We start from the raw sequence: 44895 nt of genomic DNA, 5'->3' as shown, positions 1-44895 counted from the left end.
TATTTAAATCTACCTTTCTTATTTTTATCACCCCATTTTATAGTTATGGAGTATATTATACATTTTTTTATGATATTAGGACATAATCATAAACGATATATTGAGACATTATCATAAATAAATCACTTAATAGGTTTTTAAAAAAATATATACTTGACAAAATTAAATATGGAATATAAAATATTGGGAAAGCGATGAATAGGACGAGTAAATCTTGTAAGGTCAAAAGAGATAGAAGTTCACAGGCTGAAAGACTTCTTTGATGCACTAGATTGAAAACCCCCTATGAGCTCAGTCCTGAAAGAATTTATTCGATTAGGGATATGCGTTTGCTGCGTTAAAGTGAAACTGTTAAGAAGTAGGTGGATGCGAGAATATTAATGCTCGTCCTTTTGGGACGGGTATTTTTTGTATCTATTTTTAAAGAAATTTAGTATTTCTGTAACTTCATTTTTTGGAAAATAATGAAGTTACAGAAATATCTGATTATATAGGAGGTATGTAGATTGCAAAATATAATTGTAGCAAAATTTGGTGGCAGTTCTTTATCTGATAGCAAACAATTTGCTAAAGTGAAAAATATTATAGAACTAGATAGTAGGAGAAGATACATAATACCTTCTGCACCTGGAAGGAGATATAACAAAGATCATAAGATAACAGATTTATTATATATGTGTTATCAACTTGCATCACATAATCTTAATTTTGACGAAGTATATGAGATTGTTGAAAGAAGATTTGAAGATATCTGTATAGAACTTAGTTTAGATATAGATATAGCTAAGGAATTGAAAAATATAAAGAAACAAATTCAAAGTGGAGCTTCTAAAGATTATGTAGCTAGTAGAGGAGAGTATTTAAATGCAATTGTACTTTCCAATTATTTAGGTTTTGAATTTGTAGATGCTAAGGATTTAATTGTTTTTAATAATAACGATCAATTTAATCCAGAAGCTACTCAAATAAAAGTAAAATCTAAACTAGAAAAAATTGGACAAGCTGTTATTCCAGGATTTTATGGTGGTAAGGAAAATGGTGAGATAGTTACTTTTTCTAGGGGTGGCTCTGATATAACAGGTTCTATTATAGCTAAAGGGATAGATTCTCAGCTTTATGAAAATTGGACAGATGTATCAGGATTCCTTATTGCAGACCCTAAAATAGTAAAAAACTCTAGGCCTATTAAAACAATAACATATAAAGAACTTAGAGAGCTTTCTTATATGGGTGCTCCTGTTCTTCATGAAGAAGCCATTTTTCCAGTGAAGCAAGCAAATATACCTATAAATATTAAGAATACAAATTTTCCAGAAGAGCCAGGAACTATGATTGTAGATGATTCATACCCTATTAGCTCTTCTGGAACTATAACTGGAATTGCAGGTAAGAAAGGATTTACCGTTATTTCAATTGAAAAAACTTTGATGAGTTTAGAAAAAGATTTTTATAGAAAATTATTAACTGTATTAGAAACTAATAATGTATCAGTTGAACATATGCCTTCAAGTATAGATTCAGTATCATTAGTAATTTCAAATACAGAACTAAACTCTAAACTTGAAAAGATAATTGAAGAGATATGTATATATTGCAATCCAGATTCAATTATATCTTATGCGGACATGGCCCTTATTGCAGTAGTAGGAAGAGGAATGATAAGGAATAAGGGAATATCGGCTAAAATTTTTACTGCTTTAGCTAACAATGGAGTTAATATTAGAATGATAACTCAGGGTTCAAGTGAGTTAAATATAATTATAGGAATTGAAAATGATGACTTTGATGTAGCAATAGCGTCTATATATGAAGCTTTTGAAGATTAAAAAATACTAAGTAAAATTTAATGTATTAGTAGGAGGTAATGATTATGGTAGGAATTGGATTATTAGGACTTGGAACAGTAGGAACAGGTGTAGTTGAAATTTTAGAAGAAAGACAGGAAGAATTAAAGTTTTTAACTGGAGAAGAAATAAAAATAAAAAAAATTTTAGTAAAGAATATAGATAAGAAAAGAAAAGTACAATTAGAAGAAAATATAATTACATCTGATTATAATGAAATATTAAATTGTGAGGATATAAGTATAATTGTAGAATTAACAGGAGATTTGGATCAAGGTTATAAATATATTAAAGATGCTTTAAATTCTGGCAAAGATGTTGTTACAGCAAATAAAGCAGTAGTATCAAAACATTTTGAGGAACTCTCCAGTTTAGCGGCTGAAAAAGATTTAGCTTTTTTATATGAAGCCAGTGTAGGTGGAGGTATTCCTATATTAAAAAGACTTAAGGGAGAGTTGATACTAAACAAAATTACAGAAGTACAGGGTATCTTAAATGGAACATGTAACTATATTTTATCCAGTATGTTTAATAAAGGGTTGGATTATAATGAAGCATTAAAAATAGCACAAGATATGGGCTATGCAGAAGCTGATCCAACAGCAGATGTTGAAGGATACGATACCTTAAGAAAACTTAGAATATTAGGAACTTTGGCACTTCAAGGGAAGATTGATGAAAGTGATATTTTATTAGAAGGTATAAGCAAAATAACACCATTTGATATAGAACAAATTAAGAGTATAGATTTTACAATAAAATTAATTGGTGAAGTAAAAGAGTTGGAAGATGGTTTTATAGCAGTGGTTCAGCCTACAATAATGAAGGAAAGTTCATATTTTGCTAATGTGGATATGGCTTTTAATTCTATAGTATTTTTAGGTAATAATGTAGGGGAATTAAAATTTTCAGGATTAGGAGCAGGTAAACTTCCAACAGCTAATGCAGTTTTAGCAGATATAGTAGATATTGTAGAAGATACCTATAGAAAAGGCAATCCACTAGGGGAAAGGAAGCTTAACAACCTAAATGAAAAATTAAAAGCTGAATATTATTTAAGAATTTCTTTACCTGAAGAACAAGAGGGAAAAGTTTTTAAAGCTATTAAAAATATTTCTAAAAAACTGTTATCTGAAAAAGAAAATATTGCAATTATAACTAATGAAATTGAGTATTTAGAAATAATTAAATTGTTATCATCCTTAGAAATTGATAAAAATAATTATTTTATTGCTAGAATTATTAAGTAAAATTTTATTTTAAGTATGGTGAAGGGAAGGATATTAATATGGAATATATAAGTACTAGGAACAAAACAATACCTATTTCATCAAGTGAAGCAATAATACAAGGAATTTCAAAAGATGGAGGGCTATTTGTTCCAATCAATATACCTAAAATTGAGAATATTGGAGCTTTGAAAGAAGCAGATTATAAAGAACTAGCTTTTATAATAATGAGCAAATTTTTTACAGATTTCGAATTAAGTATACTTAAAAATTGCATTAATAATGCTTATGATAATAAATTTAGTGAAAAAGAGATTGTACCCTTATTAAAGGTTGGAGATGTATTTTTTCTTGAACTTTTCCATGGTCCAACTTTAGCATTTAAAGATATGGCATTATCTATACTTCCACATTTATTAAAGGAAGCTATAAATATAAATAAAATAGATAGGGAAGTAGTTATACTGACTGCTACTTCTGGAGATACAGGCAAAGCAGCGTTAGAGGGGTTTGCCAATGTTGGTGGAATTAAAATAATAGTATTTTTTCCTGAATACGGTGTAAGTAAAATACAGAAGAAACAAATGCTTACCCAAGAAGGAAGCAATACCTTTGTAGTAGGTATTGATGGAAATTTTGATGATGCTCAAAATGGAGTAAAGGGGATTTTTAATGATCAGAATTTTGTAAGATTTTTAGATAAAAATAAATATATATTATCCTCTGCCAATTCAATCAATATAGGTAGGCTAATTCCTCAAATTGTTTACTATTTCTATGGATATCTGACCCTTCTAAGGGAAGGAAAAATAGAAGATAATGAAAAGATAAATATTGTAGTTCCCACAGGTAATTTTGGAAATATCTTAGCAGCATATTATGCAAAGGAAATGGGACTTCCTATAAATAAGCTAATATGTGCTTCTAATGAAAACAATGTTTTAACCGATTTTATCAAAACTGGAATATATGATAAGAGAAGGGAGCTTATTTTAACTTCATCTCCATCTATGGATATTCTAATATCTAGTAATTTAGAAAGACTTTTATTCCATATAAGTGGGGGAGACAGTATATTTGTTAAGAATAAAATGGATGAGCTTGTTAAGGATGGCTATTATAAAATAGATAAATCAAATTTGAAAGATTTTTATGGTTCTTATTCAACTGAAGAAGGGATAAGTTCTTCAATCAACAAGGTATTTGCAGAAAATAACTACATAATGGATCCTCATACTGCAGTAGCTTATAATGTCTATGAAAAATACAAGGAAGAGACTTGTGATAATACAAAAACTATAATTGTATCAACTGCTAGTCCATTCAAATTTGGAACAAAAGTAGCATCGTCTATTGGTATAGATATAAAAAATAAAGATGAATTCAATATAATAGAAGCATTAGCAACTAAGACAGATATTGAAATACCTAAAGCCATATCAAATCTTAAGGATAAAGAGGTTATACATAATAACAAATGTAATAAAGAAGACATGAAAGGTTTAATTGAAAAATTTTTAGAAGTAGGTGATATAGATGATTAAAGTTAAAGTACCTGCCACAAGTGCAAACATAGGACCGGGATTTGATACCTTAGGCATTGCCCTCCAGCTCTATAATACATTTTTCTTTGAAGAAATAGATGAAGGTTTAGAAATTAATGGCTGTGATAATAATTATGCAAATGAAAATAATTTAGTATATACTTCAATGTTAGAAACTTTTAAAAAAATAGGATATGAAGCTAAGGGTATAAAAATAACTTTAAATACTAATATACCTATAGCTAGAGGACTAGGAAGTAGTGCAGCATGTATTTTAGGAGGGGTTATAGGTGCTAATGAGATAGCTAAAGCTTCTTTATCAAAAGGGGAAATTCTAGAAATAGCTACAGAAATAGAAGGCCATCCAGACAATATTGCTCCTGCACTATTTGGAGGCCTTGTAGTCTCTGTTACAGAGGATGAAAATATATACTATAATAAGATTAATATAGCTAATGGGATTAAATTTGTAGTATTGATTCCTGATTTTACCCTATCAACATCTGAGGCTAGAGAAGTTTTACCTTCAACCGTTAATTATAAAGATGCTATATATAATGTAGGAAGGGTGTCTTTATTACTCTCTGCTTTGTCCAATGGTAGATTTGATTTATTGAAAGCTTCATTAATGGATAGACTACATCAGCCCTATAGGAAAAAACTAATACCTAAAGGTGATGAAATTATAAACAAATCTTATGAACTAGGTGCTTTAGGTACATATATAAGTGGTGCAGGCCCTACTATAATGGCTATTATTAAAGATAATAATATGAATTTTACAGTAAGTATTAAAAATTATCTCAATTTTATTAATTGTAACTGGACTGTTAAAGAATTAGACTTAAACTTATCTGGGGTGGGTATAGAGAAGGGTATAAAAGAGTAGTTAATTATGTTACAATTGGAAGTGAATATATTCTATTATTTAACATAAATTGAAGTATATTTATAATATAATGGTTATTGATGGGGGTGTATACATGTGGACTAGAAAAGAGCTAAAATCTGAGGCCAAGAAATTTTTGAAAAGGAACTATTGGAAAGCATTTATAGTATGTTTAATTACAGCCCTTCTTTCAGGAGGTATTAGTAATAGTTCAACAAATAGCAGCATAGATAATGAAAATGGAGAACCTTTTTTTCAGCAAGAATACCATAATATTAAAATAAGTCCAAGTATGGATCTGATAAGTTCTTTAGATAAAGGTTTAGAAAACCCTTTTGTATTTAAAGTAACTTCAAAAGCTTTTATTCTCTTGATAATCATTGGACTAATACTTAGGATAGTAGTTGGAAATGTATTGGAAGTAGGACAAAAGCGATTTTTTATTGATGGATTTAAAGGATGTCCAGAGATTGGCAAATTATTTACCACCTTTAAAAATGGAGAGTGGTTGCCTATTACAGGAAAAATGCTTCTTATGAATATTTATCTCTTGTTATGGACACTGTTACTTGTTATACCTGGTATCATAAAGGGTTATGAATATAGGATGGTTCCATATATTTTATCTGAAAATCCATATATAAGTCTATCAGATGCCATACAAATTAGTAAAGAAATGACCAATGATGAGAAATGGGAAATATTTATTTTAGATCTTTCTTTTTTAGGTTGGCTTTTTTTAGGCTCATTACTTTTTGGCATTGGAGGTATATTTGTACTTCCATACAAGGAAGCAACTATTGCGAAGCTATATGAACACTACAGAGAAAACATTCCTTTAGAAGAACAGTTTAACTATATTTTAGATTAAAAATACATATATAATATTTTAAAATAAGGCTGTTTCAAAATTAAATTTTGAAACAGCCTTATTATATTATGAATACCACCTGCTAAGCGGGTGGTTGAAAAAAGCTTCTAGCGTTAAGCAGAAAAAACCTCTAGTGATATGATAAGTTTAGGTCTAGCCAACCAAACTTAAGTCAAAGGAGGTATCCATATGGATAATAATAGTTTATCACATATGAAATGGAATTGTAAATATCACATAGTTTTTGCACCAAAATATAGGAGACAAATAATATATGGAAAGATAAAGCAAGATGTTGGAAGGATACTAGTCAATTATGTGAATATAAAGGAGTAGAATTAATAGAAGCAGAGACCTGCAAAGACCATATTCATATGCTAGTTAGTATACCACCTAAATTAAGTGTATCAAGTTTTATGGGATATTTAAAAGGTAAAAGTAGTTTAATGATATTTGATAGACATGCAAATTTAAAATATAAATAAAGAATATATAGATCCTTTCACAGGAAAAAAGACAAATAAGTAAGGATAATAATTAAATCCCTTTAGGGATAGTGTGGGAAGGTACAGCGGTTGGCAGGCCTTTTTCGGGGTGTCTTGAGATACAGTAAATAACATGCCCTTACAGGGCTAAAGCAAACCACCCGTTTTATAGGTGGCTATGATTTAGTAAAATAGATGAAAAACTATGGTTAAAAATAATTAAATCTTTAGTATATATAATAACAATAGTTGAAAGCCTTATCATTGAAAAATCTAATAATATTGGAAAATTTTTTTATTTACATATAGTATATTAATTGGAACAAGAAAGGTCTTAAAATCAGTTAAAGTAAAACTAGAGTGGAGGTTGATACTGATGTCCCATGTAAAAGAAAAGCTTTTAAATGATTTGGCGGAATCTGTAGTGGATATGGAAGAAGATGATGCTGTTCAAGTTGCAAACGATTTCATAGAAAGTGGATATGATGCATATGAAGGAATTTCTAATGGCTTAGCTGTTGGAATGGATGAAGCAGGCAAGCTTTACGAAGAAGAAGAGTACTATATTCCAGAACTTCTAATGTGTTCAGATGCCATGTATGCAGGTATGGACGTTTTGAAACCCTATTTAAAATATGATGAAACTGAAGAAAAATATAAAGCAGTAGTTGGAGTAGTAGAGGGAGATACCCATGATATAGGAAAGAATCTATTTAAAATCATGTTAGAAACTACAGGGTTTGAAGTATATGATTTGGGAAGAGATGTGCCACCTAGTGAATTTATTAACAAAGCAAAGGAATTGGGAGCTAAATTAATTGGTCTTTCAACTTTAATGACAACTACTATGGACAATATGGAAATAGTTATTAATTTATTGAAAGAAGAAGGTATAAGGGATGATGTAGTAGTTATGGTTGGAGGAGGTCCAATATCACAGAGTTTTGCAGATAAAATAGGTGCAGATGGATATGCACCAGAAGCTTCAAGGGCTGCAAGATTAGCTAAAGATTTAGTAAGGGGGAAGATGAATGTCGCTGTTTAAAGATGAAATGACACCTATGGAAAGGGCTATCGCTCTTTCAAAAGGAGAAGATGTAGATAGAATTCAGTGCAATCCTAATCTATCTAATGGTATTGCAAGGGTTTTAGGATGCAAGATTTCAGAGTTTAACCACAGTGCTAGAACTTTAGCTGATGCAGTTATTGCAACTCATAGAAGGTTTGGTGGAGATGGTGCAAAGGTATTTACAGATCTTTTTATAATTGCGGAGGCTATGGGTGCTAAGATGAAATATCCAGAGGATGAAACAGTAGATCTTTTAGAACCAGCCATAAAGGATATTTCAGAAATATCTAAATTAGAACCTATAGATCCACATAAGGACGCAAGATTGCCAATCCATATTGAAGCCATGAAATATGTACAAGATGAAATAGGAGAAGAAGTTCCTTGTACAGCCTTAGTTGTTGGACCCTTCACTTCTGCTTTCTTTTTAATTGGTGTAGAAACTATGACAAAGATGATGATAAAAGATCCTGAATCGGTTCATAAATTATGTGAAATTTCATTAGAAAACTGCATGAGATTTGCGGATGCCACTATTAAACAGGGAATAGGCATAAGTATTGCAGAACCTATGTCCTCTTGTACTGTAGTGAGTCCAAAACACTTTAGAGAATTTTCAAAGCCATATTTAAAAAGATTTGTAGATTTTATTAAGTCTAAAGGCTCTGGAACTTCGATACATATATGTGGAAAAACAGATGGCATATGGGAAGATGTAGTAGATATAGGCGTAGGAGCTTTAAGTATAGATAATATTGCAAGCCTTAAAGATTGTACGGAAACTGTAGGAGATAGGATAAAGATAATGGGAAATGTAGACCCTTCTTCTATAATGTATGCAGGTACTAAGGAGGATGTTAGGAAGGCTACGCTACAGTGTGTAAAAGATGGATATAAGTCTCCTAAAGGATATGGCATTATGTCAGGCTGTGGACTTCCAGTAGAAACACCTATAGAAAATATTGATGCCATGCTGGATACAGCTAGGGAAATAGGATGGCCAATTACAGATGAAAAACTAGAAGAGTTAATGAGCTTTAATAGATATGAATAATATGAATTGATTTAAGGGGGATTTTTATGCCTATAAATTCTTTATCTAAAAAAGAAAGACTATTTCGTGCAATAAAAAGGGAAAAAGTAGATCGGCCTCCATGTATCTGTCCTGGTGGTATGATGAATATGATTATAGAAGATATTATGGATATTACTGAAGTAGAGTGGCCAGAAGCACACAAGGATCCAAAGATGATGGCAAAGCTTACTATGGGAGTTTGTGAAAATGGAGGTTTTGAAAATTTCGGAGTACCTTTTTGTATGACTGTAGAAGCAGAATCTATGGGTGCTGTTGTAGGTTTAGGTACTAAGATAAATGAGCCTAGGGTTATAGAATATCCAATAAATTCTGTTACAGAGTGGAAAAAGCTTAAAGAGTTAGACTTAACCAAAGGGAGAACTAAAGTAGTTTTAGATGCTATAGATATACTTAAAAGTGAAAGTTCAGATATTCCTATTATAGCCAATTTAGTGGGACCTGTAAGTACAGCGTCTTCTTTGATGGAACCAGTAGATTATTATAAGGAGCTTAGAAGAAAACCTAAAGAAGCTCATGAATTTATGGAATTTGTTACGGAAAATCTTATAGGTTTTGCTAAGGCTCAGATACAAGCTGGAGCAGATATATTAGCTATTTCAGATCCTAGTGGTACGGGAGAAATTTTAGGCCCAAAGCTATTTAAAGAATTTGCCGCTCCTTACTTAAACAAAATAGTCAATTCAGTTAAAGAGGATGCTCCAGGAGGGACTATAATCCATATATGTGGGAAGCTAAAAAGTGTATATGGAATACTTAATTCCCTTGACAGTGATGCTATAAGTTTTGATTCTATAGCTAGTGTGAGAGAAGTAGCAAATAATGTAAACAACAAAGCTATTATGGGAAATGTAAGTACCTTAGCCCTTGAAAAAAGCTCTCCAGATATTATAAAAAATCTTGCTAAAGGTTGTATAAAAAGTGGGGTGGATATATTATCTCCAGCCTGTGGTATAGGTCCAAGAACTAAATTAGAAAATATACAGTCAATGGTAGAGGTTGCAAAAGAATCAACATCAGAAAATATAGTATTAAAATCATCATAGATGGAGTGAAGAATTTATGAATATGTTGGAAATATACAACAAAGATATATCCTATAGCTATGAAGAAGGGAAAAGCCTTCTTGATATATTGCAAGATAGTGGAGAAATTATAGAAAGTCCTTGTGGTGGAAAAGGCTATTGTGGAAAATGTAAGGTTCAAATAATTAAAGGGAAGCTAGAGAAGCCTACAGAAGAGGAACTAAAATATCTTTCAAAGAAAGACCTAGAAAAAAATATAAGACTTAGTTGTTTTGTCTATCCTAAGGGTTATATATGTGTAAAATTTTTAAATAAAGAAGAGAAAAATTATAAGGCATTATCAGATGGCTATATTCCTGATATAGAACTAAATCCTATTATTTATAAAGAAGTTATTACCTGGGAAAAGCCTACTTTGAAAAATAATTTCTCTTACGAGGAGACTTTAGAAAAATCTATAGGTGAGGAACTATATCATAATGATACTGAAATTTTAAAGGCTTTGGCCAATGTAGATAATGAAGAAAAAGTTACTTTACTATATTATGAAGATAAATTAATAGGTATAGAATCTGGAGACACAAAAGATGAATTATATGGGGCTGCAGTGGATATTGGAACTACTACAGTAGTTGTATCCCTTATAGATTTAAATACTGGTAAAGAGATTGGAACAGAAACTTCTATAAATCCTCAGAAAGAATATGGCCTTGATGTACTATCTCGTATAGATTTTGTAAAAAGAAAGGATAATGGTCTCTATTTATTGCAGAAGGCTATAGTAGAGTGTATAAACTTCCTATTAGAAAATCTATGTAATAAAAATGGTATAGATATTCAAAATGTCTATGAAATAGCTGTAGGAGCTAATGCTACTATGATGCATCTACTATTGGGGATTGGAACCAACACTATAGGCAAATCACCATATGCTACAATTTTTTCAAAAGAAAAAAACTTATGGGCCAAGAGTATAGGCCTTAAAATATCATCATTTGGAAGACTATATTGCTTGCCAGGAGTATCTAGTTTCATTGGTGCAGATATCGTAGCTGGAGCTGTAGTAGCTAATTTAAAAGATACTAAAGACAATGTATTTTTTATTGATATTGGAACAAATGGGGAAATGCTATTGTCTAAAGGTGGAAAGCTTGTCTCGTGTTCCTGTGCTGCTGGTCCAGCACTAGAAGGGGCAAATATAAGTTGTGGCATGAGAGCGGCAGAAGGAGCTATTGAAGGCATACAATTTAACGAAGATGGAGTTGAACTTCAAGTAATTGGAGATGTAGAACCTATAGGAATATGTGGAAGCGGCATATTAGAAGCCATAGCTGAGCTCCATAAAAAAGAGATTATAAAGAAGTCTGGCAGATTGAAAAGAAAAGAGGATTTAGAGAAAGAAGAACGTCATATATTAGCTGAACATCTAATGGAAGAAGGCAAGAAAAGGAAAGTTATTTTATATAAAAATGGAGATGAAATGATATCTATAACCCAAGAAGATATTAGACAAGTCCAATTAGCTAAAGGTGCTATTTCCTCTGGATTCTATGCACTTTTAGATTTTATGGATATGGGTATGGAAGATCTTGACAGTATAGTTATAGCAGGACAGTTTGGCAGACATTTAAAGACAGGTAGTTTGACTGGTGTAGGGATTATACCAGAAAATTTGAAGGACAAGATAAATTATATAGGAAACTCATCTAAAACTGGAGCTATGATATGTTTATTATCTAAGGATGCAAGAAAGGAAATGGAGGACATAGCTAAGGATATAGAATACTTTGAGCTATCTACAAAAGAAGGTTATGAAAAGTTATTTACTAAATGTTTAACTTTTAATTAATATAGACAGGTGATAAAATGAGTGAAATCATGGACTTTAAGTGTATAAGTGACAAAATGGAAGAAATCCCTGAGGATATAGTGAAAAAAACAGGATTAAGCTTTCCAGAAGTTCATACTAAAGCTGAATATATAGCAACTCTGTCGAAAGAACTAAAGGAGTATAAAAAAGATAACTTATGCAGAGTTCCTTTTTGCAATACTGTAGAAGCAGAAGCATTAGGAGGAAATATTAAACTAGGAGATGCTAAAGCAGGTCCTAGGGTGGAAAGTTATGCTTTTAATTCTATAGATGAATTGATGGAAATTGAAGAAATAGACTTAAACAGGAAAAGAATAAATGAAGTTTTAAAAGCTGTAGAAATATTGAATTCACAAGGAGAAACTGTAGTTCTAAATGTAGAAGGGCCTTTTACCATTATAACCTCTCTAGTAGATTCAAGGATATTTTATAAAGCTATAAGAAAAAACAAGGAAATGATTTATGAAATTTTAAATGTTATAGAAGACAGTGTTATAAAGTATATGCAGGAAGGAATAAATAGAGGAGCAAATATAATATCTTATGGAGATCCTGTAGGCTCTTTAGATATTGTAGGGCCAAGAGTATATAAGGAGTTTAGTGGAAGGGTTACTTATAATATATTAAAACGTATGGAAAGTGAATTAGATAATAGCATAATGCATATTTGTGGAAAGACATCTACAGCTTTTCAAAATATGGGATATATTAAATCTCATCCTATTAGATTTGAAAATAAGATAACCTATGGTCAAGCTATAGATCATATTTTGGAAAATAAGAAAGATATAAAAATAATAGGCCACAATTGTATCAAAAGAACAGCTTTAGAACTTAAAAATTCAACTATTTGGTCTATAGAGTTTTTATAGAAATAGAATAATAAATTTACTTTTATGAAAGGGGAAATAACGATGAATAACTTACCAAAAGCATTTGATGATTTTAGTGAGGCAAGAAGAAATTCCTTTATAAAGGTTAAAGATTATAAAGATGAAGGAGAACATATAGTAGGTATTTTTTGTACTTTCACCCCTATAGAGGTTATATATGCAGCAGGAGCTCATCCAATTTCATTATGTGGTATGAGTGATGAAACAATACCAGATGCTGAGAGGGATCTTCCTAAGAATTTATGTCCTCTTATAAAATCAAGTTATGGTTTTGCCTTAACAGATAAATGTCCTTTCACATACTTTTCAGATATAATTGTAGGAGAAACAACTTGTGATGGAAAGAAAAAGATGTATGAATATTTAAATCAAATAAAACCAATGCATGTTATGCAACTTCCTCAAGCTACAGATAGAGAACATGCACTTTCGGTTTGGAAAAATGAGATTATTATATTGAAAGAAAGACTAGAAAAAGAATTTAATGTTAAGATAACAGATGATGATTTGAAAAAAGCTATAAAAAAATGTAATGAAGAAAGAAGAGCACTGAAAGAATTGTATTCTCTAAGTAAAATATGTCCTCCTCCTATAACTGGAATGGAACTTCACACCGTACTACATGGTGCGTCCTTTACTTTTGATAAAGATGAGCAAAACAAAAAGATAATGGATATGGTAGAACAGTTAAAAGAAGAACATGCAAATGGAGTTAGAAAGGTAGAAGAAGATGCTCCAAGAATTTTAATAACAGGTTGTCCAATGGGAGGAGTTGCAGATAAACTTGTACCTATTATAGAGTCAAATGGAGCAGTAGTTGTATGTTATGAAAACTGTAGTGGAATAAAGGAAAAATCACGTTTAGTAGATGAAACTAAGGATCCAGTTGAGGCAATAGCTGAAAAATATTTAAATGTTGGATGTTCAGTTATGGCACCAAATGATAATAGAATTGAACTAATGTCTGAACTAATAGATGAATACAAAGTTGATGGTGTAATAGATGTTATTTTACAAGCTTGCCATACCTATAATGTAGAGACTCGTAGGATTAAAGAATTTGTAACTGGAGAAAAAGATATACCATATATGAGTATAGAAACAGACTATTCACAAGCAGACGAAGGACAATTGAAGACTAGAGTAGCAGCTTTTATAGAGATGTTATAATTATTTTATATTTGTTTTGAGGAGGGATAGGAATATGTATTATGCTGGGGTTGATATTGGATCTACAGCAGCTAAAACAGCTTTATTTGAAAATGATAAACTAATAGATGCTTTTGTTGTGCCTACAGGCTGGAGCAGTATTGAAACAGCCAATACAATAAAAGAAAAAATTGTATCTAAAGGAATAAAAGAAGAAGAAATGAAAGTAGTAGCTACAGGTTATGGAAGGGTTTCTGTCCCTTATGCTCACAAAACTATTACGGAAATAACTTGCCATGGAAAAGGGGCTGCATATCTTACAGGGGAAGATTGTACTGTAGTAGATATAGGCGGACAGGATACAAAAGTTATAACTGTAGAAAACGGTATGATAGTGGATTTTTTAATGAATGATAAATGTTCTGCAGGTACAGGTAGATTTTTAGAGATTATGGCAAATACTTTAGGTGTAGATATAGACACTCTTTGCGATTTAGCTGAAACTGGTAGCGGTATCTCTATAAGTTCCATGTGTACAGTTTTTGCAGAATCAGAAGTAATAAGCCTTATTGGTAGAGGAGAGAAAAAAGAAGATATAGCCTATGCTATAGTTGATTCAATAATAAGCAAAGTAGCTAGTCTGTGTAATAAGCATTCAAAAGGTACAAACTATTATCTCACAGGTGGACTATGTGAATGTGACTATATAGTTAGAAGTTTATCAGAAAAACTTAAAAGTCCAGTAAAAACAAATCCTATGGCAAGATATGCTGGAGCCATAGGAGCAGGGGTTTTAGCACAAAAGATAAAATAGATGTGGAAAATGGGAAAGTTATATATAAAGAATAATTAACAAAAAAGCTTTAACATAGATATCCATGTTAAAGCTTTTTTAGTACATTAATATTATAATAAATAATTTATATATTTATTTTTTCAACAGGTTGAAATCCTTTGGTTTTAAGAAATCTAACATTATGTTCAAAATTACTCATAGCATCAAAAGGGTTGATTAAATCAAAATTTAACCCATTTAATGTATTTCTATCTATTTTAACAGAAAGTATAGTTATATTTTTTATTTCTCCTATCGAAGTATCCAATATATTATTTTTTGTATTTATTATAACAGTTTTTATAGGCAATAGACCAAATATATTTCTTGCTATTCTTATAGCCAAACTGGATACATATTGTTGAACAACTTCATAATAATCAGTTTTTGTATATTTTCTAATAGAGAGTTTTCCTGTTTTAGTCAGTGTAGCATACTTTTCAGGTACAACATTATCTATATTCAAATTGTACTCTATTATCATCTCATCTTTATTAGAAAATTGGAAATCAAACTTTGGTACAAATTCACTTAAGTTATTTAAAAAATCCATATCATTTAAAATATTCGTATAGGTGGTTAAGTTTCCTTCCAAAATAGATTGAGCCTGTATATTCTGTTTTTCCCAATTTCTATAAAGTTCCATATCCTTTGTTTTAGATAATTCTACGTTATTTTTTAATTTGTCTATTTTCTTTTTATTCACATTTTTAAATATTTTTTCTATTAAGTTAGGTTTATAATTATTTAGAGATTCTAAAGCTTCTATTTCATTTGGACCTTTCTTTTCTAAATTAAAAGGGGGAGGTTCTTTACGTATTTTGTCCCAGTCCATACTGTAGTCACAATTTTTATGGAAAGAGGTTATTGTTTCAATAAAGGAATTAAATTGTTCAACTTCATAATAAGGATCTTCATAGGTATATTCATTATTTGTGGTATATGTATTATTTTTTCTATTTCTAGATTTTTTAGCAGAGCTACTTTTTGTATAATATAGTCCTGATCCAGGTATACCCACACTTGAAGTTCTTCTCCCTGTTGAGCTTATAGTATGTCTAACTCCTTTGCCACCGAAGCTTACACTAGTACTTTTTTTATTAAAATTGACTCTTACACCAGGAGCGATTTTTACACTTTTTCTAAATCTTAATCCCATAAAAACATCACCTCATATAATAAATTATACCATATTTATAATTTATATCTATTATCTATACTAAAAATAGTATAGCAAATAATAAATTTAGAAATAAAAATTTAAAAAACAATAGTAAGATTCCTCCTGTTTTTCTATATAAGAAGTAGATAGAAAAATAGGAGGGATTTTTATGTCTAAATTATTCGATATACATCCATTAGTAGTGGATAAAGATATAGCAACTACATTAGGCCTAAATGAAGCAATAATACTTCAACAAGTACATTATTGGATAGAGATAAATAAAAAGCATAAAAGGAATTGTCATAAAGGTAGATATTGGACCTACAATACTATAGAAGAATGGCAGGAAGAATTTCCATTCTGGAGTACCTCAACAGTGAAAAGAATATTTAAAAGATTGAGAGACAGAAAAATAATTATTGTGGATAACTTCAACACATACCAAATGGATAGAACCCTTTGGTATACAATTGACTATGAAGAATTAGAAAAAATAATGGAAAAGTCTCTAGATTCTAAAGAAGACCAAAATAATACAATGAAAGGTTCAAAAGAAATAGTGGAGGATAATCAAAATGACACAATGGAAGAGTCTAAAAAGAACCCAGCAATACCAGAGACTTCTACAGAGATTACTACAGAGATTTCTAATCAGTCTATCAGTCAGTCTATAGACAAAGATGAAAATATAAAAAAAGAAAGACAGATTGACAGACAGACTAGACCACAACAAAAGAAAACAAATCTAGATTATGAAACAATAATAAAAAGATGTGAACTCTATGCCATAGATGAAAAGTATAGAGATGCAGTAGCTCATGCAATAAAGCTACTGTTACTTGATATTGAAAAATCTAAGTGGATAAAGATTGGGTATAACTATATACCTGCAGGAACAGTGAAGAAGGATATAAACAAACTAAACTTCCTCACAATTGAACATGCAGTAAATAAATTTAAAGAAGCAAGCAAGTCTATAGAAATTAGAAACCCTATAGCCTATTTAAAGGTATGCATATATAACTCAATAAATGAAATGGCAGTAGATATAGATTCTAAGTTGAGATATGAGAGACTGATTGATTGATGGGAGTACAATTTTTCCCCTGATGTACTAATCTGTGAAAAAATCACCAAATGCAAATATCTAAGTAAAAAGAAGGAGTTACAGATTTTTTATTGAACATAATAATTGTTTTAATAACTCTTTAGAAAATAAACTTCAAAATTATCCTAAAGGTAAAAATATAGAATTTGGAAATGTGAAATTTTTAAACGAGGCTAAAATTATTCAGCAATAATTTAAACATGACATATGAATTTTAGGAAAAATTGTATCTATACTATTGATGGTGTAGGTGGAAAGAGGAAAGTAGGATAATATGTAGAAATATATTATTTGATGATTGTACAATTTATTATATGAGATTAAAATAATATTATTAGACTAAAAAAGGAATTATTAGATGTAGATGTATCTATGAATATTGATATAAACATTGGTTCTTTTGAAACCTTTGCAGATTATTTCTTTGACGAATTTATAGCAGATTGGATGGTTCAATCAAAAATAAATGATTCCTTAACCAGAGTTTATAATATAGATAGTGACATAAGCAGTTTATTAAAAACATTGACAAAAGAATCAAATGATTTAGAGAATGAATTATTTACTGTACAAGAAGAAATTAAGAAGTTAATTGAGGATGAGTTAGTTTAAATTGACATATATAAGAAAACAGTCTTGAAACATATGTTTGTCTCATATATAATAAAATTAATATGATAATTAAGAAAGTAGGGGGATAGTATGAGATGGGAACCTGAGAACTATAATATGGAGGTTACTACACTATGGAGTTTTCGGGAAAGAGGGAATTGGGCTACACATAATGGAAGATATAGAGGAAATTGGTCACCATATATACCCAGAAATATTATAAAGAGATATTCTAAGGAAAATGACATGGTTTTAGAGTAATGGAAAAATATCTAGAAGCTGGATTTTTATTAAAAGAAATTATTATTAAAGAGCAGCATAATTGTAAAACTACAGGTTTTTGGTATAAAAAAAGTATTCAGTATAATTTCTTTTTAATAGCCCATGAATATTTGTTTATATTTAGGAAACCAAACCTTTAATAGTGGATGAGTATTTAGTTAGGAGAGGATTTAATTGAAAAAAGATAAAGCAGTGGCACCAGTTGTTAAATGGGTTGGAGGTAAAAGACAGCTTATTTCTGAAATTGATAAATTTATACCTTCTCATTATTCTACTTATTATGAACCATTTTTAGGAGGAGGGGCATTATTGTTCTATTTGCAACCTTATGAGGCAGTAGTTAATGATATAAATGAAGAGCTAATTAATTTGTACCAAGTTATAAAAGATAATGTGGATGAATTAATTGAAGATTTAAAAAAACATAAAAATGAACCGGATTATTTTTATGAAATACGAGGACTAGATAGAGATATAGAAAAATATAAAAAGCTAAGTCCTATTGAAAGAGCTTCAAGAATTCATTATTTGAATAAAACTTGCTTTAATGGCTTATTTAGAGTAAATTCTCAAGGACAATTCAATACACCTTTTGGAAGATACAAGAGACCAAATATTGTAAACGAAACAACTTTAAGAGCAGTAAGCAATTATTTTAATAATGCGAACATAACTTTTAAATGCTGTGATTTTGAAGAAGCAGTTCAAGGTGCTAGAAAAGATAGTTTTATTTATTTTGATCCACCTTATGACCCAGTAAGTGATACAAGTAGTTTTACTGGTTATGATAAAGGAGGTTTTGATAAAAAAGAACAAAAAAGGCTTAAAAATCTATGTGATGAATTAAATAATAGGGGAGTTAAATTTTTATTATCTAATTCAGAAACTGAATTCATATTAGATCTGTATAAAGATTATAAAATAGAGATTGTACATGCTAAAAGGTCAATTAATTCAAAAGGGAACAAAAGGGGAAAAGTGAATGAAGTGTTGGTGATGAATTATGAGTAAAACCAAAAATGATTTGGCTTGGGAGAAACTTTTTGATAAATATAATATTATATCTAAAATAAATGATGAAGGTTTTTTCAAAATTACTTCTAAACAGATTAATGAATTTAGAGAAGCTAGATTAGCCACTAAATTTGATCATAAGATTAACTTACCAGAATTATTTAGAGAAAACCATTTATCTATTTTACCAATAACTAGAGGAAGCTATATTATATCTTCTTTTGAAGCATACAAAGAGTTTAATGAAATAAATACAGAAATAACAAAAATTTCATTTCCTAAATACATAGAAAGTATTGACTATGAAAATATAACATCTGAAGCTATTGCAATAAATTGTGCCTTTGTTTCAGGAATATTATCAGATTTTCTTCAAGAAGATCGCTTATTTCCTACAGTTAGTGGAAGAATGAGTTCAAATGAATTTTCCTTTTATATAAATAATTCAAATATTAATAAAGATGTAAAAGTTATGGTTTCAAATTCTCAAGTGGAAATTGACGGTGGTATGAGGGGAAAAGTAGTCTTGCTTTAATAGAAGCTAAAAATTCAATTTCTGATGATTTTCTAATTAGACAATTATATTATCCTTTTAGATTATGGAATGACAAGATAACAAAGACAATAAAACCAATTTTTATGGTTTATTCTAATGGGATTTTTACGCTATATGAATATGAATTTCAAGAGCCAAATAATTATAATTCATTAGTTTTAATAAAACAAAAAAATTATACTTTAAAACAAGATGATATTAAATTAGATGATATAAAATCTATATTGAATAGAGTAAGTGTAATTCAAGAACCTAAAATCCAACTATTAAGCCCCCTAACCTATTTGGACAATCGCACACTAATTTAGTAAAATAAAAATTAATGGGAGGTTGTCTAAATTGAGAGGTAAAGGTAAAAGATATCCAGAAGAATTTAAACGTCAAATTATTAAGGAAGTAGAGGAAACTGGTAATGCTACCTTAGTTGCCAGAAGACACGATTTAGTTCCTGGAACTGTTACCCGCTGGGTTAGGGAGTCAAAGAAAGAAAATGGACTAATTCTAAGTTATAATTATTCCAATAATATTAATGCTAAATCTCTAGAAGAAGAAAATGAGCAATTAAAAAAATTATTAGGCGAAAAAGATTTAGAAATTGCCATTCTTAAAGACCTTTTAAAAAAAACGAACCCACAATAGAAGATAAAGTTAATATTGCCAAGAAATGGATTGATTTAGGATATACTGCAGTTATTGTCCTTAAAATTCTTGGACTAAGTAGGTCTACCTATTATTACAATATTAAAAAAAGAACTAAAACTGAAGATATGAATGAAGATACAAAAATAAATAAAGGCGGTAGACCAATTCCTGGTTACTCTTTTGATAAAGATGGCAATGGTATTTGTGATGAACAAATAAAGAAATATCATATGGGATTATCTTGCAAAACTGAAGACATAATCGTAACCCTAATACTTTGCCTTCAGGTGCCTAACACATTAATATTTAGCTGAAATCAAGGGCCTGCGTTAGCAGGGGCGTAGCCTTTATCCTTGATGAAGATAAATATTAATGTACAATAAACCAAGGGCAAAATGAAATATTATGATATTGGAAGTATTAGTGAGTTTTTGTCCAAAATTAAGGGGTCAATCCGCTATTGAGAATAATTCATGCAATAATTATGAAAGATGTTGATTACGATGAAAGTAAAATGATGTCACAAATAAGTTATCCAGATGAATTCTTAAACGAGGCTGCTTAAACCTATCAATATAATGGATTGAATTAAATGTGAGTTATTAATGTTTTAAAAGATTCTATTTAAATATGGTAGCTAAAATAGAACTTGAATTAAAATCTACAATTATAAAAACAACAAAAGTGACGATCCTGTAATTCCTCCATTAGGATACAATCCTGCATACGAGCATAACGGGACTCACATATAGATTAAGTTGGACGAAGGAAGTTTGGGAGATAAATCCTGTTAGAAAGAGGTTCTACTACTATATATAGTGAGCGAAAAGTCACTGTTCATAAAAAATATATAGATGCTACTTTTATTAAGTGAGGATTAAAATAGATATTTAATGTTAAATAAGCTTATTTTACTTTAAATAATCTATGAAAACAATAAAAAATTAATCATAAGTATTGAAAAATAATACTTGATTTAAAGAGGAGGTGAGAAAATGAAGTTGTCGTTTAAATTTAAACCAAGTTTTACAGTAGAACAATTAAGTATTATAGAGGAATTATCTTACCATACAACTAAACTCTATAATATTATTAATTATGATTTAAGAGAGAAAGGTTTTAAAACTTATGTAGATATTGAAAATTCTTATAAATCTAATTGGCATTGTGATTTTCTGCATAGTCATACAAGACAACATTGTTTTAAAATATTAGAACAAAATTGGAAATCATATTTTGCAAGTATTAAAGACTATAAAGAAAATCCTCATAAATACAAAGGACTTCCTAAACCTCCTAAATTTAAAAACATGGAAAATAAGAAGAATGAGATTGTATTTACTAACCTTGCTATAAGATTTAAAGAAAATACATTAATGCTATCTCTCTCTAAAGCAATTCAGAAAACATTTGAGGTAGAAAGTTTAAATTTTGAAGTTTCTAATAAACTTCAAAGCCTTATAAATTGGAATGAATTGCAACAAGTTAGAATTAAATGGGATAACTCTTTAAAACAATGGTACTTAATTGTAATCTATAACAAACAAGAATTAGAACCAATAAACAATACTAATATTATGGCTATTGATTTAGGTTTGGATAATCTTGCTACACTAACCTTTAAAGAAGGTAATGAAACTTACCTATTTTGTGGTAAAAAACTTAAATGTATCAATGCTTTTGTAAACAAAAAAAATGCTTATTATCAAAGTATTGAAATGAACAAATGTGGTTCAAATAAGTTCAAAAATACTAAAATGATAAATTCTTTAAGAAGATATAGGAATAATTATGTTAATGATTATCTTCATAAAGTAAGTAAAAATATAATAGATAAGGCAATAGAGCATAAGGTAAAAAAGATAGTTATAGGTAAAATCAAGGGCATTAAGCAAGATATGAATTATAATAAATCCTTTGTTCAAATACCAGTACAAAGACTTGCTGAATTAATAAAGTATAAGGCAAAATTAAAAGGGATTGAAATTAAGTTCAAAGAAGAAAGTTACACAAGTGGTTGCAGTGCTTTCGATTTAGAACCGATAAATAAAAAGCATTACGATAAAACCCGTAGAGTTGTTAGAGGATTGTTCAAATCAAGTTTTGGATTAGTTAATAGTGATGTAAATGGCTCATTAAATATATTAAGAAAAGAAGAAAAATGTATTCCCGAAATAGTTCAAACTATGAGGGATAAAGGGAGTGTGTCCTCCCCGTTGAGAGTAAGGGTTGCCTGTTAAGGTGGAAACTTAAATATCAAACCTCTCACGAAGCCACCGTTACTTGTCTCGGTGGTAGTTCACAATAGACTAAATAAATTAAATGATGAAGAGTTAGAAAGAGCAAATTTCACACGAGAAGAGATAAAATCAGGTCTTGAAGATATATTAAAACTATATAATATAAGTTTAACTATTTAAAATCTTACAATAAAAAAGATGGTTTTAAACAATCTGGGTTATTTGAAATGACTTAGATTGTTTTTTACTGTACCAAAAGTGGTGTGACCTAAAAGAGGAAATAGGCGAATTATGTAGAAGATTAATATATCAACTTAAATTGTAGTTCACTAAATAACAAAATATGAGGTGATTATTATGGATAACTCATTATTTCATAGTAAAGCTGGAACAATTAAAGTAGCAAATGGGAAAAATCCGAGGACTCCTTATCTACATCAATCTGAAGCAATTAGAGCATTAAATAAAAAAGTAAACAATGAAGATATATATGAAGGATTAATTGTTTTACCAACAGGAGGTGGAAAAACATATACTGCAGTTTTATGGTTGTTAAAAAATATAATTGATAAGAATAAAAAAGTATTGTGGATAGCCCATAGACATGAATTATTAAATCAAGCTTTAAGCTCAGTTATTGATAATAGCTATTCAGATATTTTAGTAAATAGAAAAGAATTTAAATATAGGGTTATTTCTGGAGTACACGATAGACCCGTAAATATTCAATCTGATGATGATTTCATTATAGCTAGTAAAGACAGTATAAATTATGGCATGGAGTTTTTATTGGATAATTGGATAAGAAAAAATAAAAATAATATAGTACTTGTAATTGATGAAGCTCATCATGCTGTTGCTAAATCATATAGAAAAATAATAAATAATCTAGAGGAAAATAATAAAGAGTATTTTAAACTCATAGGATTAACTGCTACTCCTTTTAGAACTTCTGAAAGTGAAAAAGGTTTATTAAAAAGGATTTTTAAAAATGATATTATTTATAGTATTGATCTTAAAACTTTAATAAACAGGGGAATATTATCTGATCCTATTTTCATAGAGGAAAAGACAAAAATAGATATGGCCAATGACCTTACAGACAATGATATTAAAAAAATTCAACGTTCATCAAATTTACCTCAAGATATCGCGGTAACTATAGCTGAAAATAAGATTAGAAATAATTTTATAGTCAATCACTATGTTGATAATAGAGAGAAATATGGACAAACCCTTGTTTTTGCTTTAAATATTCAACATGCAATTGAATTAAAAGCGGTCTTTGAAAAATATGATGTTTCATGTGATTTCATTGTATCTGATATTAGAGATACTTTTACACATGCAACCGTATCTAAAGAAGAAAATATGGAAAAGATACGTAAATTTAGAGATGGGGAAATGGAAGTTCTAATAAATGTAAACATACTTACAGAAGGGGTAGATCTTCCTAATGCTCAAACAGTATTTCTTACAAGACCAACCATTTCTACAATATTAATGACTCAAATGATAGGTAGAGCACTTCGAGGAGAAAAAGCTGGTGGAACTAAAAAGGCTTATATAGTAAGTTTTGTAGATGATTGGAAAGATAAAATTGCATGGATAAATCCTGAAACATTGTATGAAGAGGAAGGTACTTTTGCCGAGAAACCTAAAGAAAGAAAAGAGTATATAGTAAAACTTATAGCTATAGATAAGATAGAAGAGTTTGCCAAGATGATGGATGATACTGTAGATACAGATGAATTAAAGGATATGCCTTTTATAGAAAGAATACCAGTTGGATTATATTCTTTTAAAATACTAATACCTTCTGATAATGATGAATATAATGAGAAAAATTGTGACATTATGGTTTATAATACATATAGACAAGCTTATGAAGAGTTTGTAAATGATTTAGATATTATATTTAAAGAGAAAAATTTAGAAAGCAAAGAATTTTTAGAGGACTATGAATTAGAGTATTTATATGGAGAAGTTAAAAGAAAATACTTTGAAGGATATGACACAACTATAGGTTATAGAAGCGAGGATATAAAAGATATTTTAAGATATTTTGCTCAAACTTCTTTTAAACCTGTATTTTTGGCATTTGAGGACAGAGAAAAATATGATATTTCCAAAATTGCCTTATATATTTGGGAAAGTGATATGAGAAGAACAGAAGAAAAACAGTATGTAGATGAATTATGGAATGATGAAAAAGGTTTTTTAAAAATATTTTTTGGTGGAAATAAAAGATATTTCATTGAACAATTGAATAATGAGATATATAAAATTAGTAGGGGGATTTCTACTGCCCCAAAGGAGGGGTCAACAGTTAGTGAAGAGGAAGTAGATATGAAAAAATTGACTTTGTGGCAAATTAAGCAAAAAGATTTTAAGTATTGGAAAAGTCTAACTGATTCTGTTTACAATAACTTTAAAGATGAAGATGGATATTATTTTAGTGCACAAAGTGGATTTAAAAGTAAGAAAAAAGGAGATTTTCAAATAGATCATATTAAGCCTATGTCAAAAGGAGGTTTGACAGAATTATCGAATCTTCAATTATTGACTAGAAAAGAAAATATGGAAAAAGGTGATAAATATGATGAAAGTAAAAAAGAATATGAAGAGAAAAATAATGACAAGGAATTAGATGATATATATAAGAAAATAGATAGTTTAATAGAGAAAGAAAAAGAACAAGAAGCAATAGATTTTATAGAAGATTGTATAAAAGAAAATGAAAGTCCTGAATTGTATAATGAGCTTGGAAATGTGTATTATGATAATAAGGATTATGAAAATGCAATGAAAGCATATAAAAAAGCTGTTGAAATAGATAAAGATTATGTACATTCTTTGTATAATATAGCTCTTATACATTATAGAAGATGGAGTTTTGATAAATCTATTGATTTATTAAATAGAGTATTAAAGATAAATAAAGATTATTATGAGGCTTTAACTTTATTAGGGGATATTTATTTAAAAAGAGAAAATTTTGATGAGGCTTTAAATTATTATGGAAAATCTATTAGCATTAATAATGAAAATTACTCAGGTTATGAAGGAATGGGTTATGTCTATTTTATTCAAGAATATTATCAAGAAGCACTAAATTATTATGATAAAGCCATAGAATTAAATAATAAAAATGCTTATGCATATAATATGAGAGGAAAATGCTATAAAGAGTTAAGAATGTATGACAAAGTACTTGACGATTATTATAAGGCTATAGAGTTAGACCCAGAATATGTAAGTGCATATTTTAATTTAGCCAATGAATTAGATAGAAAAAGAAGGTATAAGGACGCAATTAAAAATTATGAAAAAGTAATAGAATTAGATCCTCTTGATGATATAGCCTATAATAATATGGGATATACATATTTCAAAATGAAGGAATATGAAAAAGCCCTAAAATGCTATGATAAGGCAATACAAATAAACCCTAATAATAAATATGCAATTAGAAATAGAAAGCAAGTTAAAAAATATTTAGTTTAGAGCACTTTATTTGTGTAATTATTTATAGATAATTTTTAAATGCTAGAATAAATAGATAAAAAAGATGGTTTTAAACAATCTAGGTTATTTAAAATAACTTAGATTGTTTTTTACTGTATTAAAAATAAGAGGGAATAGGTGAATGATGTAGAAGATTATTATATGGTACTGCCTAATTTGATATTTTTAGATTTATATTAGAAAAATTCATATTAAATGTTAAAATATTAAATACAAATACAATAGTTAGGATGGGTTCTAATGAAAGAAGAAGGTTCTAAAATCAAATTTTCTCCACCTAAAGATAAGGAAAAGCTATTATCTTATATAATGAAATATCATAGACAATTTTTAATCACAGCTATTTCAGGTATATTTTTTAATTCAGCAATTGTACTAGGTCCAATTTTTCAGGGGAAATTATTAGATGCTGCAGCTAGTTCAGCTAATGTCAAAGGTATAATAAAGGCTGGATTTGAGTTTGTTGGTGTAACTTTAGCTTTTCAAATTGCTAGGTTTTTCAAACGATATTTTGTTAGAGATATGGCCAATCGTATGAGTGGTGATATGCGTGTTGGAATAATGGAGTCTATATTATATAAAGATTTAAGTATTTTAGAAAAGCAAAAGATAGGAGATATGATGTCTACTACTATAGGTGATGTAGATATTGTTGTTGAAGCAGTAAGAAAAACTATTACTGAATTGTGGGATACGTGGGTTCTTATGGCTGCCTATTGGATTGCACTTATGTACTATGATCGTAAAATAACTTCAATAGCAACTATTCCTATTCCATTAGTTATTGTATTGACTCAACTAATGAAAAAAACGGTCCATTCACACTCAAAAGAAGCTAGAAAAGCTACTTCAAAGACAACTACTCAGATTAGAAAAATGATTTCAGAGGTAAATATATTACGTTTGTATGGAAGAGAAGAAGCTGAAATAGGAAGATTAGAAAAAAGGTTGTCAAAACAGGCAAATAAAAATGTTACTGTTAATATTTTAAAAAATGGGTTAGCACCTATATATTCTGCATTGGCAAGCATAGGAATTATTATAGTTATATTTTTAGGAGGAAATAAGGTTGTAGACCGTAGTTGGACTATTGGTACATTTACAGCATATATAGCTATGTTTATAGCATTGGCAAATAGAACTACAACTGCTGCAAAAGTTTTCAATATTCAACAAGGTGCTAAGGCTTCTTGGGACAGAGTTTTAGGTTTAATGGACAATGAAAATCCAATGTTTTTTAATAAAATAGACAGTCTTAAACCGAGAGGTATATATGTAGAAAATCTTTCCTTTAAATATCCAAACAATGATGAATATGCAATTGAAGATATTTCCTTTAAAGTTTCATCTGGCATGATAGTTGGTATAACAGGATCTGTAGGTTCAGGTAAAAGTGCATTAGCCCTTGCGTTAACTGGACTTTATGATTATGAAGGAAAGATTCTTTTAGACAATGTGAATTTGAATGATATTGACTATGAACAAAATTTGGCTACCATCACATATATGGGGCATAATCCTTTTCTTTTTTCTGATACTTTGAAAAATAATATTACTTGGAATGATAAAAATGATGAAAAATTAGATAAGGTATTGACAATTGCGTCTTTAAAACAGGATATTGAAAGCTTTGAAAATGGCATAGATATACAAGTCGGGGAAAAAGGTGTAAAAGTTTCTGGTGGTCAAAAGCAAAGAATAGCTTTAGCAAGAGCACTATATAAAGATGCTAGTATTGTAATACTTGATGATCCTTTTTCTGCTGTAGATATAAATACAGAAGATAAGATTATTAAAAATCTAAGGGAAAATATAGATGATAGGATTATATTTATTTTTTCACATAGACTTGATGTCTTTAAATATACAGATATGGTTTTAGTTCTTGATAAAGGCAAAATTGTTCAAAAAGGTTCTCATGATGAGTTAATTAGCGTTGATGGCATATATAGTAAGATTATAGATTCTCAACAATTTTTAGGAGATGAATCAATTGAAAAATAAAATAGTATCTAATTCAATTAAGACAACTTTCAAAGACAAATTTATATATATTATATTCTTAGCTATTGCCATTATTGTTGGTATTTTAATGCAGTTAATTCCACCCCAAATTCTAAAAAATATTATAGACAATAATATTTCAAAAGGGATTTATGATAATCTATGGAAATTGTCTTGTTATTATCTATTGGCTGTAGTATTAGGTGGTGTTGCTGATTTCTTTCGTGAATATATGATGGCAATTGTAGGACAAAATATTTTATTAAATGTTCGATTGAATATGGCGAAAAAACTATCAGAATTGCCAATATCATATTTTTCAAATAATGCTGTTGGTGAGATAATGAGCCGATTTACTTCAGATGTGGATGCAGTTGGCACACTTTTTACAAGTGGTTTAATAGGTATGTTATCTGATGGACTAAAAGCAGTGGGAATTATAATATCTATATATTTTTTAAGTCCTACACTAGCACTATATATGATGATTCTAGTCCCTATAATATATTTGATTGCTAGATTTTTCAAACACAATACTTTTAAAGCTCAAATGGAGGCAAGAAGAGCCGTTGGACATATGAATGGTTTTGTTCAGGAAATATTTAATGGAATAAGAACAATTAAGATATTTGGGATGGAAAATCAGCTCATATCTGATTTTCAGAAACCGTTGAATCAGAATATTGAAGCAGTTCATAAAACCAGTACATTGGATTCCATATTTCCTTGTTTAATGCAAATACTTAGGGCGATTATTATAGCTATTACTGTGGTCATAGCTGCACCAAGTGGCTTAGGAGCTTTAGGAATTAGTATTGGTTCAGTTGCAGCTGCAGTTGATTTGATATCAAGAATGCTTGCACCTATTGAAGCCATAGCTGTAGAATTTCAGACAATACAAGAAGCTCTTTCAGGGTTTCAAAGAATAAATGATTTTGGCAACGAGGAGGAAGAACACAAAACGGAATTGTTATTGGATAAAAAAGTTTTAGGCCCTTTACCTATAACTATAAATAATGTTACTTTTGCTTATGATAATTCTAAAAATATTGTTGAGAATATTTCATTTGACATAGAACCAGGAACTAAGGTTGCACTAGTAGGAAGAACAGGTGCTGGAAAAAGTACTATTTTAAATCTTGTAGCAGGACTATATAAGCCGAATCAAGGTGGTATAAAAATAGGGGATTTTGATCCTTTTGAAATGCCGGCTGATATGCGTCGCAGAACTATAGGCATTGTGTCTCAATCCTTTCCAATATATGATGGAACTATTAGGGAAGCAATTACATTATATGATGAAAGTATTACAGAAGAAGAAGTAATAATTGCAGCTAAAACGGTAGGATTGCATGAAGATATTGTGAAACTTTCTAAAGGATATGATACTATAATTGGAGAAAGAGAAATGAAGCTTTCTCATGGACAATATCAATTATTAGCCCTTGCTTGTGCACTAGTATGCAATCCACCTATATTACTTCTTGATGAAGTAACCTCTGGTTTAGATTCTATAACGGAGGCAAAAATTTTTAAAGCATTGAAAGAAATATCAAAAGATAGAACAATCCTTACCATAAGCCATAGAATATCTGGCATCATTGACGCTGATAAAGTTGTTATGCTGGAAAATGGAAGAATTGTAGAAATAGGTACGCCACAAGAACTTGCAGGAAAAGATGGCTGGTATGCTAAATATAATCAGATTGAAAAATTAGGATGGAAGATGTAGTGGATTTAAAAATTTCCACTTTTTTATATAATTAAACATAAGGGGGTATATTTAATGGATGTTTTATCTGCAATAAAAGGGAGAAGGAGTATAAGAAAGTATAGTAGTAAACCTGTAGAAGAGGAAAAGTTATTAAAGGTACTGGAAGCTGCTAGACTTTCCCCATCTGCAAAGAACTTACAAGAATGGAGGTTCATAGTTGTAAAGGATTCAAAACTAAGAGAAAAACTTACTAATGAGGCCATTAAGCAACCATTTGTTGGAGAAGCTCCAATAATTTTAGTCTGCTGTGGTACAGAAGCAAGTGGAGTTATGAAATGTGGGCAACCACGCTACACAGTTGACCTATCTATTGCTACAGCATATATGATATTAGAAGCATATGAACAAGGACTGGGAACTTGTTGGTTAGGTAGTTTTGATGAAAATAAAGTTAAAGATATATTAGACATTCCGGAAGATGTAAGAGTAGTATCCATAACTCCATTAGGATATCCTTCAGAATCCCCATCTCAAAGACCGAGAAAAGAACTTAATGAAATTGTAAGTTACGATAAATACTAAATTAAGATTAATATTTAGTAAAAAATAATCTGGGTAAAACAATATTATATTACTCAGATTATTTTTATATTTAAAAAGGGAATAGAAGGATTATGTAGAAGAGTAGTATACAATGATTGGAAATATAATATTAAAGTATATAACCCAAAATAAAGGGGAAGTTAATATGAATCATGTCATTAAAACCTTAGAAGAAAGAGTATCTCTTAGGAGATATAAAGATTTAGATATTAGAGAAGAAGACTTAGAGACTATACTTAAAAGTGCTATGAAAGCGCCTACTGCTGGGAATATGCAACTTTATTCCATAATAGTTATAAAAGATGAAGAAACGAAGAAAAAACTTAGTAGAACTTGTGATAATCAGGATTTTATTGCTAAAGCTCCAATAATATTATTATTTTTAGCTGATATGCAAAGATGGTTTGATTATTATGATTATTGCAATGTGAAAAAAATGTGCGAAGAAAAGGATATAGTATATAATGGTCCAGAAGAAGCTGATTTGTTTTTAGCTTGTAGTGATGCCTTAATAGCAGCACAAAATGCTGTAATAGCTGCAGAATCTTTAGAAATAGGTTCTTGTTATATTGGAGATATAATGGAAAACTATGAAATCCATAGAGAAATATTTGGATTGCCTAAATGGACATTTCCTATAGCACTTTTGCCAATGGGATATTATCCAGAGGATTTTGAAAGGGTTCATAGAGAAAGATTCGGCATTAGATATATAGTATTTGATGAAAAATATAAAAGGCTTAAAAAAGAAGATTTTGAAGAAATGTTTAAAAATAGAGGTCATATGGATTATGATAAACTTAATGTAGAAAACTTTGGCCAATTCATGTATTTTCAAAAAACTGGAGCAGATTTTTCCATAGAGATGGCTCGTTCTGTAAAAAAAGCTTTGGAAAATTGGAAAGGTGAAATTTTATAAATTAACTCAATTATTATAAAAGGATTAGGTTACATTATTTAACCTAATCCTTTTATTTTTTCTATAATAATACTTAGCAGCCTAACATAAAAAACAATTTATAATAATAAACTTTCTATTGACTATGATATAAGATGGTGATATGATTATATATCATATATTTAGACGGCTAACTAAATAAATGGAGGTAATTTTCATGGATAATATAGATAAGGATTCATTATACTTTATATTTTTAGAAATATTAAGGCTTCACTATTATCGTACCCATGTACTTCTTGAAGAAGTAGGTATTTATCCTGGGCAACCGCCTATGCTTTTTATTTTAAATAAAGAAGGTGGGCAAAGTCAGAGTGAATTGGCAGAAAAACTGCAAGTTAAACCATCTACTATAACTGTAATGTTAAAGAGAATGGAAAAAGAAGGAATAGTAGAACGTAGAAAAGATGAATTGGATCAGAGGATAATTAGGGTATATATTACTGAAAAGGGAAGAAAATTGTGTAACGAGGCAACTAAAGTAATGAATAAAGTCCAGAAGGAATGTTTTGAAAATATAACAACTGAGGAGAAGATAATTCTTAGAAGGCTTTTTATACAAATGAGAGACAATCTGAATAATGCTCTTGATATGCAGTAGAATAATTAATAAAAATCGATTAAATTAATGTAGGGAGGAAAATTATGAAAAATATTTTAAAGGAGCTAAAACCTTTCACTATATCTATATTGATAATAATAGTTCTCTTATTAGCTCAAGCTATGACAGATCTTGCTCTTCCTGATTATATGTCAAATATAGTTAATATAGGTATACAGCAAAATGGAATAGATAATGCTGTACCAGAGGTAATCAGAGCTGGAGAAATGGAAAAGATAAAGCTATTTTTAAATGAAGAAGAAAATAGTTTGATAGATAATAACTATAAAATCATAAGTAAAGAGAATTTAACTAAAGATGAATACAATGATTATTCTAAGAAGTATGAAGCATTAGAAAGTGAAAGCTTATATATATTAGATACATCTAATAAAGAAGATATTGAAAAAATGAACTCTTTTTTAGGAAAGGCTATACTTACTAAATACAGTATAGAAAAAGGAATGCCCCAAGGTGTTGTTTCTGGAAAAGACAATAAGATAGAAAATCCTTTTGAAAAATTGCCTGAAGGTACTGATCCTTTTATGGTAATTAAAAGTTTACCTAAGGAACAATTTAAAACTTTAAAGGGTGAAATAGATAAACAATTTAAAAATATTCCAGATACTATAATAACTCAGTCTGCTATAAACTATATAAAGGTTGAATATGAAGCTATAGGAATGGATATAGATAAGGTTCAATCTAATTATATATTATCTACAGGTGGAAAAATGTTGCTCATTGCTTTAATAGGAATGGTAGCTTCAGTAATTGTAGGTTTTATAGCTGCAAAAGTTTCAGCTTCCCTTGGTAGAGATTTAAGGGATAAGGTATTTAAAAAGGTTACTTCTTTTTCAGATGCAGAATTTGATAATTTTTCAACTGCTTCTTTAATAACTAGAAGCACCAATGATATACAACAAGTACAGTTATTCGTAATGTTGTTGTTAAGAATGGTATTTTATGCTCCTATACTTGGAGTTGGTGGGGTTATAAGGGCCCTTGATACCAATACTTCTATGGCGTGGATAGTAGGGGTTGGAGTTGTAGGTATTCTAATCCTTGTAATAACTTTATTTTCTATTGCTATGCCAAAGTTTAAAAAAGTTCAAAAGCTTGTTGATAAGGTGAATCTTGTAATGAGAGAATCCCTTAATGGAATGATGGTTATAAGGGCTTTCAATACACAGAAATCCGAAGAAGAAAAGTTTGACAATGCCAATAAAGATTTAACTAAAACTAATTTATTTGTTTCAAGATTGATGACTATGATGATGCCTACTATGATGCTTATTATGAATGTTATAACATTATTAATAGTATGGGTAGGGGCTCATGAAATAGATAAAGCAAATATACAGGTTGGAGATATGATGGCATTTATGCAATATGCAATGCAGATAATTATGTCTTTCCTTATGCTATCGATGATTTCTCTTATACTTCCAAGAGCCTCAGTATCAGCTCAAAGAATAGGTGAAGTATTAGATGAAGATATTACAATTATAGATCCTAAAAAACCTAAAGAACTTAATAGTGATGTAAAGGGATTAATTGAATTTAGAAATGTTAGTTTTAAATATCCAGGAGCAGAAGCACATGTTCTTAAGGATATATCCTTCACCGCAAAACCTGGAGAGACTACTGCTTTTATAGGTAGTACAGGAAGTGGTAAATCTACTCTAATAAACTTAATTCCTAGATTTTATGATGTTACAAGTGGAAAGATTCTTTTTGATGGAGTAGATATTAAAGATATTAGTCTTTCTGATTTAAGAGAGAATATAGGATATGTTCCTCAAAAAGGAATACTATTTACAGGAACTATAGAAAGTAATTTAAAGTATGGTAAAAACTTTGATGCTAGCAACGAAGATGTACTAAAAGCCATAGAAATAGCCCAAGCAAATGAATTTATAGAAGGAAAAGAAAAAGGTATATCTTCTGATATAACTCAAGGAGGAACCAATGTGTCAGGGGGCCAAAAACAAAGACTTTCAATTGCAAGGGCCTTGGCTAAAAAACCAAAGGTACTTATATTTGATGATAGTTTTTCAGCTCTTGATTTTAAAACAGATGCTTTATTAAGAAAGGCGATTAAAAAAGAAATTAAAAATAGGACTATGTTGGTAGTGGCTCAAAGAATAAATACAATAAAAAATGCAGAAAAGATTATTGTTTTAGATGAAGGAAAAATAGTAGGTATGGGAACCCATAGAGAACTACTAAAAGAGTGTGAAGTCTATAAGCAAATTGCCTTATCACAGCTATCAGAGGAGGAACTTGCATATGAGTAAAAACAATAATACTAATAAAGGTCCAATGGGTCCTGGTCCAAAGGGGCATGGACCTATGGCAGGAAAGTTTGAAAAACCAAAGGATTTTAAAGGAACCTTCTCTAAACTTCTTGATTATTTAAAACCATATAGATGGAAATTAATCATAGTAATAATATTTGCTATAGGAAGTACAATTTTTTCAATAGCAGGACCTAAAATACTTGGGAAAGCAACAACCAAAATATTTGAAGGACTAATAAGGAAGGTATCTGGTACTGGAGGAATTGATTTTCAATATATAAGAAATATAATCCTAACATTAATAGGACTTTATGGATTGTCTGCACTATTTTCTTATATACAAGGGTTTATAGTAACTGGGGTATCTCAAAAGGTATCTTATAATTTAAGAAAAGAAATCTCACAAAAGATAAATAGATTACCTCTTAAATATTTTGATTCAGTAACTTATGGAGAAGTATTATCAAGGGTTACCAATGATGTGGATACAGTCAGTCAATCTCTAAATCAAAGCTTAAGTCAGATAATAACATCAACTACTACTTTAATAGGTATACTTATTATGATGTTATCTATATCTTGGCAAATGACCATTGTTGCTCTTTTGATATTGCCTATATCTATGGTCATAATAATGGGTATAGTTAAGAGGAGTCAAAAATATTTTAAGGCACAACAAAAATCCCTTGGTGAAGTCAATGGGCATATAGAAGAAGTATATGGTGGACACAATATAGTTAATGCTTTTAATGCCAAGGAACAAGTAGTTACAGAATTTGAAGATATTAATACAGAACTTTATGATTCTGCTTGGAAAGCCCAATTTTTATCAGGAATGATGATGCCTATTATGAATTTTGTTGGCAATCTAGGATATGTTGGGGTTTCAATTTTAGGTGGATGGCTTACTATTAAGAAAACTATAGAAGTAGGAGATATACTTTCCTTTATTCAATATATAAGAAGCTTTACTCAACCTATAACTCAAGTTGCACAAATAAGTAATGTATTGCAATCTACTATGGCAGCAGCAGAAAGGGTATTTGAATTTTTAGGTGAAGAAGAGGAAATAGAAAACTCTCAAACTCCTATTAAGCTTAGAGAAGTTGAGGGTAGGGTAACTTTTGAAAATGTTAAATTTGGATACGATGACGATAAAATTATAATAAAAGATTTCTCTCAAACCATTAAAGCAGGGCAAAAAGTTGCTATTGTTGGACCTACAGGGGCAGGTAAGACTACTATAGTTAAACTTCTTATGAGATTCTATGATTTAAATGGAGGTAGAATACTTCTTGATGGCCATGATATAGTAGATTTTACTAGAGATGATTTAAGAAGTAATTTTGGCATGGTTTTGCAAGATACATGGCTTTTCAGTGGTACTATAATGGAGAATATAAGGTATGGAAGGTTAGATGCTACAGATGAAGAAGTGATTAGAGCTGCAAAGTTAGCCCATGCCCATAGATTTATAAAGACTTTGCCAGATGGTTATAACATGGTTATAAATGAGGAGGCAAGCAATATATCTCAAGGTCAGAAACAACTTCTTACTATAGCTAGAGCAATTCTTTCAGATCCTAAAGTGCTCATATTAGATGAGGCTACATCTTCTGTAGATACTAGGACTGAAATACTTATACAGAAGGCTTTAGAAAATCTTATGAAAGGAAAAACAGCTTTTATAATTGCTCACAGACTTTCAACTATAAGGGATTCAGATTTGATCTTAGTTATGAAAGATGGAGATATTGTAGAACAAGGTAACCATGAAGAACTTATATCAAAAGATGGATTCTACGCTTCCCTTTACAACAGTCAATTTGAAGATGTAGAAGCATCTTAAAAAATAAAGTATTAAGTAAAAATAGTTAGTAATGCTCATTACTAACTATTTTGCTATACTAGAAAAGGTATATATAAAAAGAGGAAAAAAGAAAAATATGTAGAAAATTAGTATAAGGTATTTATGAATATATAAAAGGTGGTGTTTATTAAATGAAAAGAGCTTTTTCAGTATTATTAATTTTAGTATTAACTTTTAGTATAGTTGGATGCACAAAAAATAATCCTGAAGATACTGTTGAATCTTTTTTAAATGATGTTAAAAATGGCAATATAGAAAATTTAAGCCAGTATTTAAAAGAAGATGATGACTACGAGGTTGATGCTGATGATTTTATGTTAAAAGATGAACTTGAGCAAGCTATGATAAAGGCTTATTCTAAACTAGAATATGAGATTTTGAATACAGAAGTAGATGGTAATAAAGCAACTGTAGAAACAAAGATTAAAGCTCCAAATCTAGGTGAAGCAATGAGTAGTACTATATCAGAATTGCTTCCAGGTGCTTTTATGGATGCTCTTGAGGAAGCTTTTGATGAAAACCCAGAAAAAGAATTTGATGAAGAAGCTTTCCAAAAGAAGATGGAAGAAACTTTTATAAAGAAGATTAGTAAAGACGATATATCAATGGTTGAAAATACAGTTAAAGTTAAAATGATAAAAAAAGATGATAAATGGTTAATAGATTCAGATGATGAATTTTTTAATGCACTATCAGGAAATCTAAAGAAAGTTTTTGACAGTTTTGATGATTTTGATGATATGGAATAAGTTATATAGGGTATTTTTTAAGTTAGTATAGGAGGTTTTTTATGGCAAATTTTAAATATGAAATTATAAAAAATATAGGAAATATTTCAGAGTCTCCTAAAGGTTGGACCAAAGAGCTAAATCTTATTAGTTGGAATAATAGGGAACCAAAGTATGATTTAAGAGACTGGGCTCCAGAACATGAGAAAATGGGGAAAGGTATTACATTGACTAAAGAAGATTTAAAAGAACTAAGAGATATTTTAAATAATATGGATTTATAAAAAACAAAGGGGAACAGCCTATTTGTATAGTCTGAATCCCCTTTTTAAGAGTCTTACTTTTGAGTATAACCTTTTATAATATCTTTTCTACTTATAATTCCTACTAGCTTTCCTTCTTTTAGGACAGGTACTCGATTGATTTTTTTATCTATCATAATAGAAGCTATTTCTTCAATGTCTTCTTCATAATCTACAGTTATTACATCTGTTGTCATCATATCCTTTGCTTTATAAGCTGTCATCTTTTTTATTTGGTTTTCAATGGTTTTAAAACTTTCTAAAAATATATAACTACCTAGCAATTCAATATGTGTAGGGATTTTTAATTTTTTACTTCTATAAATTAAATCGGCTTCTGTTATCATACCTACAACTTCATTTTCATCATTAACCACTGGTAAACCACTTATATTGTATTCTAATAATAACTTAGCTATGTATTCAACGCTATCGTCTTCTTTTATTGTAATTACATTTTCTGTCATAATATCTTTAGCTAACATATTATCACCTCTCTACTAATTATATATATAATATACCCATAAATACCTAATTCATATATAAGTAAATTTATATTACAAAAAATCTTTAAATACAACAATTTGTTGGGTTATTTTATTTTTATTTTGATTTGTAATTTTTTCGTAACCTATGAAGTCGAAAAAGATAGTATAGTATAATAAGATAAGAAAATAGGATATGAGGTGAGCAACATGAGAAGAAAAAAGAATTCTAAAAGGAAATTAGAACTTACAAAGATGAAATTATTTTTATTATGTTTAATTGTATTTATAATGTTTGTTGGGATTGGGAGAAGTATTGGAGAAAAACTGACTTCAAAGGCTACTAATGGAGAAGAGAAATTAGCAGAAAATGAAGAAAAATTGGAGTTGGAAAGAAAAAGAAAAACTGAAAAAGAAAAGGAAATCAAAAACAATAGTGAAAAAGAAATAAAGAAAGAGAAACATAATGAAGAAAAAGAAGAAACAAAAAAAGATACTGAAGTAGTAGAAAAAGATGTACAAGCCAAAGAAATAAAGGAAGAAGAAAAACCTATAGACCAGGAAAAAGAACCTTCTAATGATAATAAGAAGGTGGCATACTTAACCTTTGATGACGGACCATCTGTAGTTGTCACACCTCAAATATTAGACATATTAGATAATTGTAATGTGAAGGCGACTTTTTTTGTAATTGGATCATTGGCGGAACAAAACTCTGATTTGATTAAAAGAGAATATAATAGTGGACATGCTATTGGAAACCACACTTATTCTCATAACTATAAATATATATATGGCAGTGTAAACAATCTTTTATCAGATATAGATAAATGTGAAAATGTTTTAAAAGGTATTTTGGGAGATGATTTCCATTCTGCTGCTTTTAGATTTCCAGGAGGTTCTTTTGGCCAGAAAAAACAACCTTTTAAAGATGTTTTAAAGAATAAAGGTATTGGTTATGTAGATTGGAATGCTTTAAATGGAGATGCTGAAGGACATAATATTCCAAAGGATAGGCTGGTACAGAGACTTGTACAAACTACTCAAGGAAAAAACAAAGTTGTAATACTTATGCATGATGCAGGGGCTAAAAAGACTACAGCTCAAGCTTTACCAGAGATTATTAACTATTTTAAAAACCAAGGATATGAGTTTAAAACCATAGATCAGGAGGCTTTAAATGGATTCTAGAAGAGAGAGAAAGAAGACGAAAAAGTTAGCAAAGAGGAAGAGACGATTTAGAAGAATACTATTGATTGTAACAATTATAATTTTAGCAACATTTGCCTATGTAAATGCCCACTTAAATAATCTAAAAACTACTAATATATCTAAAGATGATGAAAGTTTAGGAATAAAGAAGAAAGATAAGGAAGATGAAATTATAAATATAGCATTATTTGGTGGAGATAGAAGAGGTAAAGAAGATGTAGTTCATTCAGATGCTATAATGGTTTTAAGTATTGATAAAGTCCATAAAAAAGTAAAGTTATCTTCAATTATGAGGGATACTTATGTTGATGTTTATGATCATGGTATGACAAAGATAAATCATGCCTATGCCTATGGAGGGCCAGAACTTGCTATTAGAACATTAAACGAAAATTTTAATTTGAATATAAGGGATTATGCTTTTGTAGATTTTTATAGTTTTGAAGAACTTGTAGATGCTGTAGGCGGAATTGATATGGATATAAAAGAAATAGAGATAAAAGAGATAAACAGATGTATAAGAGAGGTAGCAGCCATAAAAAATACAGAGCCTACTTTAATTAGAAATTCTGGAATGAACCATTTGAATGGAGAACAGGCAGTAGCCTATTCTAGAATAAGGAAGGTAGGAGGAGGAGATTATGAAAGAACGGAAAGACAGAGAAAGGTAATGGATGAATTATTTAAAAAAGGAAAAGATGTAGATATAAGTAAGTATCCAGCAATAATTGATATCATTTTTCCTTATATAGAGACCAGTCTTTCAAAAATGGAAATAATGAAACTCGGGACCTATGTTCTAACTAATAATATACAAACTATAGATCAAGCTAGATTTCCTACAGATGAGCATAGCCATGGAGAGTTTATAGAAAAAGTATGGTATCTAGTTACAGATTTAGAAGAGACGGAAAAACAGATCCATGAATTTATTTATGAAACTATGGATCAAGTTAAAATAGACTAAAAAGAAACCTAAAAGGTTTCTTTTTATATATAATTAAAGGAATATAAACAAATTTGTAGAAAGATATAGTATAATAGATAAAAAGCTAGCAAAAATTAAAGAAAGGATGGTGAAGCTTCTGGTTTTTAGGAAAAGTATTTAAAATCAGGAGTGAGGGGAATGAAGAAGAGAAATATAGCAATAATAGTAGTCTGTGCGCTGATATTAGGAGTATTTTTATATGGATATTCTTATTTGAATGATATTAAAACTGTAAAAATATCTAAAGAAGATAAGGATTTAGGTATAAAGCCTAAGGATAATTATAAAGAGAAAGATAAAGATAATAAAGTAATAAATATAGCATTATTTGGCGGAGATGGAAGAGATGAAAAGGATGTATCCCGTTCTGATTCAATAATGATATTGAGTATAGATAAAGCTAATAAGAAATTAAAATTATCTTCAATTATGAGGGATACCTATGTTGATGTTTATGGACATGGTATGACAAAGATAAATCATGCCTATGCCTATGGAGGACCAGAACTTGCTATTAGAACATTAAACGAAAATTTTAATTTGAATATAAGGGATTATGCTTTTGTAAATTTTGATAGTTTTGAAAAGGTTGTAGATACTATAGGCGGAGTGAATATTGAATTAAATGAATCAGAGGTAAGGGAAATAAATAAGCATATTAAAAATAGTTCAATTAAAACACCAGGAATGAATCATTTAAATGGTCAGGAAGCTCTTACCTATTCTAGAATAAGGAAAATAGGGAATGGAGATTATGAAAGAACAGAAAGACAGAGAAGGGTAATAGAAGAAATATTTGAAAAAGGGAAGAACATAGGAATAACAAAATATCCAGAAGTAGTAGATAGTGTTTTTCCTTATGTAGAGACAAGCCTTACAAAAATGGATATAGTGAAACTTGGAACTTATGGCTTGACTAATAATATTAAGACTTTAGAACAAAATAGATTTCCTAAAGATGAGCATAGCCATGGAGAGTTTATAGGAAAAGTATGGTACCTAGTTACAGATTTAGAAGAGACGGAAAAACAGATTCATGAATTTATATATGAAGATAGTAATATAAATCAGGAAGAAGAGGCACTTAATTAAGTGCCTTTTTTTAATATTTAAAGTATATCTTATAAAAAATATTACTTTTCATTCACATATGTAAAAAAATATGATAACATAGTAATGTTACTCTTTTATAGATATATAGAATATTAATAGTAAAGGGGGAGTTGAATGGTAGAGTCTATGTGGAAAGATAAGACATTTTTTAAAGGAATGTTGGGAATTGCTCTTCCTATTGCACTTCAAAATTTAATTACATCTTCTCTAAATATGGTAGACACACTGATGATTAGCAGTCTTGGTGATGCTAGCATAGCAGCTGTTGGCCTGGCCAACCAAGTCTTCTTCTTTTATATGCTTATAGTATTTGGTATAAATAGTGGTTCATCCATATTTATATCACAATTTTGGGGAAAAGAGGATATTAAAAATATAAGAAAAATATTGGGACTAGCTATTTGCTTAGGTAGTGTAGTAGGAATACTTTTTACTATAGCTGCTTTTTTTGTCCCTGAATTTTTAATGAATATTTTTACTAAAGATGCAGAAGTAGTAGCTTTAGGGGCAGATTATTTGAAAATTGTATCTCTAAGCTATATTGTTACAGCTATTGGTTTTTCATATAGTGTAGCAGCTAGAAGTATTGGCCAAGCTAGAATGCCTATGGTGGTTAGCGCTATATCCTTTGTAACCAATACATTTTTTAATTATTTACTTATATTTGGAAAATTTGGTTTTCCTAGATTAGGGGTTAAAGGTGCTGCTTATGGAACTTTAATAGCTAGAATAGTAGAGTTAGGATTTATATTATATGCGGTATATTCTGATAGAGGGGTTTTAGCAGCAAGTATAAAGGATTTAACTGGATGGGGAAAGGATTATTTTATGAAGTATATTAAAACTACTTATCCAGTTATTTTAAATGAAGCTATTTGGGCATTAGGAAATATTATGTATTCTATAGCCTATGCAAGAATAGGAAAGGAAGCTATAGCAGCAGTTCAAATAGCAACTACTGTACAAAACATATTTATGGTAATTTCCAGAGGTTTAGCCAATGCAGCCACTGTAATGGTAGGGAATAAAATAGGTGGCAATGAAGAGAAATTAGCTGTTGAATATTCAAAAAGATTTTTAACTATAGCTACTATGACAGGAGTTGTACTTGGAATGGGATTATTTTTCTCAGCAGGGACAGTTCTTAAATTATTTAGAAAGCTAACTCCAGAAGTATATGAAATTGCTAAAAATATCCTTAAAGTAATTGGAATTGTATTTTTTATAAAGATGTTTAATGGTACTATGATAGTAGGAGTTTTAAGGGGTGGAGGAGATACAAAATTCTCCCTGTTTTTAGAATTAGGCTCAGTATGGTTAGTAGGAGTACCTATGGCTTTTTTAGGAGCATTAGTATTTAAACTTCCAGTCCATATAATTGTAGCCTTTGTATCATTAGAAGAAGTAGTAAAAGCAGTTATAGGTATACCTAGATTGATTTCTAAGAAATGGGTTAAAAATGTTACAGAAAGTATGTAGCTAAAATGAAAACAGGAGATAAAAGTATACTTTTATCTCCTGTTTTTTGATATATTTAAAAAATGTATTTTAGGGTAAATGTATTTTATAGCTTAAATTAGAAATATACAATATAATATTTAATATATAAAATTTTGTTTTTAGTTGAAAGGAGAAAGTCTACATGAAGATATTTAGACAATTGGCTATAATATTTGGAGTATTATTTGCAGGACATTTGTTTCAAAATATTATAGGATTACCTATACCGGGAACTATTATAGGAATGATAATTCTTTTAGCATGTCTTATGACAGGAATTATAAAAATAGAAATGATAGAAGATGTAAGTAAATTTTTATTAGAACATATAACTTTTTTCTTCATACCACCGGCAGTAGGTATAATTTCATCTCTAGAATATGTTAAGGATGACTGGCTACCAATTACAATAATAATAACTTTATCAACTATTATAGTTATTGGAGTAACTGGCTTAACAGTACAGGGATTAAAAAAGCTGCAAAGAGGAGATGGAAAAGATGGCTAAATATTTGAATACACCTATATTTGGGATTTTAATTTCTATAATAACTTTTGAAATAGGATTATTTATAAATAGAAAGACAAAGATAGCTATATTAAATCCAATGCTTATATCTGTAACTCTGATTATAAGTTTTTTATTATATTTTGATATTGATTATGAAATATATGAAAAAGGTGGCAGTATAATAACTTTCTTTTTAGGACCAGCTACAGTAGTACTTGTAGTACCGTTGTATAGGCAAATTGAAAAGCTTAAAAAAAGTGGAATACCCATATTAGTAGGAATATTAGTAGGAGCATTTACAGCCATAGTTAGCACATATTTTCTAAGTAAATTATTTGGATTAGAAGAAAATATAGTACTATCCCTTGTTCCTAGATCTGTAACTGCGGCTATATCTATTGAAATTTCCAAAGAAATAGGAGGTATTCCGAGCTTAACAGTAGCTGCAACAACTCTTACAGGTATTGTTGGAAGTATATTGGGGCCTTATATATATAAGGTTTTTGGAGTAAAAGATGAAACTGCCCAGGGAGTAGGTCTAGGTAGTGGAGCCCATGCACTAGGAACTGCTAAGGCAATGGAATTAGGTGAAACTCAAGGGGGGATGGGTTCATTGTCTATAAGTGTGGCAGGTCTTATAACGGTTTTTTTAGCACCTTGGCTAATGAAATTATTTAATTGAAATAAAATAATAAATATTTTATGAGAATCATTTAAATATCTATGGGTAAAATATTTTGTAGAGGTGATAAATATGAAGGAGATAGTTTTTGCAGGTGGTTGTTTTTGGGGAGTAGAAGAGTATATGTCGAGAATTGATGGAGTTGAAGAAACAAAAGTAGGTTATGCTAATGGCAGGAAAGAAAATCCTACTTATGAAGAAGTATGTACAGGAAAGACTGGGCATGCAGAAGCTTGCTATGTAAAATATGATGAGAATGTGGTTTCTCTTGAACAGCTGTTATCTAGTTTTTGGAGAATAATAAACCCAACATTGTTAAATCAACAGGGTCCAGACATAGGTCATCAGTATAGAACAGGTATTTATTATATAGATGAGGTAGATCTTTCAACTATTGAAAAGAGCTTAAAAGAAGAACAGAAAAGATATGATAAACCTATTGTTACAGAAGTAAAGCCTCTTTATTCTTTCTATGATGCTGAGGAGTATCATCAAAAGTATTTAAAGAAGAATCCTGGAGGATATTGCCATATTAATTTAGATATTTAGTTTATAATTTTCCATGTTTTTTAAATAAAATAGATCAATTTATGAGTCCCTATTGTAACTGAAAGCAATAAATGGTAGTATAAATACACACCAATTAAAAGAAGATGGGGTGAAATAATGGAATACAAAATAGTTAGTGATAGCAGTTGCGATTTAAATGAGGGATTAAAAAAACAAATGGATGTTGGATTGGTTCCGCTGAAAATAGACATAGACGAAGAAACTTTTGTAGATGACGAAAATTTAAATGTAGATGAACTTTTAGAAAACATGAAAAACAGTAAAAATCATGTTAAAACATCAAGTCCTTCTCCAGGAGATTTTCTTAAAGAATATGAAGAAGGTGAGAATGTATTTGTAGTAACAATATCTTCACAATTAAGTGGAACATACAATTCTGCAATCCTTGCTAAGAATATTATTGCTGATAGTGCGGAAAAATTTATTCATGTATTTGATTCTAAAAGTGCCTCAATAGGGGAAACCCTCATTAGTATGAAAATCTTTGAGCTTATACAAGAAAAATATGATAATCTTGATATAGTAAATAAAATAGAACAATATATCAATGAAATGAAGACTTTTTTCATACTTGATAATTTAGATAATTTAATTAAAGGTGGTAGACTGACTAAAATTGCTGGACATATTGCTTCTTTTTTATCTATAAAGCCTATTATGGGTTCAGATGAAAAGGGTACTATCAGGTTGGTTGATAAGGTGAGAGGTACTAAAAAAGCTTTTAGGAGGCTTGTTGATATAATAGGAGAAGAAGGAAAGGATATTGAAGACAAGGTACTTGGAATATCTCATTGTAATAATGAAGAAA

40 protein-coding genes and 2 pseudogenes (1 of these 42 running past the window's edge) are annotated in these 44895 nt (G+C 29.6%); 40 read left to right on the top strand and 2 right to left on the bottom strand.

Annotated features, from left to right (window positions below):
- The first annotated feature begins 515 nt into the window (after positions 1-515).
- The 13 genes and pseudogenes from FYJ27_RS05335 (at position 516) to FYJ27_RS05275 (ending at position 14775) form a co-directional block, all read left to right on the top strand.
- On the top strand, positions 516-1826 hold the full coding sequence (locus FYJ27_RS05335; RefSeq protein WP_326831041.1) for an aspartate kinase: 1311 nt from the start codon (positions 516-518) through the stop codon (positions 1824-1826).
- 44 nt (positions 1827-1870) lie between these two features.
- Positions 1871-3094 carry a homoserine dehydrogenase gene (locus FYJ27_RS05330; protein WP_154483818.1) on the top strand — a complete coding sequence of 408 codons (1224 nt, stop codon included), beginning with the start codon at positions 1871-1873 and terminating at the stop codon, positions 3092-3094.
- Positions 3095-3132: 38 nt separating this feature from the next.
- Positions 3133-4617 (top strand): threonine synthase, encoded by a 1485-nt coding sequence (gene thrC / locus FYJ27_RS05325; RefSeq protein WP_154483817.1) that lies wholly within the window; start codon positions 3133-3135, stop codon positions 4615-4617.
- Positions 4610-5506 carry a homoserine kinase gene (thrB, locus tag FYJ27_RS05320; RefSeq protein ID WP_154483816.1) on the top strand — a complete coding sequence of 299 codons (897 nt, stop codon included), beginning with the start codon at positions 4610-4612 and terminating at the stop codon, positions 5504-5506. The genes thrC and thrB overlap by 8 nt, the downstream gene beginning before the upstream one ends.
- A gap of 94 nt (positions 5507-5600) precedes the next feature.
- Positions 5601-6377, top strand: coding sequence for a DUF975 family protein (locus FYJ27_RS05315; RefSeq protein ID WP_195839083.1), 777 nt, complete (start codon positions 5601-5603; stop codon positions 6375-6377).
- Positions 6378-6566: 189 nt separating this feature from the next.
- Positions 6567-6859: pseudogene (tnpA, locus tag FYJ27_RS05310) on the top strand (IS200/IS605 family transposase); the annotation flags it as partial.
- Between the two features lie 379 nt (positions 6860-7238).
- Entirely contained in the window at positions 7239-7907 is a 669-nt protein-coding gene (locus FYJ27_RS05305) for a corrinoid protein (protein WP_154483814.1), read from the top strand.
- Positions 7894-8985 carry a uroporphyrinogen decarboxylase family protein gene (locus FYJ27_RS05300; protein WP_154483813.1) on the top strand — a complete coding sequence of 364 codons (1092 nt, stop codon included), beginning with the start codon at positions 7894-7896 and terminating at the stop codon, positions 8983-8985. Before FYJ27_RS05305 ends, FYJ27_RS05300 begins: the two co-directional genes overlap by 14 nt.
- A gap of 26 nt (positions 8986-9011) precedes the next feature.
- On the top strand, positions 9012-10070 hold the full coding sequence (locus tag FYJ27_RS05295; protein ID WP_154483812.1) for a methylcobamide:CoM methyltransferase MtbA: 1059 nt from the start codon (positions 9012-9014) through the stop codon (positions 10068-10070).
- Between the two features lie 16 nt (positions 10071-10086).
- A complete protein-coding gene (locus tag FYJ27_RS05290; RefSeq protein ID WP_154483811.1) occupies positions 10087-11898 on the top strand; it encodes an ASKHA domain-containing protein in 1812 nt (603 codons plus the stop codon).
- Positions 11899-11927: 29 nt separating this feature from the next.
- A complete protein-coding gene (locus FYJ27_RS05285; protein ID WP_229775478.1) occupies positions 11928-12791 on the top strand; it encodes a uroporphyrinogen decarboxylase family protein in 864 nt (287 codons plus the stop codon).
- A 42-nt stretch (positions 12792-12833) separates the two neighbouring features.
- Positions 12834-13982: a double-cubane-cluster-containing anaerobic reductase gene (locus FYJ27_RS05280; RefSeq protein WP_154483809.1), complete on the top strand. Its 1149-nt coding sequence runs from the start codon at positions 12834-12836 to the stop codon at positions 13980-13982.
- A 34-nt stretch (positions 13983-14016) separates the two neighbouring features.
- A complete protein-coding gene (locus FYJ27_RS05275) occupies positions 14017-14775 on the top strand; it encodes an acyl-CoA dehydratase activase (protein ID WP_154483808.1) in 759 nt (252 codons plus the stop codon).
- Between the two features lie 106 nt (positions 14776-14881).
- Here FYJ27_RS05275 and FYJ27_RS05270 read toward each other — a convergent pair whose 3' ends face one another.
- Positions 14882-15955, bottom strand: coding sequence for a DUF4236 domain-containing protein (locus tag FYJ27_RS05270; protein WP_154483807.1), 1074 nt, complete (start codon positions 15953-15955; stop codon positions 14882-14884).
- A 172-nt stretch (positions 15956-16127) separates the two neighbouring features.
- Here FYJ27_RS05270 and FYJ27_RS05265 point away from each other — a divergent pair, with 172 nt between their 5' ends.
- From FYJ27_RS05265 to FYJ27_RS05185, 19 genes and pseudogenes are all read left to right on the top strand, one after another.
- A complete protein-coding gene (locus tag FYJ27_RS05265; RefSeq protein WP_154483806.1) occupies positions 16128-17048 on the top strand; it encodes a hypothetical protein in 921 nt (306 codons plus the stop codon).
- Positions 17049-17441: 393 nt separating this feature from the next.
- A complete protein-coding gene (locus tag FYJ27_RS05260) occupies positions 17442-17681 on the top strand; it encodes a hypothetical protein (protein WP_154483805.1) in 240 nt (79 codons plus the stop codon).
- A 90-nt stretch (positions 17682-17771) separates the two neighbouring features.
- Positions 17772-17942 carry a hypothetical protein gene (locus FYJ27_RS12735; protein ID WP_226808500.1) on the top strand — a complete coding sequence of 57 codons (171 nt, stop codon included), beginning with the start codon at positions 17772-17774 and terminating at the stop codon, positions 17940-17942.
- On the top strand, positions 17942-18103 hold the full coding sequence (locus FYJ27_RS12730) for a DNA methylase (RefSeq protein WP_226808499.1): 162 nt from the start codon (positions 17942-17944) through the stop codon (positions 18101-18103). Before FYJ27_RS12735 ends, FYJ27_RS12730 begins: the two co-directional genes overlap by 1 nt.
- 34 nt (positions 18104-18137) lie before the next feature.
- Positions 18138-18974 carry a DNA adenine methylase gene (locus tag FYJ27_RS05250; protein WP_154483804.1) on the top strand — a complete coding sequence of 279 codons (837 nt, stop codon included), beginning with the start codon at positions 18138-18140 and terminating at the stop codon, positions 18972-18974.
- Positions 18967-19841 (top strand): annotated as a pseudogene (locus FYJ27_RS13085) (type II restriction enzyme). Before FYJ27_RS05250 ends, FYJ27_RS13085 begins: the two are co-directional and overlap by 8 nt.
- A gap of 31 nt (positions 19842-19872) precedes the next feature.
- A complete protein-coding gene (locus FYJ27_RS05240; RefSeq protein ID WP_154483802.1) occupies positions 19873-20172 on the top strand; it encodes a transposase in 300 nt (99 codons plus the stop codon).
- Positions 20173-21170: 998 nt separating this feature from the next.
- Positions 21171-22415 carry an RNA-guided endonuclease InsQ/TnpB family protein gene (locus tag FYJ27_RS05235; protein ID WP_154483801.1) on the top strand — a complete coding sequence of 415 codons (1245 nt, stop codon included), beginning with the start codon at positions 21171-21173 and terminating at the stop codon, positions 22413-22415.
- A gap of 51 nt (positions 22416-22466) precedes the next feature.
- Entirely contained in the window at positions 22467-22595 is a 129-nt protein-coding gene (locus FYJ27_RS13080; protein WP_226808494.1) for a DUF6483 family protein, read from the top strand.
- Between the two features lie 177 nt (positions 22596-22772).
- Positions 22773-25922: a tetratricopeptide repeat protein gene (locus tag FYJ27_RS05230; protein WP_154483800.1), complete on the top strand. Its 3150-nt coding sequence runs from the start codon at positions 22773-22775 to the stop codon at positions 25920-25922.
- A gap of 261 nt (positions 25923-26183) precedes the next feature.
- Positions 26184-27947, top strand: coding sequence for an ABC transporter ATP-binding protein (locus tag FYJ27_RS05225; RefSeq protein WP_154483799.1), 1764 nt, complete (start codon positions 26184-26186; stop codon positions 27945-27947).
- On the top strand, positions 27937-29679 hold the full coding sequence (locus tag FYJ27_RS05220) for an ABC transporter ATP-binding protein (protein ID WP_195839082.1): 1743 nt from the start codon (positions 27937-27939) through the stop codon (positions 29677-29679). The genes FYJ27_RS05225 and FYJ27_RS05220 overlap by 11 nt, the downstream gene beginning before the upstream one ends.
- A gap of 54 nt (positions 29680-29733) precedes the next feature.
- On the top strand, positions 29734-30243 hold the full coding sequence (locus FYJ27_RS05215; protein WP_154483797.1) for a nitroreductase family protein: 510 nt from the start codon (positions 29734-29736) through the stop codon (positions 30241-30243).
- Positions 30244-30409: 166 nt separating this feature from the next.
- Positions 30410-31183 carry a nitroreductase family protein gene (locus tag FYJ27_RS05210; protein WP_154483796.1) on the top strand — a complete coding sequence of 258 codons (774 nt, stop codon included), beginning with the start codon at positions 30410-30412 and terminating at the stop codon, positions 31181-31183.
- Positions 31184-31379: 196 nt separating this feature from the next.
- On the top strand, positions 31380-31823 hold the full coding sequence (locus FYJ27_RS05205; RefSeq protein ID WP_154483795.1) for a MarR family winged helix-turn-helix transcriptional regulator: 444 nt from the start codon (positions 31380-31382) through the stop codon (positions 31821-31823).
- Between the two features lie 44 nt (positions 31824-31867).
- The gene (locus FYJ27_RS05200; protein WP_154483794.1) at positions 31868-34123 is read left to right on the top strand and encodes an ABC transporter ATP-binding protein; all 2256 of its coding nucleotides are present in this window, start codon (positions 31868-31870) and stop codon (positions 34121-34123) included.
- Between the two features lie 55 nt (positions 34124-34178).
- Complete coding sequence (locus tag FYJ27_RS05195; protein ID WP_154483827.1) at positions 34179-35975, top strand: ABC transporter ATP-binding protein; 1797 nt, start codon at positions 34179-34181, stop codon at positions 35973-35975.
- Positions 35976-36127: 152 nt separating this feature from the next.
- A complete protein-coding gene (locus FYJ27_RS05190) occupies positions 36128-36745 on the top strand; it encodes a DUF4878 domain-containing protein (protein ID WP_154483793.1) in 618 nt (205 codons plus the stop codon).
- 41 nt (positions 36746-36786) lie between these two features.
- Positions 36787-37008 (top strand): YdbC family protein, encoded by a 222-nt coding sequence (locus tag FYJ27_RS05185; RefSeq protein WP_154483792.1) that lies wholly within the window; start codon positions 36787-36789, stop codon positions 37006-37008.
- A gap of 53 nt (positions 37009-37061) precedes the next feature.
- Here FYJ27_RS05185 and FYJ27_RS05180 read toward each other — a convergent pair whose 3' ends face one another.
- Complete coding sequence (locus FYJ27_RS05180; RefSeq protein WP_154483791.1) at positions 37062-37511, bottom strand: CBS domain-containing protein; 450 nt, start codon at positions 37509-37511, stop codon at positions 37062-37064.
- A 210-nt stretch (positions 37512-37721) separates the two neighbouring features.
- On the opposite strand from FYJ27_RS05180, the gene FYJ27_RS05175 reads away from it, so the two are divergent.
- The 8 genes from FYJ27_RS05175 to FYJ27_RS05140 form a co-directional block, all read left to right on the top strand.
- Entirely contained in the window at positions 37722-38702 is a 981-nt protein-coding gene (locus tag FYJ27_RS05175) for a polysaccharide deacetylase family protein (protein WP_154483790.1), read from the top strand.
- Positions 38692-39690, top strand: a complete 999-nt coding sequence (locus tag FYJ27_RS05170) for an LCP family protein (protein WP_154483789.1) — start codon at positions 38692-38694, stop codon at positions 39688-39690. Before FYJ27_RS05175 ends, FYJ27_RS05170 begins: the two co-directional genes overlap by 11 nt.
- 159 nt (positions 39691-39849) lie before the next feature.
- Entirely contained in the window at positions 39850-40803 is a 954-nt protein-coding gene (locus tag FYJ27_RS05165) for an LCP family protein (RefSeq protein ID WP_154483788.1), read from the top strand.
- A gap of 135 nt (positions 40804-40938) precedes the next feature.
- Positions 40939-42303, top strand: coding sequence for an MATE family efflux transporter (locus FYJ27_RS05160; RefSeq protein ID WP_154483787.1), 1365 nt, complete (start codon positions 40939-40941; stop codon positions 42301-42303).
- A 163-nt stretch (positions 42304-42466) separates the two neighbouring features.
- Positions 42467-42832 carry a CidA/LrgA family protein gene (locus tag FYJ27_RS05155; RefSeq protein ID WP_154483786.1) on the top strand — a complete coding sequence of 122 codons (366 nt, stop codon included), beginning with the start codon at positions 42467-42469 and terminating at the stop codon, positions 42830-42832.
- Entirely contained in the window at positions 42825-43517 is a 693-nt protein-coding gene (locus FYJ27_RS05150; protein ID WP_154483785.1) for an LrgB family protein, read from the top strand. The genes FYJ27_RS05155 and FYJ27_RS05150 overlap by 8 nt, the downstream gene beginning before the upstream one ends.
- A 72-nt stretch (positions 43518-43589) precedes the next feature.
- Positions 43590-44066: a peptide-methionine (S)-S-oxide reductase MsrA gene (gene msrA, locus FYJ27_RS05145; RefSeq protein WP_154483784.1), complete on the top strand. Its 477-nt coding sequence runs from the start codon at positions 43590-43592 to the stop codon at positions 44064-44066.
- 117 nt (positions 44067-44183) lie between these two features.
- Positions 44184-44895: the 5' portion of a DegV family protein gene (locus FYJ27_RS05140; protein WP_154483783.1), read on the top strand. It continues 122 nt past the right edge of the window; the window shows 712 of its 834 coding nt (coding positions 1-712); its start codon is at positions 44184-44186; its stop codon lies beyond the right edge, outside the window.

The sequence above is a fragment of the Anaerosalibacter bizertensis genome, assembly GCF_009696605.1.
Lineage (GTDB): Bacteria > Bacillota > Clostridia > Tissierellales > Sporanaerobacteraceae > Anaerosalibacter > Anaerosalibacter bizertensis.
Note: the sequence above shows the minus strand (reverse complement) of the source record. Positions and strands in the feature narration are given on the sequence as shown.

Bases quoted from the DNA above. Each gene is read 5' to 3' on its own strand.
- FYJ27_RS05230 (WP_154483800.1), top strand. From the start codon at position 22,773: ATGGATAACTCATTATTTCATAGTAAAGCTGGAACAATTAAAGTAGCA.
- FYJ27_RS05190 (WP_154483793.1), top strand. From the start codon at position 36,128: ATGAAAAGAGCTTTTTCAGTATTATTAATTTTAGTATTAACTTTTAGT.
- FYJ27_RS05260 (WP_154483805.1), top strand. From the start codon at position 17,442: ATGAATATTGATATAAACATTGGTTCTTTTGAAACCTTTGCAGATTAT.
- FYJ27_RS05195 (WP_154483827.1), top strand. From the start codon at position 34,179: ATGGCAGGAAAGTTTGAAAAACCAAAGGATTTTAAAGGAACCTTCTCT.
- FYJ27_RS05295 (WP_154483812.1), top strand. From the start codon at position 9,012: ATGCCTATAAATTCTTTATCTAAAAAAGAAAGACTATTTCGTGCAATA.
- FYJ27_RS05225 (WP_154483799.1), top strand. From the start codon at position 26,184: ATGAAAGAAGAAGGTTCTAAAATCAAATTTTCTCCACCTAAAGATAAG.
- FYJ27_RS05150 (WP_154483785.1), top strand. From the start codon at position 42,825: ATGGCTAAATATTTGAATACACCTATATTTGGGATTTTAATTTCTATA.
- FYJ27_RS12735 (WP_226808500.1), top strand. From the start codon at position 17,772: ATGAGATGGGAACCTGAGAACTATAATATGGAGGTTACTACACTATGG.
- FYJ27_RS05275 (WP_154483808.1), top strand. From the start codon at position 14,017: ATGTATTATGCTGGGGTTGATATTGGATCTACAGCAGCTAAAACAGCT.
- FYJ27_RS05235 (WP_154483801.1), top strand. From the start codon at position 21,171: ATGAAGTTGTCGTTTAAATTTAAACCAAGTTTTACAGTAGAACAATTA.
- FYJ27_RS05155 (WP_154483786.1), top strand. From the start codon at position 42,467: ATGAAGATATTTAGACAATTGGCTATAATATTTGGAGTATTATTTGCA.
- FYJ27_RS05210 (WP_154483796.1), top strand. From the start codon at position 30,410: ATGAATCATGTCATTAAAACCTTAGAAGAAAGAGTATCTCTTAGGAGA.
- FYJ27_RS05315 (WP_195839083.1), top strand. From the start codon at position 5,601: ATGTGGACTAGAAAAGAGCTAAAATCTGAGGCCAAGAAATTTTTGAAA.
- msrA (WP_154483784.1), top strand. From the start codon at position 43,590: ATGAAGGAGATAGTTTTTGCAGGTGGTTGTTTTTGGGGAGTAGAAGAG.
- FYJ27_RS05290 (WP_154483811.1), top strand. From the start codon at position 10,087: ATGAATATGTTGGAAATATACAACAAAGATATATCCTATAGCTATGAA.
- FYJ27_RS12730 (WP_226808499.1), top strand. From the start codon at position 17,942: ATGGAAAAATATCTAGAAGCTGGATTTTTATTAAAAGAAATTATTATT.
- FYJ27_RS05300 (WP_154483813.1), top strand. From the start codon at position 7,894: ATGTCGCTGTTTAAAGATGAAATGACACCTATGGAAAGGGCTATCGCT.
- thrB (WP_154483816.1), top strand. From the start codon at position 4,610: ATGATTAAAGTTAAAGTACCTGCCACAAGTGCAAACATAGGACCGGGA.
- FYJ27_RS05215 (WP_154483797.1), top strand. From the start codon at position 29,734: ATGGATGTTTTATCTGCAATAAAAGGGAGAAGGAGTATAAGAAAGTAT.
- FYJ27_RS05205 (WP_154483795.1), top strand. From the start codon at position 31,380: ATGGATAATATAGATAAGGATTCATTATACTTTATATTTTTAGAAATA.
- FYJ27_RS05175 (WP_154483790.1), top strand. From the start codon at position 37,722: ATGAGAAGAAAAAAGAATTCTAAAAGGAAATTAGAACTTACAAAGATG.
- FYJ27_RS05170 (WP_154483789.1), top strand. From the start codon at position 38,692: ATGGATTCTAGAAGAGAGAGAAAGAAGACGAAAAAGTTAGCAAAGAGG.
- FYJ27_RS05280 (WP_154483809.1), top strand. From the start codon at position 12,834: ATGAATAACTTACCAAAAGCATTTGATGATTTTAGTGAGGCAAGAAGA.
- FYJ27_RS05185 (WP_154483792.1), top strand. From the start codon at position 36,787: ATGGCAAATTTTAAATATGAAATTATAAAAAATATAGGAAATATTTCA.
- FYJ27_RS05200 (WP_154483794.1), top strand. From the start codon at position 31,868: ATGAAAAATATTTTAAAGGAGCTAAAACCTTTCACTATATCTATATTG.
- FYJ27_RS05165 (WP_154483788.1), top strand. From the start codon at position 39,850: ATGAAGAAGAGAAATATAGCAATAATAGTAGTCTGTGCGCTGATATTA.
- FYJ27_RS05305 (WP_154483814.1), top strand. From the start codon at position 7,239: ATGTCCCATGTAAAAGAAAAGCTTTTAAATGATTTGGCGGAATCTGTA.
- FYJ27_RS05160 (WP_154483787.1), top strand. From the start codon at position 40,939: ATGGTAGAGTCTATGTGGAAAGATAAGACATTTTTTAAAGGAATGTTG.
- FYJ27_RS05270 (WP_154483807.1), bottom strand. From the start codon at position 15,955: ATGGGATTAAGATTTAGAAAAAGTGTAAAAATCGCTCCTGGTGTAAGA.
- FYJ27_RS05330 (WP_154483818.1), top strand. From the start codon at position 1,871: ATGGTAGGAATTGGATTATTAGGACTTGGAACAGTAGGAACAGGTGTA.
- FYJ27_RS05285 (WP_229775478.1), top strand. From the start codon at position 11,928: ATGGACTTTAAGTGTATAAGTGACAAAATGGAAGAAATCCCTGAGGAT.
- FYJ27_RS05265 (WP_154483806.1), top strand. From the start codon at position 16,128: ATGTCTAAATTATTCGATATACATCCATTAGTAGTGGATAAAGATATA.
- thrC (WP_154483817.1), top strand. From the start codon at position 3,133: ATGGAATATATAAGTACTAGGAACAAAACAATACCTATTTCATCAAGT.
- FYJ27_RS05180 (WP_154483791.1), bottom strand. From the start codon at position 37,511: ATGTTAGCTAAAGATATTATGACAGAAAATGTAATTACAATAAAAGAA.